Source organism: Vibrio jasicida 090810c, assembly GCF_002887615.1.
Lineage (GTDB): Bacteria > Pseudomonadota > Gammaproteobacteria > Enterobacterales > Vibrionaceae > Vibrio > Vibrio jasicida.
This window is the reverse complement of record NZ_CP025792.1, coordinates 2,823,527-2,881,197: the sequence shown is the minus strand read 5'-3', so window position 1 is coordinate 2,881,197 and position 57,671 is coordinate 2,823,527. Positions and strand designations below refer to the sequence as shown.

Here is a 57,671-nt window from a genome sequence, read left to right as displayed (position 1 = left end):
ATGCGGTTGTGGCAATTAAAACCAATTTGACGCCACTTGAACTGCTCGATTGCACCCAAGCAATAGAGCAAGAACAAGGGCGTGTCCGTAAAGACGAGCGTTGGGGACCAAGAACCTTGGATCTCGACATCGTGTTATACGGCAATGAGGTGATTGATTCCGAAAGACTGACAGTTCCACATTATGGAATGAGAGAGCGCGAGTTCGTACTCTACCCTCTTGCGGAAATTGCACCAAGTTTACAACTCCCAGACGGGATCGAGGTGTCGTCACTACTTGAAAAAGTAGATCGCAACGGCCTCAATATTTGGCAGTCATAGCCAACTCCTAGTGAGGATAAAACAATGAAAAAAATGACCATTAACGACCTGATTAAGTGGAAGCAAGAAGGTCGTAAATTTGCTACTTCAACTGCATACGATGCAAGCTTTGCCCAACTTTTCGAAAGCCAAGAAATGCCAGTTTTACTGGTAGGTGACTCTCTAGGCATGGTTCTGCAAGGTAAGACCGACACGTTACCTGTTACTGTTGAAGATATTGCTTATCACACTCGCTGTGTACGCGCTGGTAGCCCGAATTGTCTTTTGATGGCTGATATGCCATTCATGAGCTATGCAACGCCAGAGCAAGCGTGTGAGAACGCAGCAGTACTCATGCGTGCTGGCGCAAATATGGTAAAAATTGAAGGCGGCGACTGGTTAGTAGATACCGTAAAAATGCTCACGGAACGCGCGGTACCAGTCTGTGCACACTTGGGCCTAACACCACAATCTGTAAACATCTTTGGTGGTTACAAAGTGCAAGGTCGCGATCAAGAAAAAGCCGATCGTATGGTAAAAGATGCATTAGCACTGCAAGAAGCCGGCGCTCAAATTGTTTTACTCGAGTGTGTTCCAGCTGAATTGGCAGCTCGTATTACTCAAGTACTTGATGTACCAGTAATTGGCATCGGTGCAGGTAACGTAACGGACGGTCAAATCCTAGTTATGCACGATATGTTCGGAATTTCGGCGAACTACATGCCAAAGTTCTCGAAAAACTTCCTTGCTGAAACAGGCGATATGCGTACAGCTGTGGCAAAATACATGGCAGACGTTGAAAGCGCAGTGTTCCCAGACGACGCTCATACTATTGCCTAGAGGATAAATGCATGCACACTTTTGCAGAAATCTCAGCCATTCGTGAACAGATCAAGACGTTCAAACGTGAAGGTCGTAAAGTTGCGTTTGTCCCAACCATGGGCAACCTACACGAAGGCCATCTAACACTGGTTCGTAAAGCACGCGAGTACGCCGATGTCGTTGTGGTAAGCATCTTTGTCAACCCGATGCAGTTTGAACGTGCAGACGATTTAAATAACTACCCTCGTACACTTGAAGAAGATCTTAGCAAGCTAAGCGGCGAAGGCGTCGAGTTGGTATTCACACCGACACCAGAGACCATTTACCCTGAAGGCTTAGATAAACAGACTTTTGTCGATGTGCCTGGGCTTTCTACGATTCTTGAAGGCGCTTCTCGTCCGGGCCATTTCCGTGGCGTGACGACTATCGTAAATAAGTTATTCAACATCGTTCAACCTGATGTAGCTTGCTTTGGTGAAAAAGATTTCCAACAGCTTGCTGTTATTCGTAAGATGGTTGATGATCTAGCAATGGACATCGAAATCGTAGGTGTCGCAACCGTTCGTGAAATGGACGGCCTTGCAATGAGCTCTCGCAATGGCCTGCTAACGATTGATGAGCGTCAACGCGCACCTGTTTTAGCACGTACTATGCGCTGGATCAGTAGCGCGATGCGTGGTGGTCGTGACGATTACGCTTCAGTGATTGAAGATGCGAATGATCAATTACGCGCTGCCGGTTTGCAGCCAGATGAAATCTTCATTCGTGATGCTCGCACACTTCAAGCAATCACAACAGAGACCACTCAAGCCGTGATCTTGATGTCTGCCTTCTTAGGTAAAGCACGCCTCATCGACAACCAAACTGTTGATATGGCGGTAGAAGCTAAAGAAGAAGAATCTAGCGAAGCGAATTCAGCAAACGCTGAATAAACGAAATTCGCAAATAAAAAGGTCGGCACTAAGCCGACCTTTTTTGTATCCCTCTTACGCATAAACGCCACTCAAACCTTCCGGACGAGTTTTAAACCGCTTATGCAGCCACATCCAAGCTGGCACGTCTCTTCTTATCATGCCTTCAAGTTCTTGATTTAAGATACTTGCCGCTTTGACTGGATTACGGCGCTCGAAACGTCCACTGAGATCTTCACCAATATAGAGCGTGTAGTGAGAATGTTCACTGACCGTAACCCCTGACATCACTGCACACTTTGTCGCATCAATAAGCACACTTGATCCTGCAGTACTCGCGGCTTGCTCAACAGCGAAAAACGGGGCGAAGACCGAATTTTTAACACCGTAATCATGGTCAGGTAAGTACCACAGTCGCTGACCGTTTTTCAGCACTTTAAGCATTGATTTAACGTCTTTCCGATCAATCATTTGATGGCCGCAACGCGTGCGTCCTCGATGCTGAACAAACTCATAAACAGGGTTTGAATTCGGTCGATAAACACCATAGCCTTTGGCAAATTGACTAAAAATACGCGCCGTCATTTCCAAATTTAGGTGATGACTGCAAACCACCAGTACACCACGCCCATTTTTCTCTTGTTCCAGTAAACGCTCTTTTCCAACCACCTTGGCTAGACGCTTCACTCGCCACTCAGGCCAAAACCAAGCCATTCCGGTCTCGATCAGCGCCATCCCTGTGTATTTAAAGTTTGTCTTTACCAGTACATCGCATTCTTGAGCGCTGTATTCGGGAAAGCAGAGTTTTAAATTTTGCTTTGCAACGCCTTTACGGCGCTTCATGGCCAGCATCGCAAGCGAACCAATGCCCCTACCTAACAAACGTAAGGCTGAGTATGGAAGCAGATTGACAATCAGCGCCAACAGACCAAAGGCGAACCAAACAGACCAATATTTAGGAAGAAGCAATTTAAAAGAGAAAGATGGAGAGGGGACAATATTCATGGCTTCACTCATTTACAGCAAATGCATTTACAACAAATGAATCAAACCTAGCATGTTAAAAGTCGAAAAATTGTATGGGAATGTATTGGTGTGCATTAAGAAAGGGCAGCTCTCATGGCTGCCCTTTGAATGTGTTGTTAAGGTTAACTTCTTAACCCAATCCCCTTAGTCACTAGATAGTGAGCCACAGCGTAGAGCGCAACCACAAAGACGATCAATACGCTAAACGACGTAACGATACCCACATCAGACACACCAAGGAAACCATAACGGAAAGCGTTCACCATGTAGACGATTGGATTCAGCTTAGACACCCCTTGCCAAAATTCAGGTAATAGACTGATGGAGTAAAACACACCGCCAAGATAAGTCAGCGGAGTCAGAACGAACGTAGGGATAATCGAGATATCATCAAACGTTTTCGCATAAACCGCATTAATTAAGCCACCAAGTGAAAATACCACTGACGTCATAAAGACGGTCGCAATGATGATGCCCCAGTGATCGACTTGCAAATCAACAAAGAAGAGCGAAACAAACGTGACAATCGTTCCGACTAATAGGCCACGTACGACGCCGCCCATCACAAAGCCGAGAATGATGATGTAGTTCGGCACTGGCGCCACTAACAATTCCTCGATGTTTCTTTGGAATTTGGAACTAAAGAAAGAGGAAGCCACATTCGAGTACGAGTTCGTGATCACCGACATCATGATCAAACCCGGCACAATGTATTCCATGTAACTAAAGCCGTTCATGTCACCGATGCGAGAGCCAATCAAGTTACCGAAAATAATGAAATACAACGTCATCGTAATCGCAGGTGGTACCAAAGTTTGCACCCAAATACGCGTAAAACGGTTCACTTCTTTTGTAACTAGGCTACAAAAAGCCGTCCAATACAATTGGTACATTATTGGTTACCTCCACGTACGATACTGACAAACAACTCTTCCAAACGGTTCGCTTTGTTTCGCATAGACAGCACTTTTACACCTAGATCAGATAATTGGTTAAACACCGAGTTCAACCCTTGGCTCTTATCTAATTCGATTTCCAATGAACCATTGACCATCGATTGGTTACTTACCCCTTGAAGTGCTGGCACTTCACCGTCGAACTCAATATCTAGGATAAAAGTTTCTACCGTCAATTTACCCAACAGCGCCTTCATGGTCGTATTTTCAATCAGTTCACCTTTGTTAATGATACCGATATTACGACACAGCATTTCTGCTTCTTCCAAGTAATGCGTAGTCAATATGATGGTAATGCCCTGCTCTTGGTTGATCTCCTTTAAGAAGTCCCACATTGAACGACGCAGTTCAATATCCACCCCTGCAGTTGGTTCATCAAGGATCAGCAATTGAGGCTCGTGCATTAGAGCTCGCGCAATCATCAAACGACGCTTCATACCACCAGACAAGTTACGCGCACGTTCCTTACGTTTCTCCCATAAGTCGAGTTTGGTCAGGTACTGTTCTGCACGCTCTTTAGCTAGCGCTTTTGAAACCCCATAATAACCCGCTTGCTGCATGACAATCTGTTCGACAGTTTCAAATTGGTTGAAGTTGAATTCTTGAGGAACCAAACCTAGGTTTTGCTTCGCCAATTCAAGATGCGTATCAATGTCATACCCAAACACCTTGGTGGTGCCAGATGTCTTGTTGACTAAAGAAGAGATAATGCCAATGGTGGTTGATTTACCAGCCCCATTCGGCCCAAGAAGTGCGTAAAAGTCACCTTTCTTTACTTGTAAGCTAATGCCCTTCAACGCTTCAAATCCGCCCGCATAGGTCTTGCGAAGCTGTTCAATTTCTAATGCGTACATTGCGTAATACTTGCCATCTGTTGATGAATCGTGAATGCCAATACCAAATGGGGAAACTGCTGTCGGCGTCATAACCGACTATCGGTATTGCACTAAAGTTGAATTAGTTTATCGTTGAATAACGATGAATACAAATAAACCTTTCTATAAAATTAGAAATACCTATCTTTTATGATTCTTAATCACTCAATCTAAAAACAATAAAAAAGCGCTCCCAGAACCCCAGCAGCGCTTAGTTAAAAGAGACTGTTGATTAAAGCGTCAGCATTTGATGCTCATCAGTTTCAACATGCCTGATAGCCGCATTGAGCGCTTCATAGCGGAACTTGTATGTATTCGCATCCGGCACTAAATCAATCACATGGAATTTCTCTAGTTGCTCACGAGTACGTTGGTTAGGACACAACAAGTACACTTCACAGTTCGCGTCTAAAGCATCTTTAATGGCGTTTTCCAAAGCCAAGCCGACCGTCACATCAATCATAGGGACATCTGTTAAGTCGAGGATCATGACTTCATAGTCAGAAATGCTCGAGTGTTGACGAGAGATCGCTTTAGAAACACTAAAGATCATCGGACCGGACAGATAGAAGAACAACACTTTACCATTAGCTCTGTCCAACAAGCCTCTTTCGCTATCGGTCAGTGGTACATCGTCTTCATCAGCATCACTGATGGCTTTAACTTGGCGTGCTTGCTCACGACTCAAGCGTTCAATGATGATGATATTAGAAATAAATACCCCTAGCCCTACAGCCACAATCAAATCGACAAATACTGTCAGCAGCATGACGCCATACATGACCGCCATCCCCGGAAAGCTCACCTTATGGGCACGTTGGATAAAGCTCCAATCCAGAATATTAAAGCCAACATAAACCGCAATACCGGCTAATACAGCCATCGGAATGGGTTCAGTCAAACCGCTAGCGACCAACACCACCAGCGCGAGAATCAGCGCACGAATCACACCGGATAACGGTGAGCGAGCGCCAACTTGGATGTTGGTCACCGTTCCCATCGTCGCCCCCGCACCTGGCAGAGCGCCAAACAGCCCAGAAATCATGTTCGCCAAACCTTGGCCACGCAGTTCCTTGTCTGAATCATGCTCTTTACGCGTGAGTGAGTCACCAATAACCGCTGTCAATAAGGTATCAATACAACCTAACGTACCCAATACCAATGCATCGATGACCATTTCGGTAAACATCGCAGGATCGATATGTGGCACCACCAAAGAAGGTAAACCTGCTGGGATTTCACCAATTCGGCGAATATCATCGGCATCAAAGACAAGGACAGAAAGTAACGTTACCGCCACAAGAGCCACCAGCTGCGCTGGCACGTATCTGCGATATTGCTTAGGGAAGAAGAACAAGATACCCAACGTCAACAAACCTAAAAACAGTTCGCTGAACTTAAGATTAGAAATCGTATCTGGCAGAGCCGATAGTGTCCCTATCACACCGCCAGATGGCGCAGCATGGCCAAGTAAAGGCGACAACTGCAAGATAATGAGAATGACACCAATACCCGACATAAAGCCGGAGATAACACTGTATGGCATTAACGTTACGTATTTACCAAGCTTTAATGTACCGAGCACAATTTGGAACGCGCCCGCCATCATCACCACGGTAAAGGTCATGGCCATGCCCGTTTCTGGGTATTTGGCCATCATACTGGTTAATACCGCTGTCATGATCACCGTCATGGGACCGGTTGGCTCAGAAATAAGTGTATTGGAACCACCAAACAGTGAAGCAAATAACCCCACCATGATCGCGCCCCATAAACCAGCTTCTGCACCAGCTCCTGAAGCCACACCAAATGCTAATGCGAGAGGAAGTGAAATGATGGCCGTTGTGACACCACCAAACAGATCCCCTTTGAGGTTGATATCCTTAAAGCGACTACCGAACACGAATTTGCTCCCTGCATTAAAAAGACAAAATGCCATCAATCTAACAAATATTTCGCTAAAGAAATAAACGAAAAAAAGCCACGACCAAATTGGGCTTATTTGCTTACTGAATGATGGCTGCATATTTTATGATTTTCACAGCGAGAACTAGTCAGATGAGTCATCTTGAATGAATATTTAACGGGATCGAAATTGTAACATTGTGTATAGTTACAGCGCTGATCGCTTAGTAAGCACTAGGGAGTGGTTGGTTTTTTTAATTTTAGGGAAGTAGATGTCAGATGCCGGAAATTAAACAATTATTCGAAAATAACTCGAAATGGTCAGAAGAAATAAAATCTGATCGTCCAGAATATTTCGCAAAACTAGCGGAAGGTCAGAAACCAGACTTTCTTTGGATTGGTTGTTCAGACAGTCGCGTTCCAGCAGAGCGACTAACGGGACTTTTCTCAGGCGAGTTATTTGTTCACCGAAACGTTGCTAACCAGGTCATCCACACCGACCTAAACTGCCTCTCTGTCGTGCAATACGCCGTTGACGTACTCAAAGTAAAGCACATCATCGTTTGTGGTCATTATGGTTGTGGTGGCGTGAATGCCGCAATTGATAACCCTCAACTCGGCCTTATCAACAACTGGTTACTTCACATCCGTGACCTTTACTTTAAGCACCGCGCTTACCTTGACCAAATGCCTCTTGACGATCGCGCCGATAAACTAGGTGAAATCAACGTAGCCGAGCAAGTATATAACTTGGGTAACTCAACCATCATGCAAAACGCATGGGAACGCGGTCAGGATGTTGAAATTCATGGAGTGGTGTACGGCATTGAAGATGGTCGTCTTGAGTACTTAGGTATTCGTTCAAATTCAAAAGAGACCGTGGAAGCGTCTTACCAAAAAGCGCTCTCGACCATTCTTAACGATGACAACAAATTGTTATGTCGCGATTAATCATCACAAATAAATCGTCAACAAGATAAATAAAAAACGCCCATTTAAGATGGGCGTTTTTTTAATTCTAAAACTGGCGACAGAAATTATTCCTGCGGAACCACTTTACCAATAAATGGTAGGTGACGATATTTCTGAGCGTAATCAATACCAACACCAACAACAAACTCATCTGGAATAGAGAAACCAGCCCAATCAACCGGAACTTCTACTTCACGGCGAGATGGCTTATCAAGCAGCGTACAGATAGCGATAGATTTTGGTTCACGTAGAGACAGGATTTCACTGATTTTGTTTAACGTGTTACCTGTATCAATGATGTCTTCTACGATCAGTACATCTTTGCCTTTAATGTCGTCATCAAGGTCTTTCAAGATACGTACATCACGTGAGCTTTCCATCGTGTTACCGTAGCTAGAAGCGGTCATAAAATCGACTTGGTGAGTCAGTTCGATAGCACGTGCTAAGTCAGCCATAAATACAAATGAACCACGTAGCAAACCAACCAATACCAGATCTTCACTGCCTTGGTAATGTTCTGTAATTTGCTTACCTAATTCACGAATTCGATCCTGAACTTCTTGCTCAGAAATCATCACTTCTATTGTATGTTTCATACTGTGCTCAATTTTCTTTGTGGGTTGAGGTTGGTCGTACGCAAACGATCACCTTATCTTGCGGCGTGTAGTGTAACACCCCACTCAGTAGGTGGAAAGTCGCATCCCATTCCATTGAATTCTTGGATGAAAGTCTTAGTTTTCGGATTTATCTAGTTGAATGAATCATCAATAATGACATTACTGTCTATAAATTGGGCATCAGATGTTGACCTTGCACATATGCACCATTACACTCATCAATGCTTTAAGCAACTATTAAAATAATCAATTAGGGGGTTACCCCCAAATAATATCAACTCAATGGCAAGGAAAAGAATATGGACTCAATAGCTAAGAGACCTCGCACTAGGCTTTCCCCTTTAAAACGTAAACAGCAACTAATGGAAATCGCTCTTGAAGTGTTTGCTCGTCGCGGCATTGGCCGTGGTGGTCACGCAGACATTGCTGAGATTGCACAAGTTTCTGTTGCAACAGTATTTAATTACTTCCCAACTCGTGAAGATTTGGTTGATGAAGTACTGAACCACGTTGTACGTCAGTTCTCAAACTTCCTTTCGGATAACATCGACTTAGACCTTCACGCACGTGAAAACATCGCCAACATCACAAACGCAATGATCGAACTTGTTAGCCAAGATTGCCACTGGCTAAAAGTATGGTTCGAATGGAGCGCATCAACACGTGATGAAGTATGGCCATTGTTCGTGACAACTAACCGCACTAACCAACTGTTGGTGCAAAACATGTTCATTAAAGCAATTGAACGTGGGGAAGTTTGTGACCAACATGAACCGGAACACTTGGCGAATCTGTTCCACGGTATTTGTTACTCTATTTTCGTTCAAGCAAACCGCTCTAAGAGCGAAGCAGAGCTAACGAACCTAGTAAGCGCATATTTAGATATGCTATGCATCTACAACCGTGAACATCACTAAAAAATAATTAGGCTTAAAAAAGCAAAGGCTGATACTTAGGTATTGGCCTTTTTTCGTTTTCGGGAAACGGGAAACGGGAAACGGGAAATATTTTGTCTTTCTGGGAACAAACTCTGCCAACTCGGTTTAGATACAATTGCCTTCGATTAACCTTCTAACGAACACCTCTCGATTTTTAGAGCGAAGCGTTCGCGACTCTCGAAGCCCAGCGTTACATAGAACAGCCCGTTCTCGCCTCTCAAGCTCCGCGCACAAAAAAAACCGCTGACGAATCAGCGGTTTTTATCATTCAACGTTCAAGAAAAATTACTTTTTCTTTTTAACTGCTTTTTTGTTTGGAAGGTCAGTAATTGAACCTTCAAATACTTCAGCAGCTAGGCCCACAGACTCGTGTAGAGTTGGGTGAGCGTGGATAGTAAGTGCGATATCTTCCGCATCACAACCCATCTCGATCGCTAGGCCGATTTCACCAAGTAGTTCACCACCGTTAGTACCAACGATAGCACCACCGATTACGCGGTGAGTTTCTTTATCGAAGATTAGCTTAGTCATACCGTCTGCACAGTCAGACGCGATTGCACGACCTGATGCTGCCCATGGGAATGTCGCCACTTCGTAGTTGATGCCTTCTGCTTTCGCTTCTTTCTCAGTCTTACCAACCCATGCCACTTCTGGCTCAGTGTAAGCGATTGAAGGAATAACTTTAGGATCGAAGTAGTGCTTCTTACCAGAGATAACTTCTGCGGCTACGTGGCCTTCATGCACACCTTTGTGAGCAAGCATTGGTTGGCCAACTACGTCGCCGATTGCGTGGATGTGAGGAACGTTAGTACGCATTTGCTTATCAACGTTGATAAAGCCGCGCTCGTCCACTTCAATACCTGCTTTTTCAGCATCGATAAGTGCACCGTTTGGTACACGCCCGATAGCAACAAGAACCGCATCGTAACGCTCAGCTTCTGCTGGCGCTTTTTTGCCTTCCATTGAAACGTAGATACCGTCTTCTTTCGCTTCAACTGCGGTTACTTTAGTCTCAAGCATTAGCTTGAACTTGTCTTTAATACGCTTAGTGAAGACTTTAACGATGTCTTTATCCGCCGCTGGGATAACTTGGTCAAACATCTCTACTACGTCTACTTTAGAACCTAGAGAGTGGTAAACCGTACCCATTTCTAGACCGATGATACCACCGCCCATGATAAGCAGTTTTTCTGGTACTTCTTTCAGCTCTAGCGCATCCGTTGAATCCCAAATACGTGGGTCTTCATGCGGGATGAATGGTAGTTTGATTGGACGAGAACCCGCAGCGATGATTGCGTTGTCGAAGTTAACTGTTGTTGCTTCACCTTCGCCTTCAACTAGGATGCTGTTAGGACCAGTGAACTTACCGAAACCGTTAACAACCGTTACGTTACGCATCTTAGCCATACCGCTAAGACCACCTGTCAGTTGGTTTACAACTTTCTCTTTCCAGATACGGATTTTGCTGATGTCTGTTTGTGGTTCGCCAAACACAACACCGTGCTCAGCCATCGCTTTCGCTTCTTCGATAACTTTTGAAACGTGAAGAAGTGCTTTAGATGGAATACAACCAACGTTTAGACATACACCGCCAAGAGTGCTGTAACGTTCAACTAGTACTGTTTCTAGACCTAAATCCGCACAACGGAATGCAGCTGAGTAACCAGCAGGACCAGAACCAAGTACAACAACTTGGGCTTTAATTTCTTTGCTCATTGTGACCTCTTGTAGTCATTATCCCTAACAGGCTGAGTAGATGTTCTTAAATTATTAGGCTTTCAAACGGTCAATATTTTACAGAGATGTTAACAGTGTGAAAGCAGCTTTAAGTTAGCCTGTGAGCTAGACAACAATTCATCTTTCAGTTTCTGAACGATGGAAGAAATTGTCGTCTAAAAATAGTCTTTTATATAAAGAATTAAGGTGACCCGAAAGTCACCTTAACTATTACTTTCTCAATTACAGTACTAGACGACGAATGTCTGATAGTGCACCGTTTAAGAAAGTAATGAAGCGTGCACCTTCTGCACCATCGATCACACGGTGGTCGTATGATAGAGACAGTGGAAGCTGTAGACGTGGTTCGAACTCTTTACCGTTCCACACTGGCTTCATTTCAGATTTAGATACACCTAGGATACCAACTTCTGGCGCGTTTACGATTGGTGTAAACGCTGTACCGCCGATACCGCCAAGGCTAGAGATTGTGAAACAACCGCCTTGCATATCAGCTGCAGTTAGCTTACCAGCACGTGCTTTCTTCGATACTACCATCAATTCTTCAGATAGCTCGTAGATGCCTTTCTTGTTCACGTCTTTAAATACAGGAACAACAAGGCCGTTTGGCGTATCGACTGCGATACCTACGTTCACGTACTTCTTAAGAATGATGCTTTCGCCATCTTCAGAAAGTGAAGAGTTAAACGCTGGGAATGCTTCTAGTGCTTTCGCTACCGCTTTCATGATGAACACAAGAGGAGTGATCTTCATACCAGTGTCTTTCTTCGCTTCGATTGCGTTCTGTTCTTTACGGAATGCTTCTAGCTCAGTGATGTCTGCGTTATCCCACTGTGTAACGTGAGGGATCATTACCCAGTTACGGTGTAGGTTTGCACCAGAGATCTTCTTGATCTTAGAAAGCTTCTGAACTTCAGTTTCGCCGAACTTGCTGAAGTCAACTTTTGGCCAAGGAAGTAGACCAAGTGCAGCGCCGTCGCCCTTACCAGATGCTGCTGCACCTGCGCCAGACTCAAGACGCTTAAGCGCATCTTTAACGTAAGCTTGAACGTCTTCTTTCAGGATACGGCTCTTACGACCAGAACCTTTAACCTTAGATAGGTTTACGCCAAACTCACGAGCTAGACGACGAACAACTGGAGACGCATGTGCGTATTCGTTGTTTTCTTGGAAATCGTTCGCTGCAGGTGCCGCTTCAGCTTTTGCTGCTGGAGCAGGAGCCGCCGCAGGTGCTGGAGCTGCTGCCGAAGGAGCCGCTGCTGCAACTGGAGCTGCAGGAGCTGAACCAGCCACTTCGAATACCATAATTAGAGAACCAGTCGTTACTTTGTCGCCTTCAGTAATCTTGATCTCTTTAACTGTACCTGCGAATGGTGCTGGCACTTCCATAGAAGCTTTGTCGCCTTCTACAGTAATTAGAGATTGCTCTTCTTCTACTGTATCGCCAACTTTAACCATGATCTCAGTAACTTCTACTTCGTCACCGCCGATATCTGGAACATTAACTTCTTTGTCCGCTGCCACCGCAGGAGCCGCCGCAGGTGCTGCTGGCGCTTCAACCGCTGCAGGAGCTGGAGCTGCTGCACCTGAGCCCGCAACCTCAAATACCATCACAAGAGAGCCAGTTGTTACTGAATCACCTTCAGCAATCTTGATCTCTTTAACCGTACCTGCAAATGGTGCTGGTACTTCCATAGAAGCTTTGTCGCCTTCTACAGTTAGAAGTGATTGCTCTTCTTCTACTGCATCGCCAACTTTAACCATGATCTCGGTAACTTCTACTTCGTCGCCACCGATATCAGGAACGTGAACTTCTTTTAGTTCTGCTGCCGCCGCTGCTGGAGCTGGAGCTGCTGCTGGAGCCGCTTCTGCCGCAGGAGCAGGTGCAGGTGCAGCGTCAGCTGCACCCTCGGCTTCGAAAATCATGATAAGAGAACCAGTTGTTACTGAATCGCCTTCCGCAACTTTGATTTCTTTTACGATACCTGCTTGAGACGCTGGAACTTCCATAGAAGCTTTGTCGCCTTCAACAGTGATCAAAGACTGTTCTTCTTCAACCTTGTCGCCAACGCTTACAAGAATCTCAGTAACTTCAACCTCATCCGCACCGATGTCAGGTACATTAATTTCGATTGCCATTGCTTATTTACCTTCTAGTTAAGCGCTGTATTAAGCGTAAAGTGGGTTTGTTTTTTCAGTGTCGATGTTGAACTTAGCAATTGCTTCAGCAACAACAGACTTCTCAACATCACCACGTTTCGCTAGTTCAGTTAGTGCTGCAACTACCACGTAGCCTGCATTAACTTCGAAGTGACGACGTAGGTTCTCACGGCTGTCTGAGCGACCGAAGCCGTCAGTACCAAGAACTTTGTAAGACTCAGTTGGCATGAATGCACGTACTTGCTCTGCGTAGTTCTTCATGTAATCCGTCGCAGCGATTGCTGGTTCGTTACCAAGAACAGTCGTGATGTAAGGCACTTTCGCTTCAGCTTCTGGGTGAAGCATGTTGTAACGCTCTGCATTTTGACCATCACGAGTTAGCTCGTTGAATGAAGTTACAGAGAACACATCAGATGCTACGCCGTACTCTTCGCTTAGGATAGTCGCTGCTTTACGTACTTCGTTCATGATAGTACCAGAGCTCATTAGCTGAACTTTACCCTTAGCACCTTCGTGAGACTCAAGCTTGTAGATACCTTTACGGATGCCTTCTTCAGCGCCTTCTGGCATTGCTGGCATTGCGTAGTTTTCATTCATTACTGTTAGGTAGTAGTAAATGTTTTCTTGCTCAGGACCGTACATACGACGGATACCATCTTGCATGATTACTGCTAGCTCGTAAGCGAATGTTGGGTCGTAAGAGATACAGTTCGGGATAGTGTTCGCTTGAATGTGCGAGTGACCATCTTCGTGCTGTAGACCTTCACCGTTCAGTGTTGTACGACCAGCTGTAGCGCCTAGTAGGAAGCCACGAGCTTGTTGGTCACCTGCTAGCCATGCCATGTCACCAATACGTTGGAAACCGAACATTGAGTAGTAGATGTAGAACGGGATCATTGGCAGATCGTTTGTGCTGTAAGAAGTAGCAGCAGCAACCCAAGATGCCATTGAGCCTAGTTCGTTGATACCTTCTTGAAGAACTTGGCCTGATGTTGCTTCTTTGTAGTAAGAAACGATGCCTTTATCTTCAGGTGTGTATTCTTGACCGTCTGGGTTGTAGATGCCCACTTGACGGAATAGACCTTCCATACCGAACGTACGCGCTTCATCACAGATGATAGGAACGATGTTCTTACCGATGTTCTTGTCTTTAAGCAGGATGTTCAACGTACGTACGTAAGCCATAGTCGTTGAGATTTCACGCTTCTGAGCACCAAGTAGAGGAGCAAACTCTTCTAGCTCTGGTACTTTGAACTCTTGTGTGAACTTAGGTAGACGCTGTGGCGTGTAACCTTTCAGTGCTTTACGACGAGCATGTAGGTATTCGTACTCAGCAGAACCTTCTTCCAGTTTTAGGTAAGGCAGTTCTGCTACTTTCTCATCAGAAAGGATGTCTTGTAGACCTAGGCGATCACGTAGGTATTGTACGTGAGTCATGTCCATCTTCTTAACACCGTGAGCGATGTTCTTACCTTCAGCCGCTTCACCCATGCCGTAACCTTTAACAGTCTTAGCTAGGATTACCGTTGGCTTACCACCTGTCTCTTTTGCATTGTTGAATGCAGCAAACAGTTTAGAAGAATCGTGACCACCACGCTTCAGTTCGAAGATTTGGTCATCAGTCATGTCTGCAACTAGTGCAGCAGTCTCAGGGTACTTACCAAAGAAGTGCTCACGTACGTATGCACCATCTTTAGATTTGAATGTTTGGTAGTCGCCATCGATCGTTTCGTTCATAAGCTGTAGTAGCTTACCAGTCGTATCTTTAGCTAGTAGTGCATCCCAGTTGTTACCCCAGATAACTTTAACTACGTTCCAACCTGCACCTTTGAATAGACCTTCAAGTTCTTGAATGATCTTACCGTTACCCATTACAGGGCCATCTAGACGCTGAAGGTTACAGTTGATTAGGAAACATAGGTTGTCTAGTTTCTCACGCGCAGCGAAAGAGATAGCACCACGTGATTCTGGCTCATCCATCTCACCGTCGCCTAGGAAAGCGTATACACGTTGAGCAGAAGTATCTTTAAGGCCACGGCCGTTCAGGTACTTAAGGAAACGTGCTTGGTAAATAGCAGAGATTGGACCAAGACCCATAGATACTGTTGGGAATTGCCAGAACTCAGGCATCAACTTAGGGTGTGGGTATGAAGGTACACCTTTACCGTCGACTTCTTGACGGAAGTTGTCTAGCTGCTCTTCAGTTAGACGGCCTTCAACGAACGCACGCGAGTAGATGCCCGGTGAGATGTGGCCTTGGTAGTAAACTAGATCGCCACCGTCCGTCTCGTTTGGAGCACGGAAGAAGTGGTTGAAACAAACTTCGTAGAACGCTGCTGCTGACTGGTAAGAAGCCATGTGACCACCAAGGTCTAGGTCTTTCTTAGAAGCACGCAATACGATCATGATTGCGTTCCAGCGAATAATCGAACGAATACGACGCTCAAGAGTTACATCACCAGGGTAAGCTGGTTCTTGTGCTGCTGGAATAGTGTTGATGTAGTTTGTGTTGATGCCAGTTGGCATATCAACGCCGTCTAGACGTGCTTTTTCTAGAACGGTTTCTAGTAGAAACTGTGCACGTTCTACACCTTCTTCACGAACAACTGATTCAAGGGCTTGTAGCCAATCTTGAGTTTCCAGTGCATCTACGTCATGCTTCATGTCAGACATGGCGATCTATCCTTCTGTTGGTTGGATCTACTTATTTAAGTAAGCGGTTCTTGTATTAAGAATCGTTACCTTGCTGAATTCGACGCAGAGAACGCTCTCGTCGAGACTCTTCTCGAGTCAAATCCAACAATGTTTCTTCGATATAAGCTAAATGTGAGTGAGACATTTCACGCGCCTTTTCAGGCTGACCAGAAACAATCGCATCCACGATATTAGCTCTGTGTTTACTTACTTTATCGACCACTTCATCGCGGCGATGTAAGAGCTTTAGATTCTGTAGAACATTCTGCTCAAGCAAAGGCGCAAGGCTACGAACAATATGAAGGAGAACGACGTTGTGCGCTGCTTCGGTTAATGCAATCAAAAATTGCATTACTGCTGCCGCTTCTGCTTCAACGTTGCCGCCTTTTTGCTCTTCGCTGATTTGATTCAAGCATGCCTGAATACGAGCAAAATCTTCATCGGTACCACGTAACGCTGCAAAGTACGCTGAAATGCCTTCCATCGCATGGCGCGATTCAAGCAAGTCCAATTGCGTCTCTGAGTGGGTCGATAACAAATTCAGCAAAGGGTCTGAGAAACTCTTCCAGATGTTTTCACTTACGAATGTGCCACCGCCTTGACGACGAGTAAGCAGACGTTTCGCTTCCAAACGCTGAATGGCTTCACGGACAGATGGACGAGACACATCGAACTGCTTTGCGAGTTCGCGCTCTGGTGGCAATTGCTGCCCCGGAGAGAGTGTTCCTTCCACAATCAACCTTTCTAACTCTTGTTCAATAACATCAGAGAGTTTTGGCTGACGAATCCTTTGATAAGCCATAATTTATTGTTCTTCTACTCTTGCAGGTAATTGGTAATACCAATTTTAAGTTGGTGCAGAAATTAACATAATTAAAACGTGACTGTCCAGCCAAAAGTTGACCTAAATCATAGAACGGACTTACAACCAACACTTTGATAACAATCGACCATTAAAACAGCAATAAAATTGGTATGACCAATTACATAAACAAAACAGATGGGAAGTCTTCGTGCTAGTAAATTTGATCAACAAAAACAAAAAATGACAAAAAAAACCGGGTCATTTTTTCGTCACGAACCGTTTTAACGCCCCAAAATGTCGTTAACTTTTAACAAGCCTTCATATTTCTTGTATCAAAAAAAGGCATACCTGAGTGTATGCCTTATTTATTTCTGTTTTTTGAATTTACACTTTTGCTACAAGTTAACTTTGTACTTGTTGTCTGAACTTGGCCCAGTCAAAGCTTAGCCCAGGATCGGCTTTTCTCAAGGGAGCGATATACTGATGCCCCGTAATTCTCGGCAAGGTAATTTTTGGGTAGGAATGCATAACGGATTGGGTCAATGCAGTAAGTGATTGATATTGCTCTTCTGTGTACGCAACAAACTCGGTGCCTTCCAACTCAATACCAATTGAATAGTCATTACAACGTTCACGGCCAGCAAAGCTAGATTGTCCGGCATGCCAAGCTCTGTCTAAAAAAGAAACAAACTGAACAATCTCGCCATCACGCTTAATTAAACAATGTGCCGAAACGCCCATTTTGTGAATTACTTCAAAAAATGGATGGGCATTGGGGTCAAGATTGCCGGTAAAGAAGTCCTCTATATAACATCCACCAAATTGACCCGGTGGCAAGCTGATGTTGTGCACCACCAGCAGAGAGATATCTTCTTTGTCTGAACGAGCATCAAAAAATGGCGAAGGGACATGCTTCGCTTGCGTCAACCAACCATTCTCGATTTTTAGGCACATATCAACCTCTCTACTTTGCAAATTAACTGCTGAAATTATTAACACCGGAGAGTATCATTCGTTGCCATCTCCCTTTCAAGACTAGATTTGCGATGAAGAACACACACAACAGCCAAGAACGCCTAGAATACCTTAAGCAACAACTTCCATTAGAAATCACTCGCGCCGTAGCCGATACCCTAAAAGAAGATCTAGGTGGCACATTGGATGCAGACAAAGACATCACCGCATCGCTTATCCCAGCTGACGCTATTAACACGGCAACCATCATCACTCGTGAACACGGTGTGTTTTGTGGTCAAGCATGGGCAGATGAAGTATTTAAACAGCTAGGTAGCAAAGTGACCATCGAGTGGCATGTAAAAGATGGCGACAAGGTTAAACCAAACCAAACACTTTGCACACTGACGGGTTCTGCTCGTGATTTGCTCACTGGCGAGCGCAACGCAATGAACTTTATTCAAACCCTTTCAGGTTGCGCGACCATTACCGCTGAATATGCAGAGAAAATTGCTCACACTGAATGCCGTCTATTAGATACACGTAAAACGATTCCAGGTTTACGTAGTGCGCTTAAATACGCAGTAGCTTGTGGCGGTGGTTTCAACCATCGTATCGGTGTGTTCGATGCCTACCTTATTAAAGAAAACCACATCATTGCTTGTGGTGGTATTACTCAAGCGATCACGACAGCAAAAGAGTTGAACCCTGGTAAACCAGTTGAAGTAGAAACCGAAAGCTTGGAAGAGCTAAAAGAGGCGATCGAAGCGGGTGCAGACATCATCATGCTAGATAACTTCACGACAGATATGATGCGTGAAGCAGTCGCGATCAACGCAGGTCGTGCGGCGTTAGAAAACTCGGGTAACGTTACTCTAGAAACCATCGCTGAATATGCAGAAACTGGCGTCGATTACATCTCGGTGGGTGCTTTGACTAAGCACCTAAAAGCGATGGACCTTTCGATGCGCTTTAAGTAAATAGAGTACCGACAACAATATTAACTTCCTAAAAGTCAGCATGTTGTAATCCGATTCACTAAATAGAGGGCCGCAAGGCTCTTTATTTTTATCCACTAAAAAAATAACACCCCTCGCAAAACCTTGCATGCAATATGCAACTTCAACCTAAAGATTTTTACCTCACTCGGAAGGCATCCCCTTGCTAGTTTCCACTTGTTTCTACTCTTTTTACTCTTCTGCTCCATGCATAAGCATTAACTAAATTTCTCTTAAGGAAACAAAATGAAAACGAATAAACAGAAGAAGCAGCAAGGTTTTACGCTGATTGAATTAATGATTGTGGTGGCGATTATTGGCATTTTGGCAGCGTTTGCAGTACCTGCATATCAGAACTACACGAAAAAGGCGACTTTAGCTGAATTTCCAAAAGCAGCAGCGGCAGCTAAACTTGCTGTCGAACTGTGTGCTCATGAAAATGCATCTGACTCTGCTACATTTATTACAAACTGTACTTCAGGAGACAACGGTGTCCCAGCTACATTCACATTAAACGATATTGAAATCACTGTGGACACAGCGGCAAATGCAGGTGTTTCAGGCGCTATAGCAGTAATTGCTGAAGCTTCGGCGGTAAAAGGCCCTATTGCAGCAGGAGAACAATATGTGATGGCCGCAACTTATTTAGCTGAGGGATTGGAGTGGGACTCGTCATGTTCTTCTGGCTCTGAAGATTACTGCCCTAATTAATGCTAACCAACCTCTCAACAGTTCTTCGCCAAGCAGGAATACTGACCTTTTCCCAAGAAGAACTGTTACTTGAGCAAGCTAAAGCTTCTGGTATTTCGATGCCGGAGGCTTTGCTCAATTCTGGCTTTTTCCAATCCCATGAATTGACGGAACACTTAAGCTCTGTCTTTGGGCTTTCTTGCACCTCTCTCAATCAGTACGAATACGCTTCGCTCTGCCAAACGCTGGGCTTACGTGATCTGATCACTCGCCATAATGCTCTGCCACTCAACCGCAGTTCTTCAACTCTGATCTTGGCGGTAGCTGATCCGACTAATCTCCAAGCTGAAGACGACTTTCGTTTTGCGACAGGACTACAGGTTGAGCTTGTTCTTGCGGATTTTCGTGAACTCAGTGCGGCAATTAGGCGCTTATATGGTCGAGCACTAGGACAGGAAAAGTCCGGATTAAAAGAGATCAACCAAGATGAACTGGCAGGTCTGGTTGATATTGGTGCAGATGAAATCGACAACATCGAAGACCTCAGCCAAGACGAAGCACCTGTCAGTCGTTACATTAATCAGATTTTGTTGGATGCCGTTCGTAAAGGCGCTTCGGATATTCATTTTGAACCCTACGAAAACATGTATCGAGTGCGCTTACGTTGTGATGGTATTCTCGTTGAAAGCCAACAACCACCGAGTCATTTAAGTCGTCGCTTATCAGCGCGTATTAAAATCTTATCCAAACTTGATATCGCCGAACGACGCTTACCACAAGATGGTCGTATCAAGCTTAAGCTAAACCAAGATACTGCAATTGATATGCGTGTATCGACATTACCAACGCTATTTGGCGAAAAGATCGTACTGCGTTTGCTCGACAGTAGCTCCGCCTCGCTAAATATTGACCGCTTGGGTTACAGTGATGAGCAGAAGCAACTTTATCTGGATGCGCTAAAACGGCCACAAGGTATGATTTTAATGACTGGCCCGACGGGAAGTGGCAAAACCGTCTCGCTCTATACAGGCTTAAGTCTTCTAAACAAAACAGAGATCAATATCTCTACAGCGGAAGACCCCGTTGAAATTAACCTGCCTGGCATCAACCAAGTGCAAGTCCAGCCCAAAATTGGCTTTGGTTTTTCTGAAGCACTTCGTTCTTTCTTACGTCAGGATCCTGATGTGGTCATGGTGGGTGAGATCCGCGATCTAGACACGGCAGAAATCGCTATTAAAGCCTCACAAACTGGCCACTTAGTTCTGTCTACTCTGCACACCAACTCTGCCGCTGAAACCGTGATTCGCTTATCCAATATGGGGGTTGAGAGCTTTAACCTTGCTTCATCATTGAGCTTGATCATCGCTCAACGCTTGGCAAGAAAGCTATGCCCTCAGTGCAAACAACCTCAAGAGCCGAATGCCCAACTGCAACATATTGGGATTACCAACACAGAGCATGTCTTTAAGGCCAATCCAGATGGTTGTAACGAGTGTACCCACGGTTATTCAGGTCGAACGGGCATCTATGAAGTGATGAAGTTTGATGAGTCCCTATCTGAGGCGCTCATAAAAGGAGCTTCAGTACACGAACTAGAAAAACTCGCCATCGCCAAAGGGATGCAGACACTACAAATGTCTGGTATAGAAAAACTCAAACAAGGCATCACCAGCTTTAGCGAATTGCAACGCGTTCTCTACTTCTGATCTTTACGTTTATTAGGCAATCATCGACTCTATGAAAACTAACGCCCCACAACTTAAAAGTTTCCGCTGGAAAGGCACGAACAGTTCAGGGAAGAAAACCTCCGGACAAGTGTTAGCCATGACAGAAATTGAAGTGCGAGAACGCCTGGATGCTCAACACATTAAAATTAAGAAGCTTAAGAAAAGCAGTATTTCTTTTATCACGAAACTGAGTCATCGAGTCAAAGGCAAAGACATTACGGTATTTACCCGTCAAATCGCTACCATGTTAATGACTGGCGTTCCCATCGTTCAAGCTCTGAAGCTTGTCTCAGAAAACCATAGAAAAGCTGAGATGAAATCAATACTGATGAGCGTAACACGAGCAGTAGAAGCAGGTACGCCAATGTCCAAAGCCATGCGCACCGCCAGCACGCATTTTGATCCACTCTATACTGATTTAATCGCAACCGGTGAGCAGTCAGGTAACTTACCTCAGGTATTTGAACGTCTTGCGACTTACCGAGAAAAAAGCGAACAATTGAAAGCAAAAGTTATCAAAGCACTCATCTATCCGGCGATGGTAGTTTTGGTCGCGCTAGGGGTCTCCTACCTCATGCTCACCAAAGTGATACCTGAGTTCGAAAAAATGTTTGTTGGCTTTGGCGCCGACCTGCCTGCATTTACTCAAATGGTCTTAAATCTTTCGGCATGGACACAAAATTGGGGGCCTTTTATTGGGCTCAGTGCATTAAGCTTATTTATTTCCTCCCGTATCATGGCTAAACGTTCGGACTCTTTCCGATTGTTGTTGGCTCGATCGAGCTTAAGATTTCCGATACTCGGCCCCGTCTTATCCAAAGCAGCGATTGCGAAATTCAGCCGTACTCTTGCAACCAGTTTTACCGCCGGTATCCCCATTTTGACAAGCTTAAAAACCACCTCTAAAACATCCGGTAATATGCATTATCAACTTGCCATCGAAGAGGTCTACCGAGATACCGCAGCGGGTATGCCAATGTACATCGCAATGCGCAATTGCAACGTATTCCCAGAATTGGTGCTGCAAATGGTAATGATCGGTGAAGAATCCGGACGTTTAGACGATATGCTCAACAAAATTGCCGCGATCTATGAGTTTGAAGTGGATAACACCGTCGACAATCTGAGTAAAATTTTAGAGCCGTTGATCATTGTTTTTCTTGGGGTCGTCGTTGGCGGATTGGTCACAGCAATGTACTTACCAATCTTTAACTTAATGAGCGTATTGGGATAGAATGTTGCTTTAGCAAATTAATCCCATCAAAACAGCACTTTGCTATTTGATTCATCGTTCAAGAGACAGATATGGAAGTATTCCAGTACTACCCATGGCTATTCGTTGTATTTGCCACAATTTTTGGTTTGATCGTGGGTAGCTTCCTCAACGTGGTTATTTACCGCTTACCCAAGATCATGGAACTAGAATGGCGACGCGAGTGCGCTGAATCATTCCCTGAATACAAAATTGAAGCACCGAAGGAAACACTGACCTTAAGTGTCCCTCGTTCTTCCTGCCAACAGTGCGGAACGCCGATCCGCATTCGTGACAACATTCCTGTCATTAGCTGGCTGCTTCTGAAAGGCAAATGCCATAACTGTAAATCCTCGATTAGTGCTCGCTACCCTCTCATCGAATTGCTTACTGCTTTTGGTTCGGGTTTTATCGCGTTTCACTTCGGTTTTAGTTACTTCACTGTTGCGCTGGTTTTCTTTACCTTTGTACTGATTGCCGCCACGTTTATCGACCTCGATACTATGTTGCTACCAGACCAACTAACTCTGCCATTAATGTGGGCAGGTATTGCACTTGCATTGTCTGGCGTTAGTCCTGTTAACCTACAAGACGCCATCATTGGCGCGATGGCTGGTTACTTGTGTCTTTGGAGTGTTTACTGGGTATTTAAGCTTCTGACTGGCAAAGAGGGCATGGGCTATGGTGACTTCAAACTGCTTGCTGCCCTTGGTGCATGGTTAGGCTGGCAATCACTGCCGATGATCATTTTACTGTCGTCGGTTGTGGGCGTTATTTTCGGCCTGATACAACTGCGTTTACAAAAACAGGGTATCGAAAAAGCGTTCCCCTTTGGCCCTTACCTTGCGATTGCAGGTTGGGTGAGCCTTATTTGGGGTAACCAGATTCTGAACTGGTACTTCACGTCGATTCTAGGAGTGTAAATGGCTTTTGTTATTGGCCTAACAGGCGGCATTGCAAGCGGTAAAACCACCGTTGCAAACTTATTCAAACAGCAGTTCAAAATTGATATTGTCGATGCTGATATCGTGGCTCGCGAAGTTGTTGAGCCGGGAACTCCCGGACTTAATGCCATCGTTGAACACTTTGGTGCGGATATTGTTCGCGATGATCAGACACTTGATAGAGCAAAATTAAGAGAGCAAATTTTCTCTAATCCGGACGAGAAAGCGTGGCTAAACGCCCTACTACATCCGATGATCCGCGAAAAAATGATCGAAGATTTAGAGCAAGTGGAGTCCGAGTATGCGCTACTGGTTGTTCCGCTCTTAATCGAAAACAAGCTTGATAGCCTGTGTGATCGAGTCCTTGTGGTTGATGTTGAACCGGAAACTCAAATCGCAAGAACGGTAAAACGTGATAATGTAAGTGAAGATCAAGCTCGTGCGATCTTAGCCTCACAAGCAACACAAGCGCAAAGACTCGCGATTGCGAATGATGTGGTGAGAAATAACCCAAACGACCCTGATCTTTTGCTTCAAATCACAGATTTACACGAAAAGTACCTAGCCATGTGTAAGAAAAATCTGCGAAAATAGGAATGAAACTCACCAAGGCTTATGTCGATGACCACGCACAAATTTGAACATCCGTTAAATGAGAAAACTCGCATCTATCTGAGAGTTGAGTCTTTGCTGCGTCAGGCTCACCTAGCCTCTGGTTTTGCCGATAATCACCAATATCAGTTGTTCTTCCGTGCGCTTTTCGACATGGTTGAAATCTTTGAGCAGATTCAATTGAAAAGTGAGTTGGCAAAAGATCTTGAGAAACAACGTTTAGCCTACCGAAATTGGCTGAACGTTGAAGGCGTCGATCAGCAAGCGTTAAGTGAGCTACTAAAAGAGATCGATGTGGTTCATAGCCAACTGATGACTGCTGAACGTTTCGGCCAAGCGTTGAAAGAAGATCGTTTTTTAAGCTCAATTCGCCAGCGCTTTAATCTTCCTGGTGGTTCTTGCTGTTTTGATTTGCCAGCCTTGCATTATTGGTTACACCTTCCTATCGAACGCAAAAAGCACGATGCAGCCCAATGGCAAGAGAGCTTAAAGCCGTTGTCCGATGCACTCGCTTTATGGCTAAAACTGACTCGCGAAACAGGCCACTTCAAAGCACAAATCGCTCGTGCAGGCTTCTTCCAAAGCGACGCTGATGAAGCGAATATCCTTCGTTTACACATCCCTATGGAATATGGCGTCTATCCGATGATTTCAGGCCATAAGAACCGCTTCGCGATTAAGTTTATGTCGTTTGAAAGCGGACAAGCTTGCACGCAAGACGTTGAGTTTGAACTCGCGGTTTGTAGCTAAAACCAACGCACACTATTATTTCTATACCCCCTTTGACACCTCAACATAATGGGACTCTTTAATCATGTCTAAAATTACTATCGTGCCATGCCCACAATGCGGTGCAGACGTAGAATGGGGAGAGCAAAGCCCTCACCGCCCTTTTTGTAGCAAGAAATGCCAAATGATTGATTTTGGCGAATGGGCTGACGAAGAAAACGCCATTGCTGGCGCACCGGATATGTCGGACAGCGATGGATGGTCTGAAGACCAGTACTAAAGAATTGAGAGGCTAGAGTCGAGAAACGAAAACTCTACACTTCGAGAATAGAGAGAGGGGTTGATGTGGAACATCAGCCCTTTTTATTTTTCGGGATTCGGTTCATTTTGTCTTTCTAAGGACAAGCTCTGCCAACAACCTTTCGAGGCCATACTTCTTGCACTAGCTACACCTCTCGGTTCCTAAAGCGAGAAGCTCTCGAATCTCGTAGCGTTCCCGATTCTCGAAGGACAACGTCCACTCCCTAAACCCAGCGTCTTTTTCCTCGCATAAAAAAACGGAGCCCAATTGGGCTCCGTTTACTATGAGAACGCTAGTTATAGCATTACTTCTTAGCAAGTTTCTCTTTGATACGAGCAGACTTACCAGAACGCTCACGTAGGTAGTACAACTTGGCACGACGTACTGCACCACGGCGTTTAACTTCGATGCTATCAACGATTGGAGAGTGTGTTTGGAACGTACGCTCAACACCTTCACCGTTAGAGATCTTACGTACAGTGAAAGCAGAGTGTAGACCACGGTTACGGATTGCGATTACAACGCCTTCGAAAGCCTGTAGACGCTCACGCTCACCTTCTTTAACTTTAACCTGAACTACAACAGTGTCACCTGGTGCAAATTTAGGCAGGTCTGATTTCATTTGCTCTTCTTCAAGAGCTTTGATGATGTTACTCATTTTTTAAATTCCTAGAATAAACTGATACTAAATAAATTAGGTTACTTTGCGTTATGTTCAGTAATGAACTCAGCAAGTAATTGTTCCTGTTCGTCAGTCAGAGCTAGGTTTTCCAGGAGCTCTGGTCTTCTTAGCCAAGTTCGGCCCAGCGACTGTTTTAGTCGCCATTGACGAATATCCTTATGGTTGCCTGACATCAGTACCGCTGGCACTTCTTTATCATCCAACATTTCAGGACGCGTATAGTGAGGGCAATCTAACAAACCATTTGCAAAAGAATCTTCTTCTGCTGACGCAAAATCGCCTAGTACACCCGGAACAAACCGAGAGACTGAATCGATCAGTGTCATGGCTGGTATTTCACCACCCGTCATCACAAAATCTCCAATCGACCATTCTTCGTCGACTTCAGATTGAATGATACGCTCATCTACCCCTTCGTAACGGCCACAAATCAGAAGTAAATTCTCATTCGTTGCCAGTTCTTCCACTCCCTTTTGGTCGAGCTTGCGACCTTGAGGAGAAAGGTAAATGACTTTCGTCTTACCCGGTGAGGCTGCTTTCGCGGTATGAATGGCATCGCGCAAAGGCTGAACCATCATTAACATACCAGGACCACCACCGTAAGGTCGGTCATCGACAGTGCGATGTTTGTCGTGAGTGAAATCGCGAGGATTCCAAGTCTCAATTGACAAAAGACCTTTTTTAACCGCTTGACCTGTTACTCCAAATTCAGTAACAGAACGGAACATTTCAGGAAAAAGGCTAATAACGCCAACCCACATGTTTATCTCGCTCTGTAGTTTTGGAGATTAGAATCCAGGATCCCAGTCAACTTCGATCCGTTGAGCTGTGCGATCAACTTTAATGATCACTTGCTCTTCAAGGAACGGGATTAATCGTTCCTTCTGCCCGAAAGCATCTTTTAGATTTGCTTTAACAACCAGAACATCGTTTGAGCCAGTTTCTAGAATGTCATTAACGACACCCAGATCGTAACCTTTAGTGGTTACCACTTGCATCCCAAACAATTCACGCCAGTAGAATTCTTCTTCTGACAATTCAGGTAGTACCGCAGGGTCAATAGCAATTTCAAAGTTGGTCATCAGCTGCGCGTCTTCGCGAACGTCCAACCCTGCTAGCTTGCATACATAGCCTTGACCATGACGCTTCCAGCTTTCTACTTTGTACTCAACCCACGTACCCTTTTGGTTAACAAACCAAGGGCTGTAATCGAAAATGCTTTCAGCATTGTCTGTGTAGGAAAAAACTTTAAGCCAACCACGAATGCCGTAAGTAGCACCAAACTTGCCTACAACAATCTTCTCGTTGCTCATCGTTTCTTTACCTTTCATCGACATAAACTAGTTTCTACTTCTTAAAAGAATTAAGCCGCTTTTTGAGCGTCTTTAACTAGCTTAGCAACGCGGTCAGATAGAGACGCGCCTTGACCAACCCAATGGTTAACGCGGTCTAGGTCTAGACGTAGACCTTCTTCTTGACCTTTAGCAGTTGGGTTGAAGAAACCAACTTTCTCGATGAAACGGCCAGTTGCAGCGTTGCGGCTGTCCGCTACTACGATTTGATAAAATGGACGCTTTTTAGCGCCGTGACGTGCCAAACGAATGGTTACCATGTCGTCCTCTTTGCTTTCTCAAAAATAAAATTAACCCCAATAATCATCCATAAAGCTGAACAATCTGGGGTCTCGTGCCAAAATAAAGCTCCGGAATTTTACTCTTATCCCGAAGCAATGCAAGGTATTTAGTTACTTTTTCACCAACATAAATTGAAATTCAAGTTTGTGATGTAGCTAACACCCTGAAACTAAAGTCTAGGCAATCGTTTAACGACCAAATGGATTGAAGCCACCGCCTCCACCCATACCGCCGCCCATCATGCCTTGCATGTTGCGCATCATGCCTTTCATGCCGCCCTTTTGCATTTTCTTCATCATCTTTTGCATTTGGGTAAACTGCTTAAGCAGACGGTTAACGTCTTGTACCTGAACACCTGAACCTGCTGCGATACGTTTTTTACGTGAGCCTTTGATGATTTCCGGGCGTTGACGTTCTTTCATTGTCATTGAGCTGATGATCGCTTCCATTTGCTTGAACATCTTGTCATCAACTTTGTCTTTCACGTCTGACGGCAATTGAGACATACCTGGCAATTTGTCTAGCATGCCCATCATGCCACCCATGTTTTGCATTTGACCTAGCTGCTCACGGAAGTCTTCAAGGTCAAAACCTTTCTTCTCTTTGAACTTTTTCGCTAGTTTTTCTGCTTTGTCTTGGTCGACATTGCGTTGTAGGTCTTCAATCAGTGACAGTACATCACCCATGCCTAGAATACGCGATGCAATACGATCTGGGTGGAATGGTTCTAGTGCGTCAGTCTTTTCACCTACACCTAGGAATTTAATTGGCTTACCAGTGATATGACGAACCGATAGCGCCGCACCACCACGTGCATCACCATCCACTTTAGTCAGAATCACACCGGTTAGCGGTAGCGCATCACCAAATGCTTTCGCTGTGTTCGCCGCATCTTGACCTGTCATTGCATCAACAACGAACAGTGTCTCGACCGGGTTAATAGCAGAGTGAAGATCTTTAATCTCACCCATCATTTCTTCATCGATAGCCAAACGACCTGCGGTATCGACAATAAGCACGTCATAGAATTTCTTCTTCGCGTGGTCGATCGCGGCATTCGCAATATCAAGTGGTTTTTGATCTGGTGACGATGGGAAGAAGTCGACGCCGATGTCTGATGCTAGAGTTTCTAGCTGTTTGATTGCCGCAGGACGGTAAACGTCGGCCGACACAACCAAGACTTTCTTCTTATCACGCTCTTTTAGAAGCTTAGAAAGCTTACCTACCGATGTGGTTTTACCCGCACCTTGTAGGCCCGCCATTAAAAGGACGGCTGGCGGCTGCGCTGCTAGATTTAGGGCTTCGTTAGATTCACCCATTACACCTTCAAGCTCTGCTTGAACGATCTTGATGAATTCCTGACCCGGAGTCAGCGATTTAGAAACTTCTACGCCCACCGCTTTTTCTTTAACGCGGTTAACAAACTCACGCACAACAGGAAGGGCAACGTCCGCTTCCAAAAGCGCCATGCGCACTTCACGTAGGGTTTCTTTAATGTTGTCTTCGGTCAGACGACCTTTGCCACTGATATTTTTCAGCGTTTTGGATAATCGATCCGTTAAATTCTCAAACATCTTTGTCTCTTCGCTAAAATGGCGATTAATTAGTGTGAGTATACCTTAGCCAACGTCACAGTCATACCCGAACACTGCTCTTATCATTAACTTGAGGGCTAACTTGTTAATTTCAATATCTCATCTCTCGTGATTGATGAAGGATCTACCGTAGCCCCAAAGAGTAATGCAAGGTATAATTTTTAGCATCGTGCACAATAACTCTTAGGATTCATGGATAGCTTAATTGCCATCGCGGCCGCCATACTTTACGTTTTGGCGATAGCGACCATCATACCTGGACTCTCTCAGCAGTCAGGAATCAAAGTCAAAACCGTATTTGCCAGTGCGGCATGTGCGCTTGTTTTTCATGCTTGGATTCTGAGTGACCTGATATTTGACGGCTCAGGGCAAAACCTCAGTATTCTTAATGTTGCTTCGCTAATAAGTTTTATTATTTCTTTGGTCATGAGTGTGGCAATGCTTAAGAATCGCTTATGGTTCTTGTTGCCTGTGGTATACAGTTTTGCTGCTATCAATTTATCTGCAGCAACGTTTTTACCAAGCACATTTATTAGACATTTAGAAAACGACCCTAAGTTACTTATTCACATATCGTTCGCACTCTTCTCTTACGCCACGTTGACCATTGGTGCACTCTACGCACTCCAGTTAGCTTGGCTTGATCACAAACTTAAAACGAAAAAATCACTCGCAATCAATCCAAACTTACCGCCACTCATGATGGTGGAGCGTCAGCTATTCAAAATTATCTTGATTGGTAACTTGTTGCTCACGGCAACGCTGATTACTGGTTTTGTGTTTGTACAAGACATGTTTGCTCAAGGTAAAGCCCACAAGGGAATCCTTTCTTTCATCGCTTGGATTGTGTACTCAATTCTGCTTTGGGGTCACTACCGTAAAGGGTGGCGAGGCAAAAAAGTGACTTGGTTTGCGGTTGCAGGTGCGACTTTGTTGACCTTGGCGTACTTTGGTAGTCGCTTCGTGAAAGAGATCATCTTAAGTTGATACTTTCCATCGATTAAATGCAATTAATAAGGAGCCTTGTGCTCCTTATCCTTTATATTGCCGAGCAAATAAAATAGAGTACCCCTTATTCCATTGACTTCATGACCTAGCTCGGTCATAAATTAACCAAACACATAAAAGGAACTGCTGCGTTTTGGACGACATATCTACGGGTATCTTATTTGCGCTACTCGCGTGTCTTATCGTCATATCAGGTTACTTCTCCGGTTCAGAAACAGGGATGATGTCTTTGAACCGTTACCGCTTAAAGCACTTAGCCAATAATGGGCATAAAGGGGCGAAGCGAGTCGAAAAGCTTCTCGACCGCCCAGATCGCCTTATTGGCCTGATCCTTATTGGCAACAACCTCGTTAATATCCTCGCTTCCGCTATCGCAACCATTTTAGGTATGCGTTTGTATGGCGATTTAGGGGTCGCAATTGCAACTGGTGCTCTCACTATGGTGGTGCTGGTTTTTGCAGAGGTGACACCGAAAACGATCGCATCGCTCTATCCGGAGCGCGTCTCTTATGCGAGCAGTATCCTTCTTACTATTTTAATGAAGGTACTGTCACCACTCGTCATGTTGGTGAACTTTATTACTAACGGCTTTATCCGCTTACTCGGCGTAAAAGCCGATCACACCACAGAAGACCACCTTAGCTCAGAAGAGTTGCGTACCGTGGTAAATGAAGCTGGCGGCCTCATTCCTCGTCGTCACCAAGACATGCTGGTGTCTATTTTGGACCTAGAGCACGTCACAGTGAATGACATCATGGTGCCTCGTAATGAGATCACTGGCATCGACATCAATGACGATTGGAAATCTATCGTTCGTCAGCTGACTCACTCTCCTCATGGCCGTATTGTGCTGTACCGTGACCAGATTGATGAAGTGGTTGGTATGCTGCGTCTGCGTGAAGCTTATCGCTTAATGCTAGAGAAGAACGAGTTCAACAAAGAGACACTGCTACGCGCAGCCGATGAGGTGTACTACATTCCTGAAGGCACGCCACTGAACGTACAGATGTTGAAGTTTCAACGTAATAAACAGCGTATCGGTTTGATTGTCGATGAGTATGGCGACATTAACGGACTAGTGACGTTAGAAGATATTCTGGAAGAGATCGTCGGTGAGTTTACCACATCAATCGCACCGAGCTTGTCCGAAGAAATCACACCGCAAGGTGATGGTAGCTTCTTAATTGAGGGCAGTGCAAATATTCGAGACATCAACAAAGGTTTGAAGTGGAAACTGCCAACTGACGGACCAAGAACCCTCAATGGCTTGATCCTTGAACATCTGGAAGATATTCCTCAAAGCCATTTGAGTGTGCAAGTTTCTGGGCACCCAATGGAAATCGTTCAAGTAGAAGAGAACCGTATCAAGCTTGTAAAAGTGTATCCAAAGCTGAAGAAAAACAGCTAAGTGTGAACAAAATATCACGCCTTAAATCGCAAAGAAAAAGAGCCTGACACTGTCAGGCTCTTATGTTTTCAGCTATCTGAACGAAAAGCTAAGTTAGTCGATACGTAGCTCTTTCAGCATTGATTCTGGTAGTGCCAGCTCATCATTCTTATTCACCGCAACCCCCGCTTCTAGAATGTTCTTTGCAATTTGCTTCGCTTCATCCAGAGAGTGCATTGCCGCTGTACCACATTGGTACTCGTTCAGCTCAGGGATCTTGTTTTGGTTTTCTACTTTCAATACGTCTTCCATTGCTGCAATCCAAGCGTCAGCCACTTGCTGCTCTGAAGGCGTACCGATTAGACTCATGTAAAAACCTGTACGACAGCCCATTGGTGAAATATCAATAATCTCAACACTTTCACCATTTAGATGATTGCGCATAAAGCCTGCATACAAGTGCTCTAGCGTGTGAATTCCTCGCTCAGAAAGGATGTCTTTGTTCGGGGCAGTAAAGCGCAAGTCGAATACCGTGATGGTATCCCCTTTAGGGGTTTGCATCGTTTTAGCCACTCGTACTGCAGGTGCATTCATGCGAGTGTGGTCTACGGTAAAACTGTCTAATAAAGGCATTACATCTCTCCTGATTGTAACGACCAATACTCAAGAGTATTGGCATTGATTTCTATTCATTCCCCCAGTCCAAATGAATTCGTTAGGGGGTTAAAAGAACCAGCTGCTGTTGTCTTCTAGTTCCTGACGACATTGCTTCAGCTGCCAGCCATAAGTCTTTGCGGTTTGCTCAACGCGTCTTGCAACCTTTAACAAGCTTGGCTTGCTATTATAGGTTCCGCGCTTATATCCACCACGTCCTTCATGATAAGCAAGGTACTGCTTGTAAGGATCCCACAATGAGATGCCTAATTGACGACGAGTCTCATGGGTATACCAACCGACAAACATCATTGAGTCGTCGAAGTTAGTACGTGAACCACCTTGACCCGTCGCATCTTGAAAATCTTCCCAAGCAGGGTCTTGAGCTTGAGCATAACCGTAAGCGCTACTTACGCGCCCCCATGGAATAAAGCCGAGAACGTAATCCTTTGGTGGTCGAGCGTCATGACGAAAGCTACTTTCTTGCTTGATGATCGCCATCGCCACGTTTATCGGCGTACCCCACTCTTCTTCCATGTCTTTGGCATCTTCATACCAACCAGATTTTTCTCGGAATATTTCACATAGGTTGTCTTGTTGCTTTGGGGGCGCTGTCGCACAACCGGCTAACATTACGCTTCCAAGCACAGACACCACTAACGGCTTAATGTCCAATCCCTGCCCTTACTGCTGATTATTGTTTTAGATAAGCAAAGTAATCTTCTAAGAAGTCATCAAAGGATAACATGTCACTTTGCTCTGCTTGTTTTTGTTTCTCTACCGATGTCGCGACTTCAGTTTCCATCGCATCTGCCGAGTATTGCTCATAGCTATGTGCTAGATTTTCTTCGCGGAACTTCATACCAAGCGCACAACCCACTTTACCCAAACCGCCGTGCTCTTTGGTCAGCTCAAGCAATTGACCAGAGATAGTAAGCTCAGGCTCGTCAATCCAAGACTCCAGTTTGTCGCAAACCGCTTGGTACGCATTACCGCCAGTCGCGGTGTCCATTTCAACCGCAATCTGACGAAGATCAGCGAATACACTGTGCGCCCAATCTTGCAGAGATAAACGTTCGCCTTGGCAACCAATTTGCAGCATCAAACCTTTCTCACGACCAGAAACAATAACTTTGTTCCAGTTGTCACGCCAGCATTCTAGCTCGCAGTTATCCATAGGGTCAGAGTCAGAAAGCGCTGCCCATGTTAGGAATAGGTCCAAGAATCGAACTTGTTCCTCACTCACGCCAACCGCACTGAATGGGTTTACGTCTAAAGAACGGACTTCAATGTATTCAACACCCGCTCGTGTCAGAGCTTCAGATGGTTTTTCACCACTTTGCGTTACACGCTTAGGGCGAATTGGAGCGTATAGCTCGTTCTCAATTTGCAGAATGTTTGAGTTCAATTGACGGTATTCGCCATCCACTTTCACACCAATCTCTGCAAACTCATCCGATGGACGACGAATAGCGTCACTTAAGCCTTCAAGATACTGTTCAATGCTGTTAAAGCCAATCTTAAGCACGCTTTGCGCGCTGTTGGTGTAACCGAGATCACTCAGACGCAGAGAGGTTGCTTTTGGTAAGAAAAGCGTCCCGCCAATTTTCTCAAATGGCAGATCAGTTTCACGTCCTTGAATGAACGAGCCACACAATGCTGGTGACGCTCCAAAGAAGTACGGGATCATCCAACCAAAACGGTAGTAGTTACGGATTAGAGCAAAGTACGCTGCGGATTTCGTTTCTTGGCGAGCTTCTTCATCTTGCTCTCCATGTAGTGCATCCCAGAACGATTCAGGGAAAGAGAAGTTGAAGTGCACCCCCGAGATAATTTGCATTAAGCTACCGTAGCGGCGTTTTAAACCTTCACGGTAAAGCGTTTTCATTTTTGCTGAGTTTGATGAGCCATATTGAGCTAGCTGAATATCATCTTCAGTGCCTACATAACATGGCATCGAAAGTGGCCACATTTTCTCTTCACCCATTTTGGTTTGAGTGAAGTGATGGATGTCTTTCAACTGCCCGATCAATTCAGGGATATCATGTGATACAGGCGTAATGAATTCCAGTAGAGATTCTGAAAAGTCTGTCGTGATCCATTTGTTTGTGAACGCTGAGCCCAACCCCTCTGGATGAGGTGTTGTTGCTAGGTGTCCATCCTGACGATAGCGCAAAGTTTCTCGCTCAACACCGCGTCCAAACTGCTTAAATACTTCTGGGTTTGATGCAACTTGTTTTAGTCGCGCAGCAAAATCAGTCAAAATGAGGTTCGCTTATATTGGGAGCAGGACACTCGCCAAGCGTGGCAAGTGAAAGCTAAGTTATTGATATATAATCCATCTAGATAAATAACCCATCAAAAAGTCATTTATCTAGTTAGAAACGAATAGCGGAGAGTCTCCTCTCCGCTATTAAATGTGTACTCTATCGAATGATTTCAAGCTCTTCCACGTCTTTCCCTAACTTTTCTAGTTGAGGGCGAAGGGATTTTGCATCCCCGACAACCACGATTTGATAGTCGTTCGGGTCAAACCATTTTTCGGCTAGAGCGTTGAGAGTCTGCTTATCAACTTTCTCAACAATAGCGTTTCGTTGCTGTAAATAGTCTTTATCCAAGTCGTATTTCAAAATATCACTGATGAGTTTCGCTTTCTGTGTTGGCGTCTCATATTTCAGCGCATCTTTTTGACCGACCGCTTGGCGCATAAATTTCAATTCATCGTCAGTCATGCCCGATTGTGAGAACTCGTTCAACTCATTCTCCATCTCGATAATAGACGCAACCGTTGAATCCGCACGCACTTGTGCAGTGAAAACAACCGAGCCAGTTTCCGCATTACCGGAGAAATAACCATAAGCACCATAAGTGTAGCCTTTGTCTTCACGAAGGTTTTGGTTGATACGGCTATTGAAGTTACCCGCCAAATTAAAGTTCGCTAGCTGACCTAGGTAAAAATCACCAGTCGCATCGTAAGGCATACCTTGGCGTACGAGCATCACGACACTTTGTGGCGCTCCAGGCTTATCCACTAGGTGAATTTGTTGCTTACCCAAAGGGTTTACTTTTTGTGGAGAATACAACGGTGCAGCTTCTGCTTTCCAGTTAGACCAAAACGTCAGTTGTTTTTCTACGTCTGCTTTATCGATATCGCCCACCGCAATGATCTGCGCTCCTTGCGGTGTATAGTGCTTCGCGTAGAAGTCTCGAACATCGTCTAGTGTTAGCGCCTTTACTCCAGCCTTGGTGCCTTCTTTTGGACGAGCAAAAGTTGAATCACCGTACAAAACTTGGCGGCTGGCTTGCGCGGCCATCCAGCTTGGTTTTTGATGTTCGTAAACTAAGCCTTCTAACGCTTGCATTTTCACTCGTTCAAAGTCTTCTTCTTTAAATGCAGGCGACAACAACATCTCTTCAACAATCTTGAGCGTTGGTGCTAGGTTTTTCTCTAGTGTGGACACACTGATGTCAGTCGTATAGCCCGTCGCATCAACAGAGATAACACTACCTAATTTATCAAGCTCAGCTTGAATCTCTTCCACACTGTGTTGCGTTGTGCCTTCTTGCAGCATCGCAGCGGTCAGCTGTGCCAGACCTTCCTTGCCTTCTTCAACAAAACGCGTCCCTGCCGGGAGACTGAACTGCATCATCATAGTTGGCGTTTCATTGCTCACCGTACCAAGTAACTCTGAACCATTATTGAAATGGATGTCGTAAAGCTTGGGCATGGTTGCTTCGACTGGAGCACCAACCGGAGGCTGAACAGAACGATCGAAGTTGTCAGTCGCACGACGGTAGGCTAACTGGTCATCCGTGATCTTTTGGTATTCAGGTAATGTGCGTTTTGGGGTGACAAATGTAGCAGGTTTCACTGCCAATTCTGTTTTCCCTCTTGGCACCACACTCAAAGTAACTTTGTTCTTCCCTTGGATAAAGTCGCTGTAAGCTTTTTCTACTGATTCTGGTGTTACTGCACGGATCTGCTCAAGCTGTTTCTCAATCAAATCAGGCTGGCCAAAGAACGTTTGGTTGGAAGCAAGTTGCGTCACCTTGCCTTTAACGCTTTCCAGTGCAAAGATCGCATTCGCTTCTTCTTGACCTTTTAGTTGGTCAAGACGGTCTTTTGTCACGCCATCTTTCGCAAACTTGTTCAGCGATACCATTAATTCATCATAAAGCTTTGACAGGTCCCCTTTGTCACCAGAATCGCCCATCGCGTAAACATAGAAGTTACAAGACAGCTCAGCACAATCATGGAATGCACCCGCATCCACTGCTTTTTGTGTCTTCACTAAATCTTGGTAGAGCACACTGTTGGTGCCGCTGCCTAATACGCTAGAAAGTGTGTCTAACGAAGTTTGGCTTGCTTCACCGCTGTAAGTGGTTGGCCAAGCAATCATTACCATTGGCTGTTGGATTCGGTCCTCCAGCGTGATGAACTTACTCTCTGCCAGCTTCGCTGGTTGTTTCGGCGCATTATCGACCTCAGGGCCGCGAGGGATAGAGCCAAAGTATTTGTTCACCCACTCAAGCGTCTGTTCAACATCAATATCGCCACCAATCGTCACCACAGCATTGTTTGGACCGTACCAACGCAAGAAGAAGGCTTTCAGATCGTTCACGTCAACACGATCGAGATCTTCCACATAGCCAATGGTTTGCCATGAATATGGATGACCTTCAGGATAAAGCGCTTCAGCCATACGCTCCCAAATCAAACCATACGGACGGTTGTCGTAGCGCTGGGCTCGTTCATTTTTTACTGTTGAGCGCTGGATCTCGAACTTGTGTTGCGAAACGGCATCAAGCAAAAAGCCCATGCGGTCCGATTCTAACCACAGCATTTTCTCAAGTTGGTTAGCTGGGACAGTTTCAAAGTAGTTAGTGCGATCACGGTTAGTTGTACCATTTAAAGTACCACCCGCTTCAGTAATGATCTTAAAGTGTTGCTGGTCACCAACGTTCTCTGAACCTTGAAACATCATATGTTCGAAGAAGTGAGCAAAACCAGATTTACCAATTTCTTCTCGTGCAGAACCAACATGGTATGTCACATCAACGTGCACAAGTGGATCGGAATCCTCTGGTGCCAGAATCACCGTTAAACCGTTGTCTAGTTGATACTTTTGGTATGGAATTTTAACTTTGCCTTCTTCTGCTTTCGACGCTTCGACGAAAGTAACCCCATCAGGCAATGATGATACTGGGGCGTTTGATGCACAGCCCGTGATCACCAACAGTGAGCACGCGCTTACCCAAAACATTCTCATGCGCTTTCCTTAAAATAAACCGAGATAGATGGCGGCTAACAAGGAGTACCTTGCTGCTTTGCCTAAGAATATCAAAACCATACACGGCAGAAATTTCATCCTTAACCATCCTGCCGCTAAACATAGCGGGTCACCTATCACTGGTAACCAGCTAAAGAACAATCCCCAATATCCATACTTGGACAGCCATTTAAGTGCTGTATGGCCGTGTTTTTCATCTTTTGTCTTATTTGGAATCCAAAGCCCAAGCCAATAGTTGGTCAATCCACCAAGCGTGTTACCAATCGTGGCGACAATAATGATGGAAGTAGCGGAATACTGGTTTAACGAGAGGGTCGCGATCAATCCAGCTTCAGAGCCCCCCGGCAAGAGGGTCGCGCTAAGAAATCCAGTAATGAACAACACCCATAATGCGGAGTCAGAAAACCATAGTGCTAAATTTTCAAAGGCTGCATTAAATGCCTCTAGCATGTCATATCAAGCAATACCTTGCCTCGTGTCCGTCCGGATTCAACTTGTCTGTGGGCATCCACAACCTCGTCCATCGGATAAACATGTTGAATTTCTGTTTTTAGCAGACCAACCCCCACCATATAAAGTAAGGTGTCGAGCTGCTCACGATCCGGCTCCACCAGCATGCCACTAGCATCAAAACCAAGCAGTTTTGCTTTCTCACAAATCAACTCAGCCGTTATGGTCGGAACGGTGATCACTCGGGCGTTATCAGTCAGACATTTCAGAGCATCTAAAGCGGCATCACCACCGACTAGATCGATCAACACATCCACATCTTCAACACGTTCTGACACTGGCGCAAATTGATAGTTCACTGCATGTGCTCCCAGCGTCGCGAGGTAGTCTAAATTCCGCTCACTGCAGGTGGTAAAGACTTCGGCTTTGGTTGCTACGGCGATTTGTACCGCTATGTGGCCAACACCGCCTGCACCAGCAAGAATCAACACTCGGTCGCCTTCAGTAACATTAGCCTTGCTTAATGCTTGAGCCGCCGTTTGCCCTGCCAGAGGAAGTGCAGCCGCAGCTTCTAAAGTTACTGAATTGGGAATACGGCTGAGAGCTGACTCAGGAACACAAAGGTATTGGCTGTAACCACCACCACGAGCTGGAAATCCAATGAAACCAGCAACCTCGTCCCCGACTTCAAAACGTGACGTCCCTTCCCCACAAGACGCCACTTTGCCAGAAACGTCATACCCCGGAACCCAAGGAAGGTTATCTTTATTTTGTGCGGCCGCCCAACCTAACCCCGCGCGCGTTTTCACGTCGATAGGATTAATGCCTGAATAGGCGACTTTTATGAGGATTTCACCCTTTTGAGGTGAGGGTGTTGGTGCGGTTTGAATGGCGAGAACGTCTGCATCGCCAAACTTAGTAATCACTATCTGTTTGTGTTCCATAGCCCATTCCCTGCGAGAAAACAAAAAGGGATGCGAAAGCATCCCTTTGACTATAAACCATTTTGTTTACCGAAGTTAATCGTCAATTTGTAAATTGGTGGATAATTCTATGTCGTAGCGTATCCACCAAAAATTGAACAAGACGATTAGCCTACTAGCGCTAACAAGATACCAGCCGCGACTGCGGAACCAAGTACACCGGCTACGTTTGGCCCCATCGCATGCATCAACAGGAAGTTTTGTGGGTTCGCTTCTAAGCCAACTTTGTTCACAACACGAGCTGCCATTGGTACCGCTGAAACACCCGCAGCACCGATAAGTGGGTTGATGTCTTCTTTCGAGAACTTGTTGAGAAGCTTCGCCATCAGAACACCTGCACCAGTACCTATACTGAATGCCACTGCGCCTAAACCCAGAATGCCAAGTGTTTCTAGATTCAAAAACTGTTCAGCTTGCAGTTTAGAGCCGACACCAAGACCTAAGAAGATGGTCACGATGTTGATCAGCTCGTTTTGAGCGGTTTTGGATAAACGATCCACTACACCCGCTTCGCGCATCAAATTGCCTAAACAGAACATACCAACCAAAGGTGTAGCCGATGGCAGGAATAGAATTGTCATCAGCAACACAGCAAGTGGGAACAGTACTTTTTCCCACTTACCGACATGACGCAGTTGAGCCATTTTAATTTGACGCTCTTCTTTGGTCGTAAGTGCTTTCATGATCGGAGGCTGAATAATCGGCACCAACGCCATGTAGCTGTATGCCGCAACGGCGATCGCACCAAGTAGGTCCGGAGACAGTTTACTTGCTAAGAAAATCGCCGTAGGACCATCTGCACCACCAATAATGGCGATAGACGATGCATCAGCCATGGAGAATTCCATACCAGGAACGTAGTTAAGTAAAATCGCGCCAAATAGTGTCGCAAAAATACCAAACTGAGCAGCGGCCCCTAACCACAACGTTTTCGGGTTCGCAATTAAGGCACCAAAGTCCGTCATCGCACCGACACCCATGAAGATCAAGAGTGGGAAGACACCTGATTCGATCCCGATGTAATACACGTAGTAAAGCAAGCCACCTGGGTCAGTAAAGCCTGCATTTGGAATGTTAGCCAAGATGGCACCAAAACCAATAGGCAATAGCAACAATGGCTCAAAGCCTTTTTTGATCGCCAAAAACAGCAGTGCACAACCAACCAACATCATACAGATTTGGCCGAACTCAAAGTTCGCGATCCCTGTTTCTGACCATAAGGTCATCAATCCGTCCATGATACTCCCTTATGCTAAGCTCAGAAGCGGTGAACCAACAGTAACGGCATCACCTTCTTTCACATTCAGCTCTTGCACTACGCCACCACGAGCCGCGCGAACTTCGGTTTCCATCTTCATCGCTTCTAAGATAAGCAGAACATCCCCTTCAGAAACTTCAGCGCCTGGCTGAACATTCACTTTAAAGATGTTACCGGCAAGCGGTGCCGGTACTGCTTCCGCAGAAGTATTTGCTGGAGCTACGGGAGCACTTGGTTGTACTGGAGCTGCTGAAACATTTGGAGTAACAGACGCCAGCTGTCCTTGTGGGCCGACTTCCACTTCGTACACTTGGCCATCCACACGAACGCTATAAGTCTCAACACCACCGGTTGCTACTGGCGCTACCTGAGCTGCTGGTTTCGCTGACTCTAGCGTTGGAGCAGGTTCAAACGCATCTGGGTTGTCACGGTTCTTAAGGAATTTGAGACCAACTTGAGGGAACAAAGCATACGTCAATACGTCATCCACACGCTCACTTGCCAACTTGATACCATCAGACTGTGCTTTCTCCATCAAATCGACAGTAAGCGTCTCCATTTCAGGTTTCAATAGATCAGCAGGACGACACGTGATCGCCTCTTTTCCATCAAGAACTTTTGCTTGCAGGTCGGCGTTCAATGCGGCAGGTGCTGCACCGTATTCACCTTTTAATAAGCCTGCAGTTTCTTTCGTGATGCTCTTATAACGTTCACCTGTCAGCACGTTAATAACGGCTTGGGTGCCGACAATCTGTGAGGTTGGTGTTACTAGGGGAATAAAGCCAAGATCTTCACGCACGCGTGGGATCTCTTCCAGAACTTCATCAAGACGGTCTGCCGCCCCTTGTTCTTTAAGTTGGCCTTCCATGTTGGTTAACATGCCACCAGGAACCTGAGCAATGAGGATACGAGAATCCACCCCTTTCAATTGCCCTTCCCATTTCGCGTACTTCTTGCGCACTTCACGGAAGTAAGCCGCAATAGGCTCAATTTGGTCCAGTTTTAAGTTGGTATCACGCTCTGTACCTTGCAACATCGCTACCACAGTTTCTGTCGGCGTATGGCCATAAGTACAACTCATTGAAGAGATCGCGGTATCAAGGATATCAATTCCGGCTTCTACGGCCTTCACAGCAGTCGCGGTTGATAACCCCGTCGTTGCATGACAGTGAAGCGCTAGTGGCACATCACAGGATGCTTTGATGCGAGTGATCAGCTCTTCTGCTTCATAAGGCTTGAGCAAACCAGACATGTCTTTGATACACAGAGAGTGACAACCGAGGTCTTCTAAGCGTTTTGCTAAATCCACCCACGTCTCTGTGTTATGCACTGGGCTGGTCGTGTAAGACAGCGTACCCTGAGCATGTGCACCAACATCCACAGCAGCCTTAACAGCCGTTTGAAAGTTTCGCACGTCATTCATTGCGTCGAAAATACGGAACACATCCATTCCGTTAACGTGTGCACGCTCAACAAACTTCTCTACTACGTCATCAGCATAATGGCGGTATCCTAAAAGGTTTTGACCACGAAGTAGCATTTGCATCGGCGTGTTTGGCATTGCTTTTTTTAACTCACGTAGACGCTCCCATGGGTCTTCTCCCAGAAATCGAATACAAGAATCAAAAGTTGCGCCACCCCAGGTCTCTAATGACCAGTAACCAACTTTGTCCAATTCCGCTGCGATAGGCAGCATATCTTCGATACGCATACGCGTAGCAAACAGTGATTGATGGGCGTCACGAAGGACCACATCCGTAATAGCTAGTGGTTTAGACATGCTCTTAAACTCCTTTTTAATCCTATCTTTCGGCTACTTCGCGACAGAGGCGCGATGTTTATGAATCGCCGCCGAAATCGCCGCCACTACTTGTGGACTAACAGCTGAAGAGGTTGATTGAACGTTGGTGCGTGTTTTTGGTGCTGCGATCGGCTCAGGTACTTCTTCTGGTACCAATCTCGACAAAAGCCGAACGAGATAAACTAGAATGGTGAGGAAAATAAATACGACCGCCATCCCTGTTAGCATCAGGGTGGCCGCATCTACTAGCAGGCTTCCTATATTCGTCATGTTGCTTCCTTTCTTTGTCATCCTGACAATGCGCAGGACTCTAATAGCGTCAAATCCCGACCAATGGATTATCTCGATTGGTTAAATTTTGTCAATTTTGTTTAAGGAAGCTTTTAATTAATCTTTAATATTGATTATTTATTCACTACCCAGATCACAATTCGAGAGAAAATCATCGTTGAACATAAGAATGTTTAACTTATAACCACACTAAATTAAAGTGATTATAAAAACTGCGATTGGTATTTCAAAAAATCAATCTAAATGAAGGCAGAAAATAAAATAAAAACAGAAACCTATGTTGATTTAACCAAATTAAAACAACTGGTTTACAATTTATTTCTTAAGTAATCACACCAAAAGTAAAATGCGAATAAGGTGATACGAGCAAAGGTTTGCCCCTCGGGTTGTGAAACTAGCCGCTCTTGAATGAGCTTATGATTATTTACGCATTCTTTTTTGAGTACTTATTGTGCGGTTAACCCCCCGTTCATCCGCACTATCTTGATAGCATCATGACGGCAATGTACATCCAGTTTCTTGTACAACTTATAGATATGGCTTTTCACCGTACTCTCTGACAAAAACAACTGTGAAGCGATCTGCTGGTTTGATATTCCATAAGCCAGCAACTCTAAAATTTGCCTCTCACGACTGGTTAGCGAATCATGTTGGCATTCCATCGAAACATTCGAGTGTCTGTAGTTGTTGATTAACGTTTCTAAATACACCCTTGGTAACCACAATCCTCCTTGAAATATATATTCCACACTCTCGCTTATGTGGGACACAGAAGCACTTTGTAGCAAAATGCCTTTAAGTAGCTTCCATCGCAACAATTCATTTTCAACGCTCTCGCTTGGCACGTTGTGAATCATTAGCGGCCAACCGAATAAATCAAAATCCGGGAGCAAACCTCTGGATTCAAGTCGCCTCATAAAGTCATAGTCAATAAACACAAGATCGATGCTCATGGTATGACTGCGAAAGACGGCCTCTTCTGGTAAACACGTTCTGACTTTTACATCAGGTGCGATTGATAATTGCCCCTCTATTAAACTGGTTTGAAGATTATTCTCCGCTAGAAGGAGAAGATGTTTGGTTCCCATAGTATCCACCACTGTTTGCTGACACCTTTACTACCTACCTCCATGTGCCAGTGTTTTCTGATCACCACATTGATGATCAATAAAATTATCAATAGAGAAAATATAGCAGTTCAGGCTGACTTTACGGGCACACCTACGACATAAAATAACCAAAAGGATTGAGCATTTTTAAATGTAGAGTCGACACCTTTCCACCCAACCTAATTTAACTGCTTGTTCTTACTGACACCTTCAATTCAGGGGTCTAAACATCGACTTAACCGCTGGGATTTTAGGCTGAGTCATCTGATGAGCAAAAACCTACTTTTTCAGCCTTATTAGTCAGATATTTTCATACTTGAAGCACCCTAATGAGAGCTATTCTCACTAAGTTGATGATAAAAATTAGCTTTTATCAGTAAGCCAACTAGCTTCTATTCTTCATTTAACTCACTACTGATAGTTTTCTCATTCATAAGAAACGCCCCCAAAAACCCTTACCTATAATTCTCTCGCTTCCACAGTTAAGGAGGCAGCAAGAAGTTTACGTGCAGTCATTTTTAATTAGGAAATATCAGGAAATGGAGTAATCAACATGACTCTTAACAAAACAGGGCTTGCTATCGCAATGTCAGCGATTCTTTTTAGTGGTTCAGTATTAGCTGCTAACGGTATTGATGATGGCGATGACAATAAGCAATGGACGAACAGCGCAAACACGGCAACACAAACCACTACACAAACGAACAGCAGCACAAATGACGCCAGCAGTGCTGATGCAAATACAAATCGTAGTTACAACAACAACAGTACGAATAATGCGAACGACAGTTCTGATTCAAGCATGAACACGACTCGGAGTAACAACGACAACAGTGATAACAGCGACAGTAGCAATGCAAGTACTAACGGTAGCTACAATAACAGTAGTACCAACAATGCGAATGACAATTCAGATTCAAGCATGAACACCACGCGTAGTAACAACGACAACAGTGACCACAACGCGAGCACCAACCAAAGCAATAATGACAACAGCAGTAGCTATGCGAACGATAACTCCAACTCAAGTACGAATGGCAGTTACAACGACAACAGCGATAACCGTGACCAAGCAGACTACCGAGATCAATCAGATAACCGTGACCAAAGCGATAGCAGCGACAACAGCAGTAGTTACGCAAACGACAACTCTGATTCCAGCATGAACACTACACGTAGTAATAACGACAATAGTGATTCAAGCACAACCACTCGTCGTAGTAACAACGATAACAGTGATTCAAGCGTTAATGACAGCAACAACGACAATAGTGACAACCGTAGTTACGCTGACAATAACTCGGACAATCGTGATCAAAGTGATAATCGTGATCAAAGCGATAACCGAAGCTACGCGAACGACAACAGCGATAGCAGCACAAACGATAGCTACAACGACAACAGTGACTCAAGCACAACCAACACGGACAGCTTCAACCAAATCAACATGGATACAGATATGGTCGTAGCAAACTCAGAAGTGATGGGGCAAGTTCACTCAGCATCGGTCACTTACGATGCAGGAGAGAAAGACGCAAAAGTGAAAGTTGAAAACGTGAATAACCTTGGCGGTTTAGATAGTGCTGCGGGTATTACAACTGTGGCACAAAATGCCGGAGCGAACTCACTGATTCAACAATCTGTTGCTACCAATGCCAGTGTGTTTACCGGTGGTGAGTAAAGGAAGCTAGGAGAAAGCGATGCGTTTGGCACTGTGTACCTTGGGTATGATAGTTGCTTTTTCCGCACACGCAGAAGACATAACGTTATCTGATGAAAGTGTCAGTCTAGAAACGATGAATGAAGCACGAGGTGGCCAGAATGTTGAGCTAGACCTTGTTTATGCAGAATCAGATGTAGATGGCATTTCTTCAGATAACGTAGCGACCAATACCGTGAGCGGAAACAACATACTCTCACCAGGAGCGTTCGCAGACAGTTCAGGGATATCGAGCGTGATTCAGAATACTGGTAACAACGTTCTAATCCAGAACTCAACCGTCGTTAACCTGACACTCAAGTAAATATTGATATGAAAGTTTGGCAAAACTTACCTTGGCTGTTGCTGGCTCTGTCAGCTTCAGCCAATTCATTGGAGTTTCTCCCTCATCGGGGACATTTTTCTGTGCCTGTTAAAAGCTACAAAGAAATCGTATTTGGTGATGTATTTCGTCAACAGTATGATTTCAGTTGTGGTTCAGCAGCACTGGCCTCTCTATTGACCTATCACTATCAAACCCCTTCGTCAGAACAAGATATTTTTAAAAGCATGTACGACAAGGGAGATAAAAAGAAGATCAAAGAGAAAGGCTTTTCACTACTAGACATGAAAGTTTACCTCGATTCCATTGGACTTAACTCAGACGGCTTTCAAGTAGGATTAGAAAAGATTCGCAATGTAGGGGTCCCAGGGATCACACTCGTCAATTTTGATAGTTACATGCACTTCGTGGTGATCAGAGGAATGAACGCAGACTCCGTAATCTTAGGCGATCCGTCTCGGGGCACCATGATCATGAAATACGAAGAGTTCCAGAAATACTATCAAGGGATTGTGCTTCTAATCCGTAACGAAGCTGAAGTTGGTCGATCTGGTTTTATTACTGACGATAAGTTTGCTATTTATCATTCCTCTCCCCTAGAAAGCGGTGTGCAAAGAGATTCTCTCGGTGTGTTTAGCATTACGCTCCCCGTCGCTGGAGAGAACTAGATGAGGTGTGGTTATGAGGCTATCTAAGTGGATTCTGACATGCGGTGTTTTGACTTCGACACTTTCTCTAGCGAATGAAGTGGATCTAACGGGGTTAACCCCACTTCCACCAAATTCGTTGTCCGAACTTCGTGGTGGCTTTCAAGTCACTGACGATTACATCATCAACATCGGATTAAGTATTACCACCACAATCAATGGACAAGATATCCTAAATACCACCATTGCCAATTTAGTTATTGAGAATGGCCACCTTACCAATATTAGCGGCAGCAATAGCTCAGATGGTCTAGGTAACCCTCTCGATCAAGGCATCGTCAACATCATTCAATTTGGCGAAGGCAACTTTATAAGTGATAACCGCGCAAACTCACCAGATGTGACGAACCCGAATCAACCAAATATCATTAGCTCAGAGTTCATCAATTCCAGCATCATCAACATCATTCAAAACACCACAGATAACAGTGTGATTGGTTTAAGTACACTGGTCGACATCGATGCGCAAGTGAGTGGCGTAATGCAACAAATTCGTGCAAACCAGCAACTAGAAGACGCACTGTTGAATCACCTCCAATAATTTCCAACAAGAAGCGCTTGTACAAAAAAGGGCTGTCATCACAACAACCCTTAAATTCCTCTGTATTCACGTACTACAGATTAAATGGCACACGAATCGTTAATTGAAAATCTGGGGTATCTTCGGTTAATCCAGCTTGCGCACTTACGTTGAGCGATGCTCTAGGGCTAAAGGCATAATTAACACCCAACGTCAGTGCATCCAATTGAAGTAACTTCGCGTCATCAGCCGAGCTGCCGTTCACTTTACTTTTCAAAATCGTTTTGTGGCTTAACCCTAACGAAAAAGACAAGTCTGGATTGACGGCAAAGCCCATCCCTCCCGCTAACGCAATGGTATCACCAAGATCAACGTCTGCTTTGGTATCTCCAACAGTAACATTCTCTTCCAAGTTATAGATGTAGCTCAGGCTTGCATACAGCACCGCTGGGTCTGTTGGGTAGATCATTGAAATGTTGGGTTCAAAACTCCAAAAACCAGATCCCGTCGGCACATCACTAAAGGAATTACTGCCTTCGTCTATAGAAACATCGTAAGGCGAACGCCCAGTATCGGATTTGACTCTTAAACCACCGACCCAATAAGGTGCACTATCAAAATTAAACTGGTGGCGAATCGCAAGCTCAACATCTCCCATCCCGCCACCATCGATTGTTGTATTGACCACGTCAGCATTCGAACCGTCCTGAATAGGGCGCGTTGCAATCTGGTCGTTTCGATAAACGTAGGGCAGCCGAACCTCCAATTCCGTAGCGTTGGTCAAACCATAGCGAGCGGTTAAGCCAACCGTAACTGTAGTTCTATCAGCATCACTGACCTCAATTCGTCCCACGATCAATGTTGGTAACACGGTATAACCAACCACAGAGACTTTATTTGAAGAGTTTTGCGTGTAGCTGAGTGATGTGTCGAATGACCACTGTCCTCGCGGCGTGAGCACTCCTGGGCGGTCTATAACATCACTGACGGTCTGAGCCCGTTGAGGAATATCATCGCCTTCCGAGCTATTTGCGGTTTGAGCTACACATACCAACCCAAGAGTGCAGCCAATCAGAGTCTTCCCTAACATCGAGTAATCCTTTCTTGTGGCGGTTATAAACGATTAGGTTAGATCTGAAGGTTTAGCAATGAGTTGATGGCAAGAAGTCGCACAATCTTAAAACAGAAACGCTGGAATGACTGAGGACAGTATCGATAAGAAAGGGGCCAGTTCTCAGATACAAAAAAGCCCCGCATAAGCGAGGCTTTTTCTAAAGAGTGGCGCGTCCTGGAGGATTCGAACCTCCGACCGCCTGGTTCGTAGCCAGGTACTCTATCCAGCTGAGCTAAGGACGCACGGTTTTTGATATCAGTATTCCCAATATCAGGAGTTCATTAAGAAACCCTAAAGAGTGGCGCGTCCTGGAGGATTCGAACCTCCGACCGCCTGGTTCGTAGCCAGGTACTCTATCCAGCTGAGCTAAGGACGCGCAGTTTTCGATATCAGTATTCCCAATATCAGGAGTTCACTAAGGAAACCCTAAAGAGTGGCGCGTCCTGGAGGATTCGAACCTCCGACCGCCTGGTTCGTAGCCAGGTACTCTATCCAGCTGAGCTAAGGACGCGCAGTTTTCGATATCGGTATTCCCAATATCAGGAGTTCACTAAGGAAACCCTAAAGAGTGGCGCGTCCTGGAGGATTCGAACCTCCGACCGCCTGGTTCGTAGCCAGGTACTCTATCCAGCTGAGCTAAGGACGCGCAGTTTTCGATATCAGTATTCCCAATATCAGGAGTTCACTAGGAAACCCTAAAGAGTGGCGCGTCCTGGAGGATTCGAACCTCCGACCGCCTGGTTCGTAGCCAGGTACTCTATCCAGCTGAGCTAAGGACGCGCAGTTTTCGATATCGGCATTCCCAATATCAGGAGTTCACCAGGAAACCCTAAAGAGTGGCGCGTCCTGGAGGATTCGAACCTCCGACCGCCTGGTTCGTAGCCAGGTACTCTATCCAGCTGAGCTAAGGACGCGCAATAATCTTTATTTTACTTTGTATAACCCGTTTATCAAACGAATTATTAAATAGTGGCGCGTCCTGGAGGATTCGAACCTCCGACCGCCTGGTTCGTAGCCAGGTACTCTATCCAGCTGAGCTAAGGACGCGCAATTCTTCTTGCTAGGAAGGTGTGAACTACATCACATTTCATTTCTTACGAAACAAAAAAAAGGCCAACGGGCCAGTCAATGAATGGCGGTGAAGGAGGGATTCGAACCCTCGATACGGGATAAACCGTATACTCCCTTAGCAGGGGAGCGCCTTCAGCCTCTCGGCCACCTCACCGTTTTCATTGTTATATCTCAAAAGAGATATGGCGCGTCCTGGAGGATTCGAACCTCCGACCGCCTGGTTCGTAGCCAGGTACTCTATCCAGCTGAGCTAAGGACGCACTTTTTGTTGATAAATCAACGTTGCAAGAATGGCGGTGAAGGAGGGATTCGAACCCTCGATACGGGATAAACCGTATACTCCCTTAGCAGGGGAGCGCCTTCAGCCTCTCGGCCACCTCACCGTCTTGCGGAGGCACATATTACGTTTTACCGAAAATATGTCAAACACTTTCTTTGAAAAAAAACGCAAAAATCGCTTAACCGATGCGGATTTAATCAAAGTGATTATTAAACAAACTTTATCACTCTATTATGATGAAAAAAAGAGAATCTTCTCTTAAAAAATGACATTTATCTAAAACTAAAAAGGCCAGCCCAATGGCTAGCCTTTTTCATTCAAACTAAGCTCTATAAACAGGAGCAGCTTAGTAGTTACCAGAAGCAACGTTACCATTGCCTTTTTCAGCTTGAATGCGCATGTAGATTTCTTCACGGTGAACTGAAACCTCTTTCGGAGCGTTAACGCCGATACGTACTTGGTTACCTTTTACACCTAGTACAGTTACAGTCACTTCATCACCAATCATCAGTGTTTCGCCTACGCGGCGAGTCAAAATTAGCATTCTTTGCTCCTTGAGTAATCTCTAAATTTTCTTGCTACAAAGCTATTATCCAACAAAAGTTATATTTTCGTAAACTACCTTGTTACGGAAAATTAGCCTAAAAAGGCATGTTTTTGCTGAATGCTTAATGCTTCACTCGATCTAATGTAAGCATCATGGAGAATATTTGCTGCTGTATCCACACACTCTGGTGGTAAGACTAGCATCATAGTGAGTGCATTCGTTGAGCAGAAATTAATTGCAATATCTTGCTGTGCCAACAAATCGCATGCGTGCTCAACCATTCCATTGGCTTCAAGCCCCACTGCGGTCAACAGGCTTACTACTTCACTATTACGGATTTTATCGCTGAACACCAGATCCAACTTGGCACATGCATCTTGTTTTATCATGATACCTGTTCGTTCTGTTTCCTCGATCACATTCCAAATGTCGATGCCTAACATCTGACATTGCTTTGCGACACTAGACAGGTGGTCACTGTCGACTTCAATTATGGCAAGGTCACGTTGAATCGCTATACCGGAAACGGCTTGCTTACCCGCCTCCCCTTTCACCAAACTGCCTTCATTAATATCGAAGGTCGAAAGCACACGTAGTGGCACGTTATTCTTCCATGCGTATTGCACAGAAGGTAGATGCAGTACCTTCGCTCCTCGGCTCGCCATCGCTTCCATAGAAGGAAAATCGATAACGTCCAATTTCTGAGCGTTTTTCACTACACGAGGGTCACAAGTATATATACCATCAACGTCGGTAAAGATTTGGCACTCATCAGCACTTAACGCGCCTGCAAGTGTCACTGCGCTCGTATCAGAGCCACCTCGACCTAATGTGGTGATATCCCCATTTTCATTCACACCTTGGAAACCTGCCACGATAACAATTTGATCTTGCTTAAGTAAGTCAAAGATCGTAGAAGTGTCAATGTGCTTAATCGTCGCGTCATTGTGTTGATTGTCCGTCACAATGTTCGCTTGTGCTCCGGTAAGTGAGCGAGCAGCATAACCCAATTTATTAAGGGTCATTGCCAGTAGTGCCATCGACACTTGCTCACCAGCAGAGAGCAAAACATCAAGTTCTCGAGCTGTTGGAACGCTATCTATTTGGTTAGCTAGATCCATCAATCGATTTGTTTCGCCTGACATTGCAGACACAACAACGACAACTTGATTACCATCATCTTTCGCCTTAATGATGTGTTCAGCGACTTGGTGGATTCTCTCAATTGAACCCACAGAAGTTCCGCCAAACTTTTGCACGATAAGGGGCTTTTTCACCAGTCTTCACCTTCCCAAGACCAAAGTCTCATTAGGACCACTTCATATTCTATTGATTGCAAAATTATATAAGCGGTAGTTACAACAAAAACCAAGTGACGTAAATGACCTGGTTAAAATACGGTCAATTAAACCACTTGGTTACTATAAAAAAATTACGCTCAATCAAATAACTTTGATTGAGCGTAAAGGATGTTAAAAGCTTATAAGCGCTCTTCTAGCCATGGCTGTACTGATTGAATCGCTTCTGGTAGTGCAGATACATCTGTACCACCAGCTTGCGCCATATCAGGACGACCACCGCCTTTACCGCCAACTTGCTCAGCAACCATCTTAACTAGGTCACCTGCTTTCACTTTACCGATAAGGTCTTTGGTTACGCCTGCAATCAGACCGATCTTGTCATCGTTCACGTTAGCAAGAAGGATTACACCGCTACCTACTTGGTTCTTGATGTCATCAACCATAGTACGTAGGTTCTTGTTATCTGCGCCTTCTAGAGCAGCAATCAGTACTTTAGTACCGTTGATATCCTGAACTTTACCCATGATGTTTGCGCTTTCTGCCGCAGCCATCTTGTCTTTCAGTTTCTGGATTTCTTTCTCTAGAGATTTTGCTTTCTGCGCTGATTCAGCCAGTTTCTCTTCGTACTTAGCCGCTTGAACTTCGATTGCGTCTAGCGCACCTTCACCCGTTACCGCTTCGATACGACGGATACCTGCTGCGATACCACCTTCAGATGTGATCTTGAATAGACCGATGTCACCTGTGTTTGAAGCGTGGATACCACCACAAAGTTCAGTAGAAAAGTCACCCATAGACAGTACACGTACTTCGTCGTCGTACTTCTCGCCGAACAACGCCATTGCGCCTTTCTTCTTAGCAGACTCGATATCCATCACGTTAGTTTCAATCGTGTGGTTGCGACGAATTTGAGCATTTACTAGACGCTCAACTTCTTTTAGCTCAGCTGCCGTTACCGCTTCTAAGTGTGAGAAGTCGAAACGTAGGCTATCCGCTTTTACTAGAGAGCCTTTCTGCGTTACGTGCTCACCAAGTAATTGGCGAAGTGCAGCATGCAGCAAGTGCGTTGCTGAGTGGTTTAGAGAGATTGCAGCGCGACGCTCTGCGTCAACGATAGTGGCAACTTCATCACCTTTTGCTAGAACACCTTCAGCCATTACACCGTGGTGTGCGATTGCGTTACCTAGTTTTTGAGTGTCTTCAACACGGAATACACCAGCTTCAGTACGGATCTCACCAGCGTCACCACACTGACCGCCTGACTCTGCGTAGAATGGTGTTTCACCAAGCACGATGATTGCTTTGTCGCCAGCAGATAGAGATTCTACTTCGTTGCCTTCAACGAACATCGCCGCTACAGAGCTAGAGCCTTTAGTACCTGTGTAACCACAGAATTCTGTTTGCGTATCAACTTTAATTGCTGCGTTGTAGTCAGTACCGAAGTTACCAGCTTCACGCGCACGTTGACGCTGCTCTTCCATCGCTTTCTCGAAACCTTCTTCGTCGATTGCAAACTCACGTTCACGTGCAACGTCATTAGTTAAGTCAGCTGGGAAGCCGTAAGTATCGTAAAGTTTAAATACGGTTTCGCCGTCTAGTACTTTACCGTCCGTTCCTTGCGAAGAAATGTTATCTAGTGCTTCGTTTAGAATCGCCATACCGCGCTCAAGTGTACGGCCGAAGTTTTCTTCTTCGATACGCAGTACTTTTTCAACCACAGCTTGTTGACGCTTCAGCTCTTCACCAGCCGTACCCATGATTTCCGCTAGTACACCAACCAGTTTGTGGAAGAATGCACCTTGTGCGCCCAGCTTGTTACCGTGACGAACTGCACGACGGATGATACGACGTAGAACGTAACCACGACCTTCGTTTGAAGGCATAACGCCATCAACGATCAGGAATGAACATGAACGGATGTGGTCAGCGATAACGCGTAGCGATTGGTTTGATAGATCTTCGTAGCCAATCACTTCAGCAGCAGCTTTGATAAGAGCTTGGAATACATCGATTTCGTAGTTTGAGTGAACGCCTTGCATAATTGCAGAGATACGCTCGATACCCATACCAGTATCTACCGATGGCTTTGGTAGCGGTTCCATAGTGCCGTCTGCGTGACGGTTGAACTGCATGAATACGTTGTTCCAGATCTCGATGAAACGGTCACCATCTTCTTCAGGTGTGCCAGGACGGCCACCCCAGATGTGCTCACCGTGATCGTAGAAGATTTCAGTACATGGACCACAAGGACCTGTGTCACCCATTTGCCAGAAGTTATCTGACTCGTATGGTTTACCACCTTTCTTGTCGCCGATGCGAATAATGCGGTCTGCTGGAACGCCTACTTTTTGGTTCCAGATATCGAATGCTTCGTCGTCTGTCTCGTAAACGGTTACCAGTAGACGGTCTGCTGGCAGCTTAAGGGTTACTGTTAGGAATTCCCAAGCGAACGCGATAGCGTCTTCTTTGAAGTAATCGCCAAAGCTGAAGTTACCTAGCATTTCAAAGAATGTGTGGTGACGAGCAGTGAAGCCAACGTTTTCCAGGTCGTTGTGTTTGCCACCAGCACGTACACAACGTTGAGCCGTAGTCGCTCGAGTGTAGGCTCGTTTTTCTAAGCCTAAGAAACAATCTTTAAATTGGTTCATACCCGCGTTCGTGAACAGCAGGGTTGGGTCGTTATGTGGAACTAACGATGAACTTTCTACGATTTGGTGTCCTTTGCTCTCAAAGAACTTGAGGAACGCGTTACGAACCTCATCAGTGCTCATGTACATGCAGCTCTTCCTGAAAATAGTCGAGTTAGAATTTTGCCGTATTGTAGATCATGCAATCAGCTACGACTAGTTTTCTTGCGGAAAAGAGGCATTAGAGGAAAAAATTTGAAGCAAAACAAAAACAGTGTGAGCTACTGACCGCTAATCTTCGTCATCAAAGCTCAGCGCATAGCTGATTTGGTCAAAACTATAGCCACGATATTGCATAAATCGCACCTGTTTAGCGTATTCTTTCTGGTCTTTGGCTTTCATTCCTTTGAATTTCTTCTCAGCCGCCGTTCTTGCCAGTTCAAACCAGTCTTGTGGTTCCTCTTCCATCGCTGTTTCAATGATGGATTCAGCCACGCGTTTTTGATTCAACTCCTGTCGAATTCTCCTTTCACCATGCCCTTTATAGACGTGTTGGCGAATCTGACTTTTGGCATAACGTAAGTCATCTAAGTAATTGTGGTCGAGGCAAAAGTTGATGGCCACTTCGATATCGGCCTCTTCATAACCTTTTAGAGCCAGCTTTTGATAGAGCTCGTATTGTCCATGATCACGACGGCTTAGTAGCTGAATCGCCGCTTCTTTGCTCGACAACGTCGGAGCTTGACGCTTTTGGTACATGATGATCCTAAAACTATTTTTGCTGTACAGACTCTAAAACAATCGTAGTAAATAACTGCTCACTCTAGCTTGTTGCTGTGCCAGCTCTGCTCACCTACTTACTGGGATTGATATTAATCTGCCCTTTATTTTTAACGGTTTTGATTTCAGCAGATACAACAAAGCCCCGCATCGCAGGGCTTTGTTAGATATTAATTGAAGAAAAGATTAAAACTCTTCTTCTTGCTCTGATTTTTCACCGGCTTCTGGCGCTTCAGGTAAAGCAGGAGAAAGTAGCATTTCACGTAGCTTAGCATCGATAGTCTTTGCCACTTCGGTGTGCTCACGTAGGTAGTTACAAGCGTTCGCTTTACCTTGACCGATCTTATCGCCTTGGTAGCTGTACCATGCACCCGCTTTTTCTACTAGCTTGTGCTTAACGCCTAGGTCGACTAATTCACCTTCACGATTAAAGCCTTGGCCATACATGATTTGCGTATTCGCTTCTTTAAACGGTGCAGCAATCTTGTTTTTAACCACTTTAATGCGCGTTTCGTTACCCACAACTTCATCGCCTTCTTTGATTGCGCCAGTACGGCGGATATCTAGACGAACAGAAGCGTAGAATTTAAGAGCGTTACCACCAGTAGTGGTTTCAGGGTTACCGAACATCACACCAATCTTCATACGAATTTGGTTGATGAAGATACACATACAGTTAGACTGCTTTAGGTTACCTGTAAGCTTACGCATTGCTTGAGAAAGCATACGAGCTTGAAGACCCATGTGGCTGTCGCCCATTTCGCCTTCAATTTCAGCCTTTGGAGTAAGTGCCGCAACAGAGTCGACAACCATGACGTCGATAGCACCAGAACGTGCAAGTGCATCACAAATCTCAAGAGCTTGCTCACCCGTATCAGGCTGAGAAACAAGTAGAGCATCGATATCAACACCTAGTTTCTTCGCGTATACAGGATCTAGCGCGTGCTCCGCATCGATAAATGCACAAGTTTTGCCTTCACGTTGCGCTGCTGCAATAAGCTCTAGAGTTAGCGTTGTTTTACCTGAAGATTCTGGACCGTAAACCTCTACGATACGGCCCATTGGCAGACCACCAGCACCCAAAGCGATATCAAGAGAAAGAGAACCCGTTGAGATGGTTTCTACGTCCATTGCGCGGTTATCACCAAGGCGCATGATAGAGCCTTTACCGAATTGCTTTTCAATTTGACCTAGCGCAGCGGCGAGCGCTTTCTGTTTGTTCTCGTCCATTACTTTCTCCGATTTATTCATCTTCTTTGGGCGATGAATCATAATTCATTTTTCTTGAGCAGAAGAACTGCTCATCAATGAAAGTTATTATACTGTTGATTCATACAGTGTCTATACCTGTATGAAAAAAATTTGGCAGACCTAAACCTACTATTTGCTCCAGCCCTTATCAAAACAGGGCTACGACAATTAAAGAAATTCTAGATCAAATACTGATGCAGTTGAGTCAGTGCATGCTCAATCGCTTTTTTGCGAACTTGCGCACGATCACCAGTAAAATGCATGGTTTCCACTTGCTGCCAATTCTGATTATCTGCAAAGGCAAAACAAACCGTCCCAACAGGCTTTTCTTCGCTTCCACCGCTAGGGCCTGCTATGCCACTTATCGAGACTCCAATAGTTGCATTTGAATGATTTAGGGCGCCCAGCACCATTTCAATCACGACTGGCTCACTCACAGCACCGTGCGCTTCTAATGTTGAAGCTTGTACACCAAGCATTTCCATTTTAGCTTCATTGCTGTAGGTCACAAATGCGCGGTCTAGCCAAGCAGAGCTACCTGCAATATCAGTGATTGCTGTTGCAACCCCACCTCCAGTGCAAGATTCTGCCGTCGTTAAAATATGCCCATGCTTAGCCAATAATGCCCCTAAATCGGCACTCAATTTTGTTGCTCTTTCCATAGCCAAAAATGCCCTTTGTCTCTTTTTACTTGATAGGGATTCACGTATCCTAAGCCGCTACGGAAATAAACAAAAGTACTTACCTGTGAAAGCTGAACAAAAACACACTCCGATGATGCAGCAATACCTCAAGCTAAAGGCTGAGAATCCTGAAATCTTGCTGTTTTACCGCATGGGCGACTTCTACGAACTCTTCTACGACGATGCAAAACGCGCATCTCAATTGCTTGATATTTCGTTGACTAAACGCGGTGCATCGGCAGGTGAACCTATCCCAATGGCTGGCGTTCCATTCCACGCCGTTGAAGGTTATCTAGCCAAACTTGTTCAGCTTGGTGAGTCTGTGGCGATTTGTGAACAGATTGGCGATCCTGCAACAAGCAAAGGTCCGGTTGAACGTAAAGTAGTACGCATCGTCACGCCAGGTACTGTGACCGACGAAGCTCTGCTATCTGAGCGTATTGATAACCTGATTGCAGCAATCTATCAGCACAATGGTAAATTTGGTTACGCGACATTGGATGTAACTTCTGGACGCTTCCAATTGGTTGAGCCTGAAACCGAAGAAGCGATGGCAGCAGAACTTCAACGTACGGCCCCACGAGAGCTACTTTTCCCTGAAGATTTTGAGGCCGTTCACCTCATGTCTAACCGTAATGGTAACCGCCGCCGCCCTGTTTGGGAGTTTGAGCTCGATACTGCGAAGCAACAGCTTAACCAACAATTTGGCACTCGTGACTTAGTGGGCTTTGGTGTTGAACACGCATCACTTGGCTTGTGTGCCGCTGGCTGTTTGATTCAATATGTAAAGGACACTCAACGTACTGCCCTGCCACACATTCGTTCACTCACCTACGACAGACAAGATCACTCTGTGATTCTTGACGCAGCGACTCGTCGCAACCTTGAGCTAACACAAAACCTATCTGGTGGCACTGATAACACGCTTGCGGAAGTCTTAGATCATTGTGCAACCGCAATGGGCAGTCGTATGCTCAAGCGCTGGTTACACCAACCAATGCGCTGTATTGATACCTTAAACAATCGCTTAGATGCGATCAGCGAAATCAAAGATCAAAGCTTGTTCACCGACATTCAACCAATTTTCAAACAGATTGGTGATATTGAGCGTATTTTGGCTCGCTTAGCACTTCGTTCTGCTCGTCCTCGCGATATGGCTCGACTGCGTTACGCAATGCAACAACTCCCAGAATTGGAAAGTGTAACGTCTTCTCTGGCGCATCCTTACCTAATTAAATTGGCTCAATTTGCCGCGCCAATTGATGATGTCTGTGATCTGCTAGAACGTGCAATCAAAGAAAATCCACCAGTGGTTATTCGCGAGGGTGGTGTGATTGCAGAAGGCTACAACGCTGAGCTTGATGAATGGCGTAAACTCGCAGATGGCGCAACCGAGTATCTAGAAAAGCTCGAAGCAGACGAACGTGAGCGCCACGGTATTGATACACTAAAAGTAGGCTACAACGCCGTACACGGTTTCTTTATTCAGGTTAGTCGTGGCCAAAGCCACTTGGTTCCACCACATTATGTGCGTCGACAAACGCTGAAAAATGCAGAACGCTACATCATTCCAGAGTTGAAAGAGCATGAAGACAAGGTTCTAAACTCTAAGTCAAAAGCGTTAGCAGTAGAGAAGAAACTGTGGGAAGAGCTGTTTGATTTATTGATGCCAAACCTTGAG

52 protein-coding genes and 10 tRNA genes (2 of these 62 running past the window's edge) are annotated in these 57,671 nt (G+C 45.2%); 20 read left to right on the top strand and 42 right to left on the bottom strand.

Annotated elements, in window-relative coordinates:
- The 3 genes in view from folK to panC are tightly spaced (at most 24 nt apart) and all read left to right on the top strand, a layout consistent with a single transcriptional unit that may run on beyond the window.
- Positions 1–320, top strand: the 3' portion of a protein-coding gene (folK, locus tag C1S73_RS13860; protein WP_038870514.1) for a 2-amino-4-hydroxy-6-hydroxymethyldihydropteridine diphosphokinase. It extends 166 nt beyond the left edge of the window; only the last 320 of its 486 coding nucleotides appear in the window; the start codon falls outside the window, past its left edge; it ends in the stop codon at positions 318–320.
- Positions 321–344: 24 nt separating this feature from the next.
- Entirely contained in the window at positions 345–1,139 is a 795-nt protein-coding gene (panB, locus tag C1S73_RS13855; protein ID WP_038870513.1) for a 3-methyl-2-oxobutanoate hydroxymethyltransferase, read from the top strand.
- An 11-nt stretch (positions 1,140–1,150) separates the two neighbouring features.
- Entirely contained in the window at positions 1,151–2,053 is a 903-nt protein-coding gene (gene panC, locus C1S73_RS13850) for a pantoate--beta-alanine ligase (protein ID WP_038870512.1), read from the top strand.
- Between the two features lie 54 nt (positions 2,054–2,107).
- Here panC and lpxL read toward each other — a convergent pair whose 3' ends face one another.
- The 4 genes from lpxL to C1S73_RS13830 all read right to left on the bottom strand — a co-directional run bounded on the left by lpxL (position 2,108) and on the right by C1S73_RS13830 (position 6,792).
- Positions 2,108–3,037, bottom strand: coding sequence for an LpxL/LpxP family Kdo(2)-lipid IV(A) lauroyl/palmitoleoyl acyltransferase (gene lpxL / locus C1S73_RS13845; protein ID WP_038870511.1), 930 nt, complete (start codon positions 3,035–3,037; stop codon positions 2,108–2,110).
- A 143-nt stretch (positions 3,038–3,180) separates the two neighbouring features.
- Positions 3,181–3,951 carry an ABC transporter permease gene (locus C1S73_RS13840; RefSeq protein ID WP_038870509.1) on the bottom strand — a complete coding sequence of 257 codons (771 nt, stop codon included), beginning with the start codon at positions 3,949–3,951 and terminating at the stop codon, positions 3,181–3,183.
- A complete protein-coding gene (locus tag C1S73_RS13835; RefSeq protein WP_038870530.1) occupies positions 3,951–4,868 on the bottom strand; it encodes an ABC transporter ATP-binding protein in 918 nt (305 codons plus the stop codon). Before C1S73_RS13835 ends, C1S73_RS13840 begins: the two co-directional genes overlap by 1 nt.
- A 253-nt stretch (positions 4,869–5,121) precedes the next feature.
- Complete coding sequence (locus C1S73_RS13830) at positions 5,122–6,792, bottom strand: SulP family inorganic anion transporter (protein ID WP_038870506.1); 1,671 nt, start codon at positions 6,790–6,792, stop codon at positions 5,122–5,124.
- 281 nt (positions 6,793–7,073) lie between these two features.
- Between C1S73_RS13830 and can the strand changes: the two genes are divergently transcribed.
- Positions 7,074–7,745, top strand: a complete 672-nt coding sequence (gene can / locus C1S73_RS13825) for a carbonate dehydratase (RefSeq protein ID WP_038870504.1) — start codon at positions 7,074–7,076, stop codon at positions 7,743–7,745.
- An 86-nt stretch (positions 7,746–7,831) separates the two neighbouring features.
- Here can and hpt read toward each other — a convergent pair whose 3' ends face one another.
- The gene (gene hpt, locus C1S73_RS13820) at positions 7,832–8,362 is read right to left on the bottom strand and encodes a hypoxanthine phosphoribosyltransferase (protein WP_038870502.1); all 531 of its coding nucleotides are present in this window, start codon (positions 8,360–8,362) and stop codon (positions 7,832–7,834) included.
- A gap of 320 nt (positions 8,363–8,682) precedes the next feature.
- Here hpt and opaR point away from each other — a divergent pair, with 320 nt between their 5' ends.
- The gene (gene opaR / locus C1S73_RS13815; RefSeq protein ID WP_038870500.1) at positions 8,683–9,300 is read left to right on the top strand and encodes a transcriptional regulator OpaR; all 618 of its coding nucleotides are present in this window, start codon (positions 8,683–8,685) and stop codon (positions 9,298–9,300) included.
- A 306-nt stretch (positions 9,301–9,606) separates the two neighbouring features.
- Here opaR and lpdA read toward each other — a convergent pair whose 3' ends face one another.
- From lpdA to ampD, 5 genes are all read right to left on the bottom strand, one after another.
- On the bottom strand, positions 9,607–11,037 hold the full coding sequence (gene lpdA / locus C1S73_RS13810; protein ID WP_038870499.1) for a dihydrolipoyl dehydrogenase: 1,431 nt from the start codon (positions 11,035–11,037) through the stop codon (positions 9,607–9,609).
- A 243-nt stretch (positions 11,038–11,280) separates the two neighbouring features.
- The gene (gene aceF / locus C1S73_RS13805; RefSeq protein ID WP_038870497.1) at positions 11,281–13,197 is read right to left on the bottom strand and encodes a pyruvate dehydrogenase complex dihydrolipoyllysine-residue acetyltransferase; all 1,917 of its coding nucleotides are present in this window, start codon (positions 13,195–13,197) and stop codon (positions 11,281–11,283) included.
- Between the two features lie 30 nt (positions 13,198–13,227).
- Complete coding sequence (gene aceE / locus C1S73_RS13800; protein WP_038870495.1) at positions 13,228–15,891, bottom strand: pyruvate dehydrogenase (acetyl-transferring), homodimeric type; 2,664 nt, start codon at positions 15,889–15,891, stop codon at positions 13,228–13,230.
- Between the two features lie 55 nt (positions 15,892–15,946).
- Positions 15,947–16,714 (bottom strand): pyruvate dehydrogenase complex transcriptional repressor PdhR, encoded by a 768-nt coding sequence (pdhR, locus tag C1S73_RS13795; RefSeq protein WP_038870493.1) that lies wholly within the window; start codon positions 16,712–16,714, stop codon positions 15,947–15,949.
- A 405-nt stretch (positions 16,715–17,119) separates the two neighbouring features.
- Positions 17,120–17,671: a 1,6-anhydro-N-acetylmuramyl-L-alanine amidase AmpD gene (gene ampD / locus C1S73_RS13790; protein WP_038870491.1), complete on the bottom strand. Its 552-nt coding sequence runs from the start codon at positions 17,669–17,671 to the stop codon at positions 17,120–17,122.
- A 92-nt stretch (positions 17,672–17,763) separates the two neighbouring features.
- Between ampD and nadC the strand changes: the two genes are divergently transcribed.
- From nadC to yacG, 8 genes are all read left to right on the top strand, one after another.
- The gene (gene nadC, locus C1S73_RS13785; RefSeq protein ID WP_038870489.1) at positions 17,764–18,651 is read left to right on the top strand and encodes a carboxylating nicotinate-nucleotide diphosphorylase; all 888 of its coding nucleotides are present in this window, start codon (positions 17,764–17,766) and stop codon (positions 18,649–18,651) included.
- 264 nt (positions 18,652–18,915) lie between these two features.
- The gene (locus C1S73_RS13780; RefSeq protein WP_038870488.1) at positions 18,916–19,380 is read left to right on the top strand and encodes a pilin; all 465 of its coding nucleotides are present in this window, start codon (positions 18,916–18,918) and stop codon (positions 19,378–19,380) included.
- Entirely contained in the window at positions 19,380–21,065 is a 1,686-nt protein-coding gene (gene pilB, locus C1S73_RS13775; protein ID WP_038870486.1) for a type IV-A pilus assembly ATPase PilB, read from the top strand. Before C1S73_RS13780 ends, pilB begins: the two co-directional genes overlap by 1 nt.
- Before the next feature lie 31 nt (positions 21,066–21,096).
- On the top strand, positions 21,097–22,320 hold the full coding sequence (locus tag C1S73_RS13770; protein ID WP_038870485.1) for a type II secretion system F family protein: 1,224 nt from the start codon (positions 21,097–21,099) through the stop codon (positions 22,318–22,320).
- Between the two features lie 71 nt (positions 22,321–22,391).
- Complete coding sequence (locus tag C1S73_RS13765; RefSeq protein ID WP_038870483.1) at positions 22,392–23,261, top strand: prepilin peptidase; 870 nt, start codon at positions 22,392–22,394, stop codon at positions 23,259–23,261.
- Positions 23,262–23,876 carry a dephospho-CoA kinase gene (gene coaE, locus C1S73_RS13760; RefSeq protein WP_038870481.1) on the top strand — a complete coding sequence of 205 codons (615 nt, stop codon included), beginning with the start codon at positions 23,262–23,264 and terminating at the stop codon, positions 23,874–23,876. It begins immediately after the preceding gene.
- A 27-nt stretch (positions 23,877–23,903) separates the two neighbouring features.
- Complete coding sequence (zapD, locus tag C1S73_RS13755; protein ID WP_038870479.1) at positions 23,904–24,644, top strand: cell division protein ZapD; 741 nt, start codon at positions 23,904–23,906, stop codon at positions 24,642–24,644.
- A gap of 64 nt (positions 24,645–24,708) precedes the next feature.
- On the top strand, positions 24,709–24,903 hold the full coding sequence (gene yacG, locus C1S73_RS13750) for a DNA gyrase inhibitor YacG (protein ID WP_038870477.1): 195 nt from the start codon (positions 24,709–24,711) through the stop codon (positions 24,901–24,903).
- A gap of 325 nt (positions 24,904–25,228) precedes the next feature.
- Here yacG and rplS read toward each other — a convergent pair whose 3' ends face one another.
- From rplS to ffh, 5 genes are all read right to left on the bottom strand, one after another.
- Positions 25,229–25,582, bottom strand: coding sequence for a 50S ribosomal protein L19 (rplS, locus tag C1S73_RS13745; protein ID WP_038870475.1), 354 nt, complete (start codon positions 25,580–25,582; stop codon positions 25,229–25,231).
- Between the two features lie 41 nt (positions 25,583–25,623).
- On the bottom strand, positions 25,624–26,367 hold the full coding sequence (trmD, locus tag C1S73_RS13740) for a tRNA (guanosine(37)-N1)-methyltransferase TrmD (RefSeq protein WP_038870473.1): 744 nt from the start codon (positions 26,365–26,367) through the stop codon (positions 25,624–25,626).
- Positions 26,368–26,394: 27 nt separating this feature from the next.
- Positions 26,395–26,943: a ribosome maturation factor RimM gene (gene rimM / locus C1S73_RS13735; protein WP_038870471.1), complete on the bottom strand. Its 549-nt coding sequence runs from the start codon at positions 26,941–26,943 to the stop codon at positions 26,395–26,397.
- A 26-nt stretch (positions 26,944–26,969) separates the two neighbouring features.
- On the bottom strand, positions 26,970–27,218 hold the full coding sequence (gene rpsP, locus C1S73_RS13730) for a 30S ribosomal protein S16 (RefSeq protein ID WP_005438039.1): 249 nt from the start codon (positions 27,216–27,218) through the stop codon (positions 26,970–26,972).
- A gap of 210 nt (positions 27,219–27,428) precedes the next feature.
- Positions 27,429–28,814, bottom strand: a complete 1,386-nt coding sequence (gene ffh / locus C1S73_RS13725; RefSeq protein WP_038870469.1) for a signal recognition particle protein — start codon at positions 28,812–28,814, stop codon at positions 27,429–27,431.
- Positions 28,815–29,027: 213 nt separating this feature from the next.
- On the opposite strand from ffh, the gene C1S73_RS13720 reads away from it, so the two are divergent.
- Both C1S73_RS13720 and C1S73_RS13715 read left to right on the top strand, forming a co-directional pair.
- Positions 29,028–29,822, top strand: coding sequence for a cytochrome C assembly family protein (locus tag C1S73_RS13720; protein ID WP_038870467.1), 795 nt, complete (start codon positions 29,028–29,030; stop codon positions 29,820–29,822).
- Between the two features lie 154 nt (positions 29,823–29,976).
- Positions 29,977–31,251, top strand: a complete 1,275-nt coding sequence (locus C1S73_RS13715; RefSeq protein WP_038870466.1) for an HlyC/CorC family transporter — start codon at positions 29,977–29,979, stop codon at positions 31,249–31,251.
- 93 nt (positions 31,252–31,344) lie between these two features.
- Here the strand turns inward: C1S73_RS13715 and luxS are convergent, their stop codons facing one another.
- The 10 genes from luxS to C1S73_RS13665 form a co-directional block, all read right to left on the bottom strand.
- On the bottom strand, positions 31,345–31,863 hold the full coding sequence (gene luxS, locus C1S73_RS13710; protein WP_038870464.1) for an S-ribosylhomocysteine lyase: 519 nt from the start codon (positions 31,861–31,863) through the stop codon (positions 31,345–31,347).
- Between the two features lie 90 nt (positions 31,864–31,953).
- The gene (locus C1S73_RS13705; protein ID WP_038870462.1) at positions 31,954–32,517 is read right to left on the bottom strand and encodes a transglycosylase SLT domain-containing protein; all 564 of its coding nucleotides are present in this window, start codon (positions 32,515–32,517) and stop codon (positions 31,954–31,956) included.
- A 61-nt stretch (positions 32,518–32,578) separates the two neighbouring features.
- The gene (gene gshA, locus C1S73_RS13700; protein ID WP_038870460.1) at positions 32,579–34,147 is read right to left on the bottom strand and encodes a glutamate--cysteine ligase; all 1,569 of its coding nucleotides are present in this window, start codon (positions 34,145–34,147) and stop codon (positions 32,579–32,581) included.
- 163 nt (positions 34,148–34,310) lie between these two features.
- A complete protein-coding gene (locus C1S73_RS13695) occupies positions 34,311–37,154 on the bottom strand; it encodes a M16 family metallopeptidase (protein WP_038870458.1) in 2,844 nt (947 codons plus the stop codon).
- A gap of 9 nt (positions 37,155–37,163) precedes the next feature.
- Positions 37,164–37,625 carry a YqaA family protein gene (locus C1S73_RS13690; protein ID WP_038870456.1) on the bottom strand — a complete coding sequence of 154 codons (462 nt, stop codon included), beginning with the start codon at positions 37,623–37,625 and terminating at the stop codon, positions 37,164–37,166.
- On the bottom strand, positions 37,619–38,569 hold the full coding sequence (locus C1S73_RS13685) for an NADP-dependent oxidoreductase (RefSeq protein ID WP_038870454.1): 951 nt from the start codon (positions 38,567–38,569) through the stop codon (positions 37,619–37,621). The genes C1S73_RS13690 and C1S73_RS13685 overlap by 7 nt, the downstream gene beginning before the upstream one ends.
- Positions 38,570–38,715: 146 nt before the next feature.
- On the bottom strand, positions 38,716–39,846 hold the full coding sequence (locus C1S73_RS13680; protein WP_038870452.1) for a sodium ion-translocating decarboxylase subunit beta: 1,131 nt from the start codon (positions 39,844–39,846) through the stop codon (positions 38,716–38,718).
- Between the two features lie 9 nt (positions 39,847–39,855).
- Positions 39,856–41,646 carry a sodium-extruding oxaloacetate decarboxylase subunit alpha gene (oadA, locus tag C1S73_RS13675; protein WP_045420936.1) on the bottom strand — a complete coding sequence of 597 codons (1,791 nt, stop codon included), beginning with the start codon at positions 41,644–41,646 and terminating at the stop codon, positions 39,856–39,858.
- Positions 41,647–41,679: 33 nt separating this feature from the next.
- A complete protein-coding gene (locus C1S73_RS13670; protein WP_038870443.1) occupies positions 41,680–41,937 on the bottom strand; it encodes an oxaloacetate decarboxylase subunit gamma in 258 nt (85 codons plus the stop codon).
- A gap of 467 nt (positions 41,938–42,404) precedes the next feature.
- Positions 42,405–43,046, bottom strand: a complete 642-nt coding sequence (locus C1S73_RS13665; protein ID WP_038870444.1) for a helix-turn-helix transcriptional regulator — start codon at positions 43,044–43,046, stop codon at positions 42,405–42,407.
- 574 nt (positions 43,047–43,620) lie between these two features.
- Here C1S73_RS13665 and C1S73_RS13660 point away from each other — a divergent pair.
- The 4 genes from C1S73_RS13660 to C1S73_RS13645 are packed head-to-tail and all read left to right on the top strand — an operon-like array spanning position 43,621 to position 46,357.
- Entirely contained in the window at positions 43,621–44,748 is a 1,128-nt protein-coding gene (locus C1S73_RS13660; RefSeq protein ID WP_038870445.1) for a hypothetical protein, read from the top strand.
- Positions 44,749–44,767: 19 nt separating this feature from the next.
- Entirely contained in the window at positions 44,768–45,091 is a 324-nt protein-coding gene (locus C1S73_RS13655; protein ID WP_038870446.1) for a hypothetical protein, read from the top strand.
- 8 nt (positions 45,092–45,099) lie between these two features.
- Positions 45,100–45,777: a C39 family peptidase gene (locus C1S73_RS13650; RefSeq protein ID WP_050566717.1), complete on the top strand. Its 678-nt coding sequence runs from the start codon at positions 45,100–45,102 to the stop codon at positions 45,775–45,777.
- A 13-nt stretch (positions 45,778–45,790) separates the two neighbouring features.
- Positions 45,791–46,357 carry a hypothetical protein gene (locus tag C1S73_RS13645; RefSeq protein WP_010643222.1) on the top strand — a complete coding sequence of 189 codons (567 nt, stop codon included), beginning with the start codon at positions 45,791–45,793 and terminating at the stop codon, positions 46,355–46,357.
- Between the two features lie 73 nt (positions 46,358–46,430).
- Here the strand turns inward: C1S73_RS13645 and C1S73_RS13640 are convergent, their stop codons facing one another.
- The 17 genes from C1S73_RS13640 to pncC form a co-directional block, all read right to left on the bottom strand.
- A complete protein-coding gene (locus C1S73_RS13640; protein ID WP_038870448.1) occupies positions 46,431–47,426 on the bottom strand; it encodes a transporter in 996 nt (331 codons plus the stop codon).
- 189 nt (positions 47,427–47,615) lie between these two features.
- Positions 47,616–47,692, bottom strand: a tRNA-Arg gene (locus C1S73_RS13635).
- 57 nt (positions 47,693–47,749) lie between these two features.
- A tRNA-Arg gene (locus tag C1S73_RS13630) sits at positions 47,750–47,826 on the bottom strand.
- 58 nt (positions 47,827–47,884) lie between these two features.
- Positions 47,885–47,961 (bottom strand) — tRNA-Arg (locus C1S73_RS13625).
- Positions 47,962–48,019: 58 nt separating this feature from the next.
- A tRNA-Arg gene (locus C1S73_RS13620) sits at positions 48,020–48,096 on the bottom strand.
- 57 nt (positions 48,097–48,153) lie between these two features.
- A tRNA-Arg gene (locus C1S73_RS13615) sits at positions 48,154–48,230 on the bottom strand.
- A 57-nt stretch (positions 48,231–48,287) separates the two neighbouring features.
- A tRNA-Arg gene (locus tag C1S73_RS13610) sits at positions 48,288–48,364 on the bottom strand.
- Between the two features lie 56 nt (positions 48,365–48,420).
- Positions 48,421–48,497, bottom strand: a tRNA-Arg gene (locus C1S73_RS13605).
- A gap of 86 nt (positions 48,498–48,583) precedes the next feature.
- A tRNA-Ser gene (locus C1S73_RS13600) sits at positions 48,584–48,675 on the bottom strand.
- A 29-nt stretch (positions 48,676–48,704) separates the two neighbouring features.
- Positions 48,705–48,781, bottom strand: a tRNA-Arg gene (locus C1S73_RS13595).
- 31 nt (positions 48,782–48,812) lie between these two features.
- Positions 48,813–48,904, bottom strand: a tRNA-Ser gene (locus tag C1S73_RS13590).
- Between the two features lie 243 nt (positions 48,905–49,147).
- Complete coding sequence (csrA, locus tag C1S73_RS13585) at positions 49,148–49,345, bottom strand: carbon storage regulator CsrA (RefSeq protein ID WP_004415691.1); 198 nt, start codon at positions 49,343–49,345, stop codon at positions 49,148–49,150.
- 92 nt (positions 49,346–49,437) lie between these two features.
- A complete protein-coding gene (locus C1S73_RS13580) occupies positions 49,438–50,625 on the bottom strand; it encodes an aspartate kinase (protein ID WP_038870262.1) in 1,188 nt (395 codons plus the stop codon).
- 203 nt (positions 50,626–50,828) lie between these two features.
- Positions 50,829–53,426, bottom strand: a complete 2,598-nt coding sequence (alaS, locus tag C1S73_RS13575) for an alanine--tRNA ligase (protein ID WP_038870264.1) — start codon at positions 53,424–53,426, stop codon at positions 50,829–50,831.
- A gap of 141 nt (positions 53,427–53,567) precedes the next feature.
- Positions 53,568–54,035, bottom strand: a complete 468-nt coding sequence (gene recX, locus C1S73_RS13570; RefSeq protein WP_038870265.1) for a recombination regulator RecX — start codon at positions 54,033–54,035, stop codon at positions 53,568–53,570.
- 207 nt (positions 54,036–54,242) lie between these two features.
- A complete protein-coding gene (gene recA, locus C1S73_RS13565; RefSeq protein ID WP_038870267.1) occupies positions 54,243–55,286 on the bottom strand; it encodes a recombinase RecA in 1,044 nt (347 codons plus the stop codon).
- A 200-nt stretch (positions 55,287–55,486) separates the two neighbouring features.
- Positions 55,487–55,969 (bottom strand): nicotinamide-nucleotide amidase, encoded by a 483-nt coding sequence (gene pncC, locus C1S73_RS13560; protein WP_038870269.1) that lies wholly within the window; start codon positions 55,967–55,969, stop codon positions 55,487–55,489.
- Between the two features lie 85 nt (positions 55,970–56,054).
- Here pncC and mutS point away from each other — a divergent pair, with 85 nt between their 5' ends.
- Positions 56,055–57,671 carry the 5' portion of a DNA mismatch repair protein MutS gene (gene mutS / locus C1S73_RS13555; protein WP_038870271.1) on the top strand. The gene runs 945 nt beyond the window's last position, so 1,617 of the gene's 2,562 nt are visible here — the first part of the coding sequence; it begins with the start codon at positions 56,055–56,057; its stop codon lies off the right edge, out of view.

Bases quoted from the DNA above. Each gene is read 5' to 3' on its own strand.
- C1S73_RS13720 (WP_038870467.1), top strand. From the start codon at position 29,028: ATGGATAGCTTAATTGCCATCGCGGCCGCCATACTTTACGTTTTGGCG.
- C1S73_RS13835 (WP_038870530.1), bottom strand. From the start codon at position 4,868: ATGTACGCATTAGAAATTGAACAGCTTCGCAAGACCTATGCGGGCGGA.
- C1S73_RS13645 (WP_010643222.1), top strand. From the start codon at position 45,791: ATGAGGCTATCTAAGTGGATTCTGACATGCGGTGTTTTGACTTCGACA.
- panC (WP_038870512.1), top strand. From the start codon at position 1,151: ATGCACACTTTTGCAGAAATCTCAGCCATTCGTGAACAGATCAAGACG.
- opaR (WP_038870500.1), top strand. From the start codon at position 8,683: ATGGACTCAATAGCTAAGAGACCTCGCACTAGGCTTTCCCCTTTAAAA.
- C1S73_RS13650 (WP_050566717.1), top strand. From the start codon at position 45,100: ATGAAAGTTTGGCAAAACTTACCTTGGCTGTTGCTGGCTCTGTCAGCT.
- pilB (WP_038870486.1), top strand. From the start codon at position 19,380: ATGCTAACCAACCTCTCAACAGTTCTTCGCCAAGCAGGAATACTGACC.
- C1S73_RS13780 (WP_038870488.1), top strand. From the start codon at position 18,916: ATGAAAACGAATAAACAGAAGAAGCAGCAAGGTTTTACGCTGATTGAA.
- alaS (WP_038870264.1), bottom strand. From the start codon at position 53,426: ATGTACATGAGCACTGATGAGGTTCGTAACGCGTTCCTCAAGTTCTTT.
- rpsP (WP_005438039.1), bottom strand. From the start codon at position 27,218: ATGGTAACCATTCGTTTGGCACGTCACGGCGCTAAAAAGCGTCCATTT.
- ffh (WP_038870469.1), bottom strand. From the start codon at position 28,814: ATGTTTGAGAATTTAACGGATCGATTATCCAAAACGCTGAAAAATATC.
- lpdA (WP_038870499.1), bottom strand. From the start codon at position 11,037: ATGAGCAAAGAAATTAAAGCCCAAGTTGTTGTACTTGGTTCTGGTCCT.
- C1S73_RS13690 (WP_038870456.1), bottom strand. From the start codon at position 37,625: ATGCTAGAGGCATTTAATGCAGCCTTTGAAAATTTAGCACTATGGTTT.
- C1S73_RS13765 (WP_038870483.1), top strand. From the start codon at position 22,392: ATGGAAGTATTCCAGTACTACCCATGGCTATTCGTTGTATTTGCCACA.
- ampD (WP_038870491.1), bottom strand. From the start codon at position 17,671: ATGTGCCTAAAAATCGAGAATGGTTGGTTGACGCAAGCGAAGCATGTC.
- recA (WP_038870267.1), bottom strand. From the start codon at position 55,286: ATGGACGAGAACAAACAGAAAGCGCTCGCCGCTGCGCTAGGTCAAATT.
- C1S73_RS13680 (WP_038870452.1), bottom strand. From the start codon at position 39,846: ATGGACGGATTGATGACCTTATGGTCAGAAACAGGGATCGCGAACTTT.
- yacG (WP_038870477.1), top strand. From the start codon at position 24,709: ATGTCTAAAATTACTATCGTGCCATGCCCACAATGCGGTGCAGACGTA.
- pdhR (WP_038870493.1), bottom strand. From the start codon at position 16,714: ATGGCTTATCAAAGGATTCGTCAGCCAAAACTCTCTGATGTTATTGAA.
- rimM (WP_038870471.1), bottom strand. From the start codon at position 26,943: ATGTCGATGAAAGGTAAAGAAACGATGAGCAACGAGAAGATTGTTGTA.
- luxS (WP_038870464.1), bottom strand. From the start codon at position 31,863: ATGCCTTTATTAGACAGTTTTACCGTAGACCACACTCGCATGAATGCA.
- C1S73_RS13705 (WP_038870462.1), bottom strand. From the start codon at position 32,517: ATGTTAGCCGGTTGTGCGACAGCGCCCCCAAAGCAACAAGACAACCTA.
- panB (WP_038870513.1), top strand. From the start codon at position 345: ATGAAAAAAATGACCATTAACGACCTGATTAAGTGGAAGCAAGAAGGT.
- C1S73_RS13665 (WP_038870444.1), bottom strand. From the start codon at position 43,046: ATGGGAACCAAACATCTTCTCCTTCTAGCGGAGAATAATCTTCAAACC.
- C1S73_RS13770 (WP_038870485.1), top strand. From the start codon at position 21,097: ATGAAAACTAACGCCCCACAACTTAAAAGTTTCCGCTGGAAAGGCACG.
- oadA (WP_045420936.1), bottom strand. From the start codon at position 41,646: ATGTCTAAACCACTAGCTATTACGGATGTGGTCCTTCGTGACGCCCAT.
- aceF (WP_038870497.1), bottom strand. From the start codon at position 13,197: ATGGCAATCGAAATTAATGTACCTGACATCGGTGCGGATGAGGTTGAA.
- can (WP_038870504.1), top strand. From the start codon at position 7,074: ATGCCGGAAATTAAACAATTATTCGAAAATAACTCGAAATGGTCAGAA.
- C1S73_RS13670 (WP_038870443.1), bottom strand. From the start codon at position 41,937: ATGACGAATATAGGAAGCCTGCTAGTAGATGCGGCCACCCTGATGCTA.
- C1S73_RS13840 (WP_038870509.1), bottom strand. From the start codon at position 3,951: ATGTACCAATTGTATTGGACGGCTTTTTGTAGCCTAGTTACAAAAGAA.
- trmD (WP_038870473.1), bottom strand. From the start codon at position 26,367: ATGTGGGTTGGCGTTATTAGCCTTTTTCCTGAAATGTTCCGTTCTGTT.
- C1S73_RS13640 (WP_038870448.1), bottom strand. From the start codon at position 47,426: ATGTTAGGGAAGACTCTGATTGGCTGCACTCTTGGGTTGGTATGTGTA.
- recX (WP_038870265.1), bottom strand. From the start codon at position 54,035: ATGTACCAAAAGCGTCAAGCTCCGACGTTGTCGAGCAAAGAAGCGGCG.
- C1S73_RS13660 (WP_038870445.1), top strand. From the start codon at position 43,621: ATGACTCTTAACAAAACAGGGCTTGCTATCGCAATGTCAGCGATTCTT.
- zapD (WP_038870479.1), top strand. From the start codon at position 23,904: ATGACCACGCACAAATTTGAACATCCGTTAAATGAGAAAACTCGCATC.
- coaE (WP_038870481.1), top strand. From the start codon at position 23,262: ATGGCTTTTGTTATTGGCCTAACAGGCGGCATTGCAAGCGGTAAAACC.
- csrA (WP_004415691.1), bottom strand. From the start codon at position 49,345: ATGCTAATTTTGACTCGCCGCGTAGGCGAAACACTGATGATTGGTGAT.
- aceE (WP_038870495.1), bottom strand. From the start codon at position 15,891: ATGTCTGACATGAAGCATGACGTAGATGCACTGGAAACTCAAGATTGG.
- hpt (WP_038870502.1), bottom strand. From the start codon at position 8,362: ATGAAACATACAATAGAAGTGATGATTTCTGAGCAAGAAGTTCAGGAT.
- C1S73_RS13685 (WP_038870454.1), bottom strand. From the start codon at position 38,569: ATGGAACACAAACAGATAGTGATTACTAAGTTTGGCGATGCAGACGTT.
- lpxL (WP_038870511.1), bottom strand. From the start codon at position 3,037: ATGAATATTGTCCCCTCTCCATCTTTCTCTTTTAAATTGCTTCTTCCT.
- nadC (WP_038870489.1), top strand. From the start codon at position 17,764: ATGAAGAACACACACAACAGCCAAGAACGCCTAGAATACCTTAAGCAA.
- rplS (WP_038870475.1), bottom strand. From the start codon at position 25,582: ATGAGTAACATCATCAAAGCTCTTGAAGAAGAGCAAATGAAATCAGAC.
- C1S73_RS13655 (WP_038870446.1), top strand. From the start codon at position 44,768: ATGCGTTTGGCACTGTGTACCTTGGGTATGATAGTTGCTTTTTCCGCA.
- C1S73_RS13695 (WP_038870458.1), bottom strand. From the start codon at position 37,154: ATGAGAATGTTTTGGGTAAGCGCGTGCTCACTGTTGGTGATCACGGGC.
- pncC (WP_038870269.1), bottom strand. From the start codon at position 55,969: ATGGAAAGAGCAACAAAATTGAGTGCCGATTTAGGGGCATTATTGGCT.